Annotated in this window: 33 protein-coding genes, 2 tRNA genes, 3 rRNA genes and 3 pseudogenes (1 of these 41 only partly in view); 30 read left to right on the top strand and 11 right to left on the bottom strand. The window is 60.2% G+C overall.

Annotation, left to right across the window (positions count from 1 at the left end; translation table 11 throughout):
• The 12 genes and pseudogenes from ACZ5M5_RS03705 to yfiB all read left to right on the top strand — a co-directional run.
• Nucleotides 1-1,120, top strand: partial view of a CoA-acylating methylmalonate-semialdehyde dehydrogenase gene (locus tag ACZ5M5_RS03705; RefSeq protein WP_103311250.1) — the 3' portion only. 374 nt of this gene lie to the left of the window's left edge; the window shows 1,120 of its 1,494 coding nt (coding positions 375-1,494); its start codon lies off the left edge, out of view; the stop codon is at nt 1,118-1,120.
• 624 nt (nt 1,121-1,744) lie between these two features.
• Nucleotides 1,745-3,281 (top strand): 16S ribosomal RNA (locus ACZ5M5_RS03710).
• An 81-nt stretch (nt 3,282-3,362) separates the two neighbouring features.
• Nucleotides 3,363-3,439: transfer RNA gene (locus ACZ5M5_RS03715), tRNA-Ile, on the top strand.
• 30 nt (nt 3,440-3,469) lie between these two features.
• Nucleotides 3,470-3,545, top strand: a tRNA-Ala gene (locus ACZ5M5_RS03720).
• Nucleotides 3,546-3,790: 245 nt separating this feature from the next.
• Nucleotides 3,791-6,682 (top strand): 23S ribosomal RNA (locus ACZ5M5_RS03725).
• A gap of 170 nt (nt 6,683-6,852) precedes the next feature.
• Nucleotides 6,853-6,968 (top strand): 5S ribosomal RNA (gene rrf, locus ACZ5M5_RS03730).
• Together the 16S, 23S and 5S rRNA genes with 2 tRNA genes alongside form the textbook arrangement of a ribosomal RNA operon.
• Nucleotides 6,969-7,123: 155 nt before the next feature.
• On the top strand, nt 7,124-10,576 hold the full coding sequence (recC, locus tag ACZ5M5_RS03735; protein ID WP_464738609.1) for an exodeoxyribonuclease V subunit gamma: 3,453 nt from the start codon (nt 7,124-7,126) through the stop codon (nt 10,574-10,576).
• Nucleotides 10,573-14,261 (top strand): annotated as a pseudogene (recB, locus tag ACZ5M5_RS03740) (exodeoxyribonuclease V subunit beta). Before recC ends, recB begins: the two are co-directional and overlap by 4 nt.
• Entirely contained in the window at nt 14,258-16,354 is a 2,097-nt protein-coding gene (gene recD, locus ACZ5M5_RS03745) for an exodeoxyribonuclease V subunit alpha (protein ID WP_464738610.1), read from the top strand. The pseudogene recB and the gene recD overlap by 4 nt, the downstream one beginning before the upstream one ends.
• Nucleotides 16,355-16,492: 138 nt before the next feature.
• Nucleotides 16,493-17,068, top strand: a complete 576-nt coding sequence (gene yfiR, locus ACZ5M5_RS03750) for a regulatory sequestration protein YfiR (protein ID WP_092476378.1) — start codon at nt 16,493-16,495, stop codon at nt 17,066-17,068.
• On the top strand, nt 17,065-18,333 hold the full coding sequence (gene dgcN, locus ACZ5M5_RS03755) for a diguanylate cyclase DgcN/YfiN (protein WP_060739299.1): 1,269 nt from the start codon (nt 17,065-17,067) through the stop codon (nt 18,331-18,333). The genes yfiR and dgcN overlap by 4 nt, the downstream gene beginning before the upstream one ends.
• Nucleotides 18,334-18,336: 3 nt before the next feature.
• Nucleotides 18,337-18,840 carry an outer membrane lipoprotein YfiB gene (gene yfiB / locus ACZ5M5_RS03760; protein ID WP_464738611.1) on the top strand — a complete coding sequence of 168 codons (504 nt, stop codon included), beginning with the start codon at nt 18,337-18,339 and terminating at the stop codon, nt 18,838-18,840.
• On the opposite strand, the gene ACZ5M5_RS03765 is transcribed toward yfiB, so the two are convergent.
• Nucleotides 18,837-19,784 (bottom strand): LysR family transcriptional regulator, encoded by a 948-nt coding sequence (locus ACZ5M5_RS03765; RefSeq protein ID WP_060739294.1) that lies wholly within the window; start codon nt 19,782-19,784, stop codon nt 18,837-18,839. The two genes, yfiB and ACZ5M5_RS03765, sit on opposite strands and share 4 nt — an antisense overlap.
• A 140-nt stretch (nt 19,785-19,924) precedes the next feature.
• Between ACZ5M5_RS03765 and ACZ5M5_RS03770 the strand changes: the two are divergent.
• From ACZ5M5_RS03770 to gntB, 8 genes and pseudogenes are all read left to right on the top strand, one after another.
• Nucleotides 19,925-21,450: pseudogene (locus ACZ5M5_RS03770) on the top strand (CoA-acylating methylmalonate-semialdehyde dehydrogenase).
• A gap of 10 nt (nt 21,451-21,460) precedes the next feature.
• Nucleotides 21,461-22,348 carry a 3-hydroxyisobutyrate dehydrogenase gene (gene mmsB, locus ACZ5M5_RS03775; protein ID WP_060739292.1) on the top strand — a complete coding sequence of 296 codons (888 nt, stop codon included), beginning with the start codon at nt 21,461-21,463 and terminating at the stop codon, nt 22,346-22,348.
• 278 nt (nt 22,349-22,626) lie between these two features.
• On the top strand, nt 22,627-23,589 hold the full coding sequence (locus ACZ5M5_RS03780; protein WP_060739291.1) for a proline dehydrogenase family protein: 963 nt from the start codon (nt 22,627-22,629) through the stop codon (nt 23,587-23,589).
• A gap of 11 nt (nt 23,590-23,600) precedes the next feature.
• A complete protein-coding gene (locus ACZ5M5_RS03785; RefSeq protein WP_060739290.1) occupies nt 23,601-24,662 on the top strand; it encodes a threonine aldolase family protein in 1,062 nt (353 codons plus the stop codon).
• Nucleotides 24,659-25,963, top strand: a complete 1,305-nt coding sequence (locus tag ACZ5M5_RS03790; RefSeq protein ID WP_192262875.1) for a hypothetical protein — start codon at nt 24,659-24,661, stop codon at nt 25,961-25,963. Before ACZ5M5_RS03785 ends, ACZ5M5_RS03790 begins: the two co-directional genes overlap by 4 nt.
• A gap of 23 nt (nt 25,964-25,986) precedes the next feature.
• Nucleotides 25,987-27,168: an MFS transporter gene (locus ACZ5M5_RS03795; protein ID WP_404942925.1), complete on the top strand. Its 1,182-nt coding sequence runs from the start codon at nt 25,987-25,989 to the stop codon at nt 27,166-27,168.
• Between the two features lie 3 nt (nt 27,169-27,171).
• Nucleotides 27,172-28,287, top strand: a complete 1,116-nt coding sequence (locus ACZ5M5_RS03800) for an aminotransferase class V-fold PLP-dependent enzyme (RefSeq protein ID WP_103308758.1) — start codon at nt 27,172-27,174, stop codon at nt 28,285-28,287.
• Between the two features lie 202 nt (nt 28,288-28,489).
• Nucleotides 28,490-29,476 (top strand): guanitoxin biosynthesis L-arginine gamma (S) hydroxylase, encoded by a 987-nt coding sequence (gntB, locus tag ACZ5M5_RS03805; RefSeq protein WP_103308757.1) that lies wholly within the window; start codon nt 28,490-28,492, stop codon nt 29,474-29,476.
• Nucleotides 29,477-29,543: 67 nt separating this feature from the next.
• On the opposite strand, the gene ACZ5M5_RS03810 is transcribed toward gntB, so the two are convergent.
• Nucleotides 29,544-29,888, bottom strand: a complete 345-nt coding sequence (locus ACZ5M5_RS03810) for a cupin domain-containing protein (protein ID WP_060739285.1) — start codon at nt 29,886-29,888, stop codon at nt 29,544-29,546.
• A 97-nt stretch (nt 29,889-29,985) separates the two neighbouring features.
• Nucleotides 29,986-30,867 carry a LysR substrate-binding domain-containing protein gene (locus ACZ5M5_RS03815; RefSeq protein WP_060739284.1) on the bottom strand — a complete coding sequence of 294 codons (882 nt, stop codon included), beginning with the start codon at nt 30,865-30,867 and terminating at the stop codon, nt 29,986-29,988.
• A 216-nt stretch (nt 30,868-31,083) separates the two neighbouring features.
• On the opposite strand from ACZ5M5_RS03815, the gene ACZ5M5_RS03820 reads away from it, so the two are divergent.
• Nucleotides 31,084-31,848: a sulfite exporter TauE/SafE family protein gene (locus ACZ5M5_RS03820; RefSeq protein ID WP_464738612.1), complete on the top strand. Its 765-nt coding sequence runs from the start codon at nt 31,084-31,086 to the stop codon at nt 31,846-31,848.
• Here ACZ5M5_RS03820 and ACZ5M5_RS03825 read toward each other — a convergent pair.
• A complete protein-coding gene (locus ACZ5M5_RS03825; protein ID WP_060739282.1) occupies nt 31,838-32,152 on the bottom strand; it encodes a putative quinol monooxygenase in 315 nt (104 codons plus the stop codon). The genes ACZ5M5_RS03820 and ACZ5M5_RS03825 overlap by 11 nt on opposite strands.
• Before the next feature lie 201 nt (nt 32,153-32,353).
• Between ACZ5M5_RS03825 and mdaB the strand changes: the two genes are divergently transcribed.
• From mdaB to ACZ5M5_RS03840, 3 genes are all read left to right on the top strand, one after another.
• Nucleotides 32,354-32,944: an NADPH:quinone oxidoreductase MdaB gene (gene mdaB / locus ACZ5M5_RS03830; protein WP_060739281.1), complete on the top strand. Its 591-nt coding sequence runs from the start codon at nt 32,354-32,356 to the stop codon at nt 32,942-32,944.
• Between the two features lie 88 nt (nt 32,945-33,032).
• The gene (locus tag ACZ5M5_RS03835; protein ID WP_060739280.1) at nt 33,033-33,944 is read left to right on the top strand and encodes a LysR family transcriptional regulator; all 912 of its coding nucleotides are present in this window, start codon (nt 33,033-33,035) and stop codon (nt 33,942-33,944) included.
• Between the two features lie 102 nt (nt 33,945-34,046).
• The gene (locus ACZ5M5_RS03840) at nt 34,047-34,940 is read left to right on the top strand and encodes an NAD-dependent epimerase/dehydratase family protein (RefSeq protein ID WP_464738613.1); all 894 of its coding nucleotides are present in this window, start codon (nt 34,047-34,049) and stop codon (nt 34,938-34,940) included.
• Nucleotides 34,941-35,084: 144 nt separating this feature from the next.
• Here ACZ5M5_RS03840 and ACZ5M5_RS03845 read toward each other — a convergent pair whose 3' ends face one another.
• Nucleotides 35,085-36,530, bottom strand: coding sequence for a SulP family inorganic anion transporter (locus ACZ5M5_RS03845; RefSeq protein WP_464738614.1), 1,446 nt, complete (start codon nt 36,528-36,530; stop codon nt 35,085-35,087).
• A gap of 309 nt (nt 36,531-36,839) precedes the next feature.
• On the opposite strand from ACZ5M5_RS03845, the gene ACZ5M5_RS03850 reads away from it, so the two are divergent.
• The 4 genes from ACZ5M5_RS03850 to ACZ5M5_RS03865 all read left to right on the top strand — a co-directional run bounded on the left by ACZ5M5_RS03850 (nt 36,840) and on the right by ACZ5M5_RS03865 (nt 41,043).
• Nucleotides 36,840-38,189, top strand: a complete 1,350-nt coding sequence (locus ACZ5M5_RS03850; protein ID WP_072411012.1) for a GntT/GntP/DsdX family permease — start codon at nt 36,840-36,842, stop codon at nt 38,187-38,189.
• 27 nt (nt 38,190-38,216) lie between these two features.
• Nucleotides 38,217-39,077, top strand: a complete 861-nt coding sequence (locus ACZ5M5_RS03855) for a MurR/RpiR family transcriptional regulator (RefSeq protein WP_464738615.1) — start codon at nt 38,217-38,219, stop codon at nt 39,075-39,077.
• A 1-nt stretch (nt 39,078) separates the two neighbouring features.
• Nucleotides 39,079-40,551, top strand: a complete 1,473-nt coding sequence (locus ACZ5M5_RS03860) for an N-acyl-D-amino-acid deacylase family protein (protein WP_464738616.1) — start codon at nt 39,079-39,081, stop codon at nt 40,549-40,551.
• 123 nt (nt 40,552-40,674) lie between these two features.
• Nucleotides 40,675-41,043 (top strand): glyoxalase superfamily protein, encoded by a 369-nt coding sequence (locus tag ACZ5M5_RS03865; RefSeq protein ID WP_060739274.1) that lies wholly within the window; start codon nt 40,675-40,677, stop codon nt 41,041-41,043.
• A gap of 67 nt (nt 41,044-41,110) precedes the next feature.
• On the opposite strand, the gene ACZ5M5_RS03870 is transcribed toward ACZ5M5_RS03865, so the two are convergent.
• The 4 genes from ACZ5M5_RS03870 to ACZ5M5_RS03885 are packed head-to-tail and all read right to left on the bottom strand — an operon-like array spanning nt 41,111 to nt 54,794.
• Nucleotides 41,111-43,909, bottom strand: a complete 2,799-nt coding sequence (locus ACZ5M5_RS03870) for an RHS repeat-associated core domain-containing protein (RefSeq protein WP_464738617.1) — start codon at nt 43,907-43,909, stop codon at nt 41,111-41,113.
• Nucleotides 43,906-48,393 carry a SpvB/TcaC N-terminal domain-containing protein gene (locus ACZ5M5_RS03875; RefSeq protein WP_464738618.1) on the bottom strand — a complete coding sequence of 1,496 codons (4,488 nt, stop codon included), beginning with the start codon at nt 48,391-48,393 and terminating at the stop codon, nt 43,906-43,908. Before ACZ5M5_RS03875 ends, ACZ5M5_RS03870 begins: the two co-directional genes overlap by 4 nt.
• A complete protein-coding gene (locus tag ACZ5M5_RS03880) occupies nt 48,390-52,214 on the bottom strand; it encodes a Tc toxin subunit A-related protein (protein WP_103308592.1) in 3,825 nt (1,274 codons plus the stop codon). Before ACZ5M5_RS03880 ends, ACZ5M5_RS03875 begins: the two co-directional genes overlap by 4 nt.
• A gap of 30 nt (nt 52,215-52,244) precedes the next feature.
• Nucleotides 52,245-54,794, bottom strand: coding sequence for a Tc toxin subunit A (locus tag ACZ5M5_RS03885; protein ID WP_464738619.1), 2,550 nt, complete (start codon nt 54,792-54,794; stop codon nt 52,245-52,247).
• 230 nt (nt 54,795-55,024) lie between these two features.
• Between ACZ5M5_RS03885 and ACZ5M5_RS03890 the strand changes: the two genes are divergently transcribed.
• Nucleotides 55,025-55,270, top strand: coding sequence for a FitA-like ribbon-helix-helix domain-containing protein (locus tag ACZ5M5_RS03890; protein WP_060739269.1), 246 nt, complete (start codon nt 55,025-55,027; stop codon nt 55,268-55,270).
• Entirely contained in the window at nt 55,267-55,686 is a 420-nt protein-coding gene (locus tag ACZ5M5_RS03895; RefSeq protein ID WP_060739268.1) for a type II toxin-antitoxin system VapC family toxin, read from the top strand. Before ACZ5M5_RS03890 ends, ACZ5M5_RS03895 begins: the two co-directional genes overlap by 4 nt.
• Before the next feature lie 54 nt (nt 55,687-55,740).
• Here ACZ5M5_RS03895 and ACZ5M5_RS03900 read toward each other — a convergent pair whose 3' ends face one another.
• Both ACZ5M5_RS03900 and ACZ5M5_RS03905 read right to left on the bottom strand, forming a co-directional pair.
• A complete protein-coding gene (locus ACZ5M5_RS03900; protein WP_371857826.1) occupies nt 55,741-56,604 on the bottom strand; it encodes a methyl-accepting chemotaxis protein in 864 nt (287 codons plus the stop codon).
• A 42-nt stretch (nt 56,605-56,646) separates the two neighbouring features.
• Nucleotides 56,647-57,660: pseudogene (locus tag ACZ5M5_RS03905) on the bottom strand (methyl-accepting chemotaxis protein); the annotation flags it as partial.
• Nucleotides 57,661-57,671: the final 11 nt, after the last annotated feature.

Raw genomic sequence — 57,671 nt, forward strand, 5'->3', positions numbered from 1 at the left:
CGTAGGACCGAACATCGACGCCTGGTCAGACTTTCAACCCTTGGGCGTGGTGGCGGGCATCACACCGTTCAACTTCCCGGCGATGGTTCCGCTGTGGATGTATCCGCTGGCGATCGTCTGCGGTAACTGCTTCATTCTCAAACCGTCCGAGCGCGACCCGAGTTCGACGTTGCTGATCGCTCAGTTGCTGTTGGAAGCCGGTTTGCCCAAGGGCGTCTTGAGCGTGGTCCATGGCGACAAGGCCGCGGTGGACGCGCTGATCGAAGCGCCGGAAGTGAAGGCGCTGAGTTTTGTCGGTTCGACGCCGATTGCCGAATACATCTATGCCGAGGGCACTCGACGTGGCAAACGCGTCCAGGCACTGGGCGGGGCGAAGAACCATGCGGTGCTGATGCCGGATGCCGACTTGGACAATGCCGTCAGCGCGCTGATGGGCGCGGCGTACGGTTCGTGCGGCGAGCGTTGCATGGCGATTTCGGTGGCGGTGTGTGTCGGCGACCAGGTGGCGGATGCACTGGTGTCCAAGCTGGTGCCGCAGATCAAGGCGCTGAAGATCGGCGCCGGCACGTCTTGCGGGCTGGACATGGGGCCGTTGGTGACCGGTCAGCACCGGGACAAGGTCAGTGGCTATATAGAAGAGGGTGTGACGGCGGGTGCCTCGCTGATTGTCGATGGTCGCGGCTTGAGTGTGGCTGGGCATGAGGAGGGCTTCTTCCTCGGTGGCTGCCTGTTCGATCGTGTGACCCCCGAGATGCGCATCTATAAGGAAGAGATCTTTGGGCCGGTGCTGTGCATCGTCCGGGTCAACAGCCTGGAAGAGGCGATGCAACTGATCAATGATCACGAGTATGGCAACGGCACCTGCATCTTCACCCGCGATGGCGAGGCGGCGCGGTTGTTCTGCGACGAGATCGAAGTCGGCATGGTGGGGGTCAACGTTCCATTGCCCGTGCCTGTGGCCTATCACAGCTTTGGCGGTTGGAAGCGTTCGCTGTTCGGCGACCTGCACGCCTATGGCCCGGACGGTGTACGTTTCTATACCCGTCGCAAGGCGATTACCCAGCGCTGGCCGCAGCGTGCTAGCCATGAGGCTTCACAGTTCGCGTTCCCCAGCTTGTAGTCAGTCAGTGAAGAGGCCGGCGCCCTTGGCGCCGGCCTCTGTATTTACGGGGCTTTTTGACTGATGTGACAGAATTGTGAAAATAGGTGTTGACGGCAGATTCTAGAAGTCTATAATTCGCCCCACTTCCGGCGCAGTCGAAACGGAAAACTCCTTGAGATTCAACGAGTTAAGTAGGTTTCGAAGGTGCAGGGCTTCAGTTCATCGAAGCCCGGAAGGAGCAGGTAGAGCGGTGTTGTTTGGCTCTATGTGCGGTTCGATCTTCTCGGTCGAAAGCGGTGAAAAAGAGGTGTTGACAGCAGCGAGTAACGCTGTAGAATTCGCCTCCCGCTAACGAGAGATCGGAAGCGCAAGTGGTTGAAGTTGAAAAGGAAACTTTGAAAGCTTCTGAAAATAACCGCTTGACAGATACACGGGGCGCTGTAGAATGCGCGCCTCGGTTGAGACGAAAGACTCAGCCAGCCGCTCTTTAACAACTGAATCAAGCAATTCGTGTGGGTGCTTGTGGAGTCAGACTGCTAGTCAACAGATTATCAGCATCACAAGTTACTCCGCGAGAAATCAAAGATGTAACCAACGATTGCTGAGCCAAGTTTAGGGTTTTCTCAAAACCCAAAGATGTTTGAACTGAAGAGTTTGATCATGGCTCAGATTGAACGCTGGCGGCAGGCCTAACACATGCAAGTCGAGCGGTAGAGAGGTGCTTGCACCTCTTGAGAGCGGCGGACGGGTGAGTAATGCCTAGGAATCTGCCTGGTAGTGGGGGATAACGCTCGGAAACGGACGCTAATACCGCATACGTCCTACGGGAGAAAGCAGGGGACCTTCGGGCCTTGCGCTATCAGATGAGCCTAGGTCGGATTAGCTAGTTGGTGAGGTAATGGCTCACCAAGGCGACGATCCGTAACTGGTCTGAGAGGATGATCAGTCACACTGGAACTGAGACACGGTCCAGACTCCTACGGGAGGCAGCAGTGGGGAATATTGGACAATGGGCGAAAGCCTGATCCAGCCATGCCGCGTGTGTGAAGAAGGTCTTCGGATTGTAAAGCACTTTAAGTTGGGAGGAAGGGCATTAACCTAATACGTTAGTGTTTTGACGTTACCGACAGAATAAGCACCGGCTAACTCTGTGCCAGCAGCCGCGGTAATACAGAGGGTGCAAGCGTTAATCGGAATTACTGGGCGTAAAGCGCGCGTAGGTGGTTCGTTAAGTTGGATGTGAAAGCCCCGGGCTCAACCTGGGAACTGCATTCAAAACTGTCGAGCTAGAGTATGGTAGAGGGTGGTGGAATTTCCTGTGTAGCGGTGAAATGCGTAGATATAGGAAGGAACACCAGTGGCGAAGGCGACCACCTGGACTGATACTGACACTGAGGTGCGAAAGCGTGGGGAGCAAACAGGATTAGATACCCTGGTAGTCCACGCCGTAAACGATGTCAACTAGCCGTTGGGAGCCTTGAGCTCTTAGTGGCGCAGCTAACGCATTAAGTTGACCGCCTGGGGAGTACGGCCGCAAGGTTAAAACTCAAATGAATTGACGGGGGCCCGCACAAGCGGTGGAGCATGTGGTTTAATTCGAAGCAACGCGAAGAACCTTACCAGGCCTTGACATCCAATGAACTTTCCAGAGATGGATTGGTGCCTTCGGGAGCATTGAGACAGGTGCTGCATGGCTGTCGTCAGCTCGTGTCGTGAGATGTTGGGTTAAGTCCCGTAACGAGCGCAACCCTTGTCCTTAGTTACCAGCACGTAATGGTGGGCACTCTAAGGAGACTGCCGGTGACAAACCGGAGGAAGGTGGGGATGACGTCAAGTCATCATGGCCCTTACGGCCTGGGCTACACACGTGCTACAATGGTCGGTACAGAGGGTTGCCAAGCCGCGAGGTGGAGCTAATCCCACAAAACCGATCGTAGTCCGGATCGCAGTCTGCAACTCGACTGCGTGAAGTCGGAATCGCTAGTAATCGCGAATCAGAATGTCGCGGTGAATACGTTCCCGGGCCTTGTACACACCGCCCGTCACACCATGGGAGTGGGTTGCACCAGAAGTAGCTAGTCTAACCTTCGGGGGGACGGTTACCACGGTGTGATTCATGACTGGGGTGAAGTCGTAACAAGGTAGCCGTAGGGGAACCTGCGGCTGGATCACCTCCTTAATCGACGACCGCAGCTGCTTCATGAGCTCCCACACGAATTGCTTGATTCATTGAAGAAGACGAAAGAAGCAGCCCGAAATTGGGTCTGTAGCTCAGTTGGTTAGAGCGCACCCCTGATAAGGGTGAGGTCGGCAGTTCGAATCTGCCCAGACCCACCAATTTTGTGTGGGAAACGCCTGTAGAAATACGGGGCCATAGCTCAGCTGGGAGAGCGCCTGCCTTGCACGCAGGAGGTCAGCGGTTCGATCCCGCTTGGCTCCACCACTACTGCTTCGATTGTATAAAGCTTAGAAATGAGCATTCCATCGGTTCGATGGTGAATGTTGATTTCTAGTCTTTGACTAGTTCGTTCTTTAAAAATTTGGGTATGTGATAGAAAGATAGACTGAACGTTACTTTCACTGGTAACGGATCAGGCTAAGGTAAAATTTGTGAGTTGCTCTTTGAGCAAGATCGAATTTTCGGCGAATGTCGTCTTCACAGTATAACCAGATTGCTTGGGGTTATATGGTCAAGTGAAGAAGCGCATACGGTGGATGCCTTGGCAGTCAGAGGCGATGAAAGACGTGGTAGCCTGCGAAAAGCTTCGGGGAGTCGGCAAACAGACTGTGATCCGGAGATGTCTGAATGGGGGAACCCAGCCATCATAAGATGGTTATCTTGTACTGAATACATAGGTGCAAGAGGCGAACCAGGGGAACTGAAACATCTAAGTACCCTGAGGAAAAGAAATCAACCGAGATTCCCTTAGTAGTGGCGAGCGAACGGGGACTAGCCCTTAAGCTTCTTTGATTTTAGCGGAACGCTCTGGAAAGTGCGGCCATAGTGGGTGATAGCCCTGTACGCGAAAGGATCTTAGAAGTGAAATCGAGTAGGACGGAGCACGAGAAACTTTGTCTGAATATGGGGGGACCATCCTCCAAGGCTAAATACTACTGACTGACCGATAGTGAACTAGTACCGTGAGGGAAAGGCGAAAAGAACCCCGGAGAGGGGAGTGAAATAGATCCTGAAACCGTATGCGTACAAGCAGTGGGAGCCCACTTTGTTGGGTGACTGCGTACCTTTTGTATAATGGGTCAGCGACTTATTTTCAGTGGCGAGCTTAACCGAATAGGGGAGGCGTAGCGAAAGCGAGTCTTAATAGGGCGTCTAGTCGCTGGGAATAGACCCGAAACCGGGCGATCTATCCATGGGCAGGTTGAAGGTTAGGTAACACTGACTGGAGGACCGAACCGACTACCGTTGAAAAGTTAGCGGATGACCTGTGGATCGGAGTGAAAGGCTAATCAAGCTCGGAGATAGCTGGTTCTCCTCGAAAGCTATTTAGGTAGCGCCTCATGTATCACTGTAGGGGGTAGAGCACTGTTTCGGCTAGGGGGTCATCCCGACTTACCAAACCGATGCAAACTCCGAATACCTACAAGTGCCGAGCATGGGAGACACACGGCGGGTGCTAACGTCCGTCGTGAAAAGGGAAACAACCCAGACCGTCAGCTAAGGTCCCAAAGTTATGGTTAAGTGGGAAACGATGTGGGAAGGCTTAGACAGCTAGGAGGTTGGCTTAGAAGCAGCCACCCTTTAAAGAAAGCGTAATAGCTCACTAGTCGAGTCGGCCTGCGCGGAAGATGTAACGGGGCTCAAACCATACACCGAAGCTACGGGTATCACGTAAGTGATGCGGTAGAGGAGCGTTCTGTAAGCCTGTGAAGGTGAGTTGAGAAGCTTGCTGGAGGTATCAGAAGTGCGAATGCTGACATGAGTAACGACAATGGGTGTGAAAAACACCCACGCCGAAAGACCAAGGTTTCCTGCGCAACGTTAATCGACGCAGGGTTAGTCGGTCCCTAAGGCGAGGCTGAAAAGCGTAGTCGATGGAAAACAGGTTAATATTCCTGTACTTCTGGTTATTGCGATGGAGGGACGGAGAAGGCTAGGCCAGCTTGGCGTTGGTTGTCCAAGTTTAAGGTGGTAGGCTGGAATCTTAGGTAAATCCGGGATTCTAAGGCCGAGAGCTGATGACGAGTTACCCTTTGGGTGACGAAGTGGTTGATGCCATGCTTCCAAGAAAAGCTTCTAAGCTTCAGGTAACCAGGAACCGTACCCCAAACCGACACAGGTGGTTGGGTAGAGAATACCAAGGCGCTTGAGAGAACTCGGGTGAAGGAACTAGGCAAAATGGCACCGTAACTTCGGGAGAAGGTGCGCCGGTGAGGGTGAAGCACTTGCTGCGTAAGCCCACGCCGGTCGAAGATACCAGGCCGCTGCGACTGTTTATTAAAAACACAGCACTCTGCAAACACGAAAGTGGACGTATAGGGTGTGACGCCTGCCCGGTGCCGGAAGGTTAATTGATGGGGTTAGCTAACGCGAAGCTCTTGATCGAAGCCCCGGTAAACGGCGGCCGTAACTATAACGGTCCTAAGGTAGCGAAATTCCTTGTCGGGTAAGTTCCGACCTGCACGAATGGCGTAACGATGGCGGCGCTGTCTCCACCCGAGACTCAGTGAAATTGAAATCGCTGTGAAGATGCAGTGTATCCGCGGCTAGACGGAAAGACCCCGTGAACCTTTACTATAGCTTTGCACTGGACTTTGAATTTGCTTGTGTAGGATAGGTGGGAGGCTTTGAAGCGTGGACGCCAGTTCGCGTGGAGCCATCCTTGAAATACCACCCTGGCAACTTTGAGGTTCTAACTCAGGTCCGTTATCCGGATCGAGGACAGTGTATGGTGGGTAGTTTGACTGGGGCGGTCTCCTCCTAAAGAGTAACGGAGGAGTACGAAGGTGCGCTCAGACCGGTCGGAAATCGGTCGTAGAGTATAAAGGCAAAAGCGCGCTTGACTGCGAGACAGACACGTCGAGCAGGTACGAAAGTAGGTCTTAGTGATCCGGTGGTTCTGTATGGAAGGGCCATCGCTCAACGGATAAAAGGTACTCCGGGGATAACAGGCTGATACCGCCCAAGAGTTCATATCGACGGCGGTGTTTGGCACCTCGATGTCGGCTCATCACATCCTGGGGCTGAAGCCGGTCCCAAGGGTATGGCTGTTCGCCATTTAAAGTGGTACGCGAGCTGGGTTTAGAACGTCGTGAGACAGTTCGGTCCCTATCTGCCGTGGACGTTTGAGATTTGAGAGGGGCTGCTCCTAGTACGAGAGGACCGGAGTGGACGAACCTCTGGTGTTCCGGTTGTCACGCCAGTGGCATTGCCGGGTAGCTATGTTCGGAAAAGATAACCGCTGAAAGCATCTAAGCGGGAAACTTGCCTCAAGATGAGATCTCACTGGGACCTTGAGTCCCCTGAAGGGCCGTCGAAGACTACGACGTTGATAGGCAGGGTGTGTAAGCGCTGTGAGGCGTTGAGCTAACCTGTACTAATTGCCCGTGAGGCTTGACCATATAACACCCAAGCAATTTGTAAACTCCGAGCCCCAGGGCGAACGAGACCAGATTGCGGTGTGTGAAGACGAAACGAACCGAAAGTTCGCGACGCTCGATTGCAACACACAAACTATCGCATACCCATTCGCTGGAACGTGACCGCAAGGCACGCGCTGGCTACCGAATTTCTTGACGACCATAGAGCATTGGAACCACCTGATCCCATCCCGAACTCAGAAGTGAAACGATGCATCGCCGATGGTAGTGTGGGGTTTCCCCATGTGAGAGTAGGTCATCGTCAAGATTAAATTCCGAAACCCCTATCTGCTGACGCAGGTAGGGGTTTTGTTTTGCCCGCAGGAAAGTTCTTACGACACGCTCGGACAGCTCCCGGCTGTCACAGCCCCCCGACAGTGCTAAGGTTCTGCCCTAGCTTTTGCATTTTCAAGGATGCCTTTCATGCCGGACGCAACGTCCCTTAGCCCAGCTTTCATGGTGGTTCACGGGAATCGCCTTGATGAGTTGCGCAGCCTGGTGATCAGCTTGATGCGGCGCTACCCGCTGGCTCCCCTTGAAAATGAAATCGCCCTGGTACAAAGCAACGGCATTGCCCAATGGCTCAAGCTCGCACTGGCTGAAGACCCGGAAGATGATGATTCCGGCGGCTGCGGTATTGCGGCGGCCATTGATGTGCAATTGCCGGGCAGTTTCATGTGGCAGCTGTATCGAACAGTCCTGGGGCGTGACGAGATTCCGGCCAAGTCCCTATTGGACAAGGCTCCGCTGACCTGGCGCCTGATGCGCCTGCTGCCGCAGTTGATCGAGCAGCCTCATTTCGAACCTTTGCGACGATTCCTTACCCACGACACCGACCTGCGCAAGCGCTATCAACTGTCCGAGCGCCTTGCCGATCTGTTCGACCAGTACCAGGTGTACCGGGCCGACTGGCTCGAGGATTGGGCTGAAGGTCGACACCAGACACGAAATGTCCGAGGCGAAATCAAGCCGCTCTCGCCGGCGAATTGCTGGCAAGCGGAGCTGTGGCGAGCCTTGTTGCTGGATGTGGGTGAACAAGGCATGGCGCAAAGCCGTGCCGGCGTCCACCAGCGCTACATCGAGCGTATCAACAACCTGGAAGTCGCTCCGAAAGGCTTGCCGGCGCGGGTCATCGTATTCGGTATTTCTTCGTTGCCTGCCCAGGTCCTCGAGGCGCTTGCCGGTCTTTCCCGGTTCAGCCAGGTTCTGCTCTGCGTGCATAACCCGTGTCGTCATCATTGGGCGGATATCGTCGCCGACAAGGATCTGCTGCGCCACCAATACAAGCGTCAGGCTCGCAAGACCGGCATGCCCGCCGTCCTCGATCCGCAAACCCTGCATCAACATGCCCATCCGTTATTGGCTGCCTGGGGCAAGCAGGGGCGCGACTATATCAACCTGCTCGACAGCTACGACGACCCCAACAGCTACCGCGCGGTATTTCGCGATGGGCGAATTGACCTGTTTACGGATGGGACCCCTACGACCCTGCTCAGTCAGTTGCAGGATGACATCCTGGAGCTACGCCCCCTGAACGAAACCCGGGAGCACTGGCCTGTCGTCGATACGGAGCGAGATGGCTCGATCCGCTTTCATGTGGCCCACGGCGCCCAGCGTGAAGTCGAGATTCTCCATGACCAGTTGCTGGCCCACTTCAGTGCGGATCCGACCCTGCGCCCACGGGATATCATCGTCATGGTCCCGGACATCGACAGTTATGCGCCGCACATTCGCGCGGTGTTCGGTCAGCTCGACCGGAGCGACCCTCGTTTCATTCCATTCACGCTGACTGACCAGGGCCAGCGTGGGCGTGATCCATTGCTGATTGCCGTCGAGCATTTGCTCAAGCTGCCGGACAGTCGTTTCCCGGTCAGCGAAATCCTCGATCTGCTGGATGTCCCGGCGTTGCGCGAACGGTTTGGCATCGATGAGGCCGACCTGCCGACATTGCACCGCTGGATCGAAGGGGCGGGGATCCGCTGGGGGATGAGCGCCGAACACCGTGCCGGGTTGGGGCTGCCTGCGGAGCTTGAGCAGAACAGCTGGCGTTTCGGCTTGCGTCGCATGTTGCTGGGGTACGCTGTCGGCAGTTCGCAGGCCTATGACGGCATCGAGCCCTATGACGAGATCGGCGGCCTGGATGCGGCATTGATCGGTCCGCTGGTTGCGTTGCTGGATGCCCTGGAAGTCGCTCATCAGGAACTCACCCAGCCGGCATCGCCACAGCAATGGGGTTCGCGCCTGCACGACCTGATGCAGCTGTTTTTCCAGGCGAGCAACGAACATGACGACTATTTGCTGGCCCAACTCGAAGACTTGCGTGAAACCTGGCTGGAAACCTGTGAGTCGGTGGGGCTGCAAGATGAATTGCCGCTGACGGTGGTACGTGAAGCATGGCTGGCCGGGCTGGATCAGGGGCGACTGTCCCAACGCTTCCTGGCCGGAGCCGTCAACTTCTGTACCTTGATGCCAATGCGTGCGATCCCCTTCAAGCTGGTGTGCCTGCTGGGAATGAATGACGGTGATTACCCGCGAGCCCAGCCACCCTTGGACTTCGATCTGATGGGCGGCGATTATCGCCCGGGCGATCGTTCCCGCCGTGAGGATGACCGCTACCTGTTGTTGGAAGCGCTGCTTTCGGCCCGGGAAAAGCTGTACGTCAGTTGGGTGGGGCGCAGCATCCGCGACAACAGTGAGCGACCGGCATCGGTATTGATCGGCCAACTGCGTGATCATCTCGCCAGTGGCTGGCGGTTGGCCGATGACAGCAAGAGTCTTCTCGATGCCCTGACCCAGGAGCATCCGCTGCAACCGTTCAGTGCGCGTTATTTCCATCAGGGTGACGAGCTGTTCAGTTACGCCAGCGAATGGCGAATGCTCCACGACACCTCCGGTCACACTGACAAAATCCAGGTGCTGGCACCTTACGTCCAGGAAGAACCCTTGGGCCTCGGTCAGTTGCAGGACTTCCTGCGCAATCCCGTCCGCCATTTTTTCAGCCAGCGGCTGAAAGTATTCTTCGAAGCCATCGAGGCGCCTCTGGCCGATGACGAGCCTTTCGTGCTCGATGCGCTGCAACGCTACACCCTGAGTGGCAGCCTGCTCGAGGCTGCCCTGATACGCCTGGACCAGCCGGATCTGGCCCTGGCCGCCCATGCCCAGAGACTCCAGAACAGCGGCCTGTTACCGATGGCCGGGTTCGGAGAGTGCATGCAGCGTGAATTGATCGAACCCTTGCCGGATCTGCTCCAGCGTTACCAACAGCTTCTGGCGTTATGGCCCACACCGCTGACCAGTGCCGTGCCTGTCAGCCTGCACTTGCAGGGCGTGAGTGTCGAAGGATGGCTCAGTGGCCTGCACCAGCGCGCCGATGGTGCGGTCCTCGCCATCACGGCCATACCCAATAACATCGGCTCCACCAAGACCCGCAAGTGGCATCGCCTGATACGGCCCTGGGTCAACCATCTCGTGGCCTGCGCTAACGGCTTGTCGTTGACGACAGCGCTGGTGGCCAGTGATGACAGCTTGCTGTTGGCACCTTTCGAAGAGCCTGTCGCACGAAGGTTGTTGGGCGACATGCTGCAGGCTTGGCAGACCGGTATGCGCCAGCCGCTGCCGATCGCGGTGAAGACGGCTTTCGCCTGGCTGGGCCAGAGTGATCCACTCAAGGCCGAAGCCGCGGCGCGCAAAGCCTATGAGGGCGATGGACAGACGTTTGAAGGCGAACGGCGGGAGAACCCGGCCTTGGCTCGACAGTTTCCGGATTTCACGGCCTTGATGGCTGATGAAACATTCCCCGACTGGTGCGATGCGCTTTATCGGCCCTTGCTCGAAGCCCCATGGCGTTCATCGGCCGGCGAGGAGGCCCGTTCATGAGTCGGCAGACACCTTTGGCCCTGGCTTTTCCGCTACGAGGCAGCCAACTGATCGAGGCCAGCGCCGGTACCGGCAAGACCTTCACCATTTCGGCGCTGTACCTGCGTCTGGTGCTGGGGCATGGCGGTTCGGTGTCCGGTTTTGGCCGCGAACTGCTTCCGCCGCAAATCCTGGTGGTGACCTTTACGGACGCTGCCACCAAGGAGTTACGTGAACGAATTCGTACCCGTCTGGCCGAAGCCGCACGCTTCTTTCGCGACGAGATTCCAGCCCCGGATTCACTGATCGCTGCATTGCGCGATGAATTCAGTGCCGAGCAATGGCCTGGCTGCGCGAACCGGCTGGACATCGCCGCCCAGTGGATGGACGAAGCGGCCGTCTCGACCATCCATAGCTGGTGCCAGCGCATGTTGCGTGAGCATGCCTTCGACAGCGGCAGCCTGTTTACCCAGACCCTGGAAACTGACCACAGCGAATTGCTGGGCGAGGTCTTGCGCGATTACTGGCGGCTGTTCTGCTATTCGATGCAAGGCGAGGCGCTGAATTGGGTGCGTACCCATTGGGGAGGGCCGGCTGCGCTGTTGCCACGGGTGAGGGGTTGTTTTCCAGCGAGCGTGACGACGGTGACGGGCTTGAGCCTGCCGAACTCATCGCGGCCTCCCTGCAGGAGCGGAGTGCTGCCTTGCTCGATCTCAAGGCGCCATGGCGACAGTGGGCCGTGGAACTGCTGGAAATCTGCCAGCAAGGCGTCGCCAGCAAGTCCGTCGATGGGCGCAAGATGCAGGCGCGTTACTTCGAACCGTGGTTTCAGAAAATCACCGCCTGGGTCGATGACGAAAGTCTTGAGTTGTTGGACATCGGCACCGGGTTCACGCGCCTGACCCCCGAAGGCATGGCCGAAGCCTGGAAAGGTGAAGTGCCCAGCCATCCCGGGCTGGACGCCATGGCCGGTCTCAAGGCCAGCCTGGATGCGTTGCCCACGCCAGATGCCGCCGTGTTGCAGCATGCCGCGCAATGGGTCGGGGCGCGTTTCGAAGCCGAGAAACGTCGCCGCGCCGAAATGGGCTTCGACGACATGCTGCTGCGTCTCGACGCGGCGCTGCAGGCCGACGGGGGCGAACGTCTGGCGAGCCTGATCCGCGAGCAGTTTCCGGTGGCGCTGATCGATGAGTTCCAGGACACCGACCCGGTTCAATACCGGATCTTCGAAAGCATCTACCGCATCGAAGACAACGACACTGAGACCGGACTTTTCCTGATCGGCGATCCTAAGCAGGCGATCTACGCTTTTCGCGGTGCCGACATCTACACCTACCTGCGTGCTCGCCAGGCCACCGCCGGCCGGTTGCATACGCTGGGCACGAATTTCCGTTCCAGCCATGCCATGGTGGGTGCGGTAAACCATGTCTTCCAGAAGGCCGAGTCCCGTCCGAAGGGCCGCGGTGCCTTTCTGTTCCGTGAACCTTCGGGTGAGAACCCGGTGCCGTTCCTGTCCGTTGAGTCCCAGGGGCGCAAGGAGTCCTTGCAGGTGGCAGGGCAGGCCGTTGCGGCGCTGAATATCTGGCACCTGCCGTCGGAGCAGCCGCTTTCCGGTGCGATGTACCGGCAAGCCATGGCGGCCGCCTGCGCCAGTGAGATCACGGCATTGCTCAACGGTGGCCAGTCGGGACGCGACGGTTTCACGGTCGATGGCGAAACGCTGCGCGGGTTGCGCCCGGCGGATATCGCCATCCTGGTGCGCGACGGTAAAGAAGCGCAGGCCGTGCGAGGCGAGTTGTCCGCGCGGGGCGTGCGCAGTGTCTATCTGTCCGACAAGGATTCGGTCTTCGCATCGCAAGAGGCGCGGGATTTGCTGACCTGGCTCAAGGCCTGCGCCGAGCCGGATGTGGAGCGACCGCTACGGGCAGCGCTGGCCAGCATCACGTTGAACTTGCCGCTGACGGAGCTGGAGCGCCTCAATCAGGATGAGCTGGCTTGGGAAGCCCGGGTCATGCAGTTTCGTGGTTATCGTTCGGTCTGGCGCAGCCAGGGCGTGCTGCCGATGTTGCGCCGCCTGCTGCATGATTTCGAACTGCCCCAGGCCTTGATGGCGCGTAGCGATGGCGAGCGGGTGCTGACCAACTTGCTGCACCTTTGCGAACTGTTGCAGCAGGCCGCCGGTGAACTGGATGGCGAACAAGCCTTGATCCGGCATTTGTCCGAGCACCTGGCCTTGTCCGGGCAGGCGGGGGAAGAGCAGATACTGCGCCTGGAAAGCGATGAGCAGTTGGTCAAGGTGGTCACGATCCACAAGTCCAAGGGGCTTGAATATCCGTTGGTTTTCTTGCCCTTCATCTGTTCGACGAAACCGGTGGATGGCAGTCGATTGCCGTTGCATTACCACGATGAGGCCAACAAGGCGCAGATCAGCCTCAAGCCCACCGCCGAACTGATCGCCAAGGCCGATGACGAGCGTCTGGCCGAGGACCTGCGGCTGCTCTACGTGGCACTGACCCGTGCACAACATGCCTGCTGGCTGGGTGTGGCAGACCTCAAGCGGGGCAACAACAACAGCTCGATCCTGCATGTGTCCGCACTGGGTTATCTGTTGGGCGGCGGCGTGCCGTTGGCCGAGTCGGTGGAGTTGAGGCGTTGGCTGGAAGACCTGCAACAAGGCAGTGTCGCGGTGAGTTGCCAGCCAGTGCCCGAAGCCACCGACGAGCGCTACCGGCCGCCGCGCAATGACGCTGTGTTGCTCGAACCCTTGGTGCCCTTGCGAAAAGCCAGCGAAAATTGGTGGATCGCGTCTTACAGCGCCCTGCGCATCGGCGAAAGCCTGAGCGAAGGCAGCGATACCGCGCCAGAGAATCCGCAAGCCCAGAAGTTGTTCGACGATGAGCGACTGGACCCGGACGCTCCCAGGGAGACCATCGCCCTCGGTGGCGATATCCACCGTTTTCCCCGTGGCCCCGGTCCCGGCACTTTCCTTCATGGCCTCTTGGAGTGGGCCGCCGGGGAAGGTTTTTCATCTGCGCCGACGGATATCGAGGATGCCATTGCCCGACGCTGCAATCGCCGAGGCTGGAAAGGTTGGATCATCACATTGAGCGACTGGCTGCAGCACCTGATCAAAATGCCCATGCCCGTCGGCAACGACCAGGCGCCGGTGGTGCTCGAACAACTGACCCGGTTCCAGGTCGAGATGGAGTTCTGGTTCGCCAGCCACAAGGTCGATGTGCAAAAGCTTGATCAACTGGTTTGCCGGTTCACCCATGGCGGTGTGGCCCGTGTCGCGGCGGAACCGGTGCTGCTCAACGGCATGTTCAAGGGCTTCATCGATTTGACGTTCGAGCACGACGGTCGGTATTACGTGGCCGATTACAAATCCAACTGGCTGGGTGTCGATGACATGGCCTACACCGTACAGGCCATGGAACAGTCGATCCTGGACCATCGCTACGACCTGCAATACGTGCTGTACCTGTTGGCCCTGCATCGCCAGCTCAAGGCGCGGCTCCCCGATTACGACTACGACCGGCATGTCGGCGGCGCGCTCTACCTGTTCCTTCGCGGCACCCGCTCGACCAGCCAGGGCGTGTATTTCACCAAGCCGCCACGGGCCTTGATCGAACAACTGGATCGGCTGTTCCAGGGCGCGCCCGAACCCAAGGCCGAGCCGGCGTGGGTACAGGGAGAACTGCTATGAGTCGTTCCTTTGCCGACCTGCTGCCCAAGGCGTCCGACGACGAGAGCCCGGTTGACCTGGCCCCCTTGAGCCGTGCCCAGGACCTGCTGTTGTTGCTGACGAGCTGGGTCGAGCGCGGCTGGTTGCGCGCCCTGGACAAGGCATTCGTGGCGTTCCTCCATGAACTGGCGCCGGACGATGATCCCTTGGTCCTGCTCGCCGCTGCGCTGACCAGTCACCAACTGGGCCACGGGCATGTTTGCCTGGATGTGTTCGAGACCCTCAAGGAGCCGGACTTCGCCCTGTCGCTGCCCCCCGAGGGCGACCTTCAGCCAGGCGTGATGCTGTTGCCCTCGCAAATATTGCAGACACTGGACGGCGTCCATTGGTGCAAGGCCCTGGCGGCCAGTCGTCTGGTGGCCCTGGCTGCGGATGAGAGCGAAGAGGCGCAGCAACGTCCGTTGGTGCTGTCTGGCAAGCGTCTTTATCTGCGCCGCTACTGGGGCTATGAACGACGGATCGACGAGGCGTTGCGCCAACGGCTGATTGACCATGAAGCGGCGCCTGGTGACCTGCGCGAGCGTTTGGACGGGCTGTTCGGACCGGCCGATGCCAACGCCCCGATCGATTGGCAGAAGCTGGCCTGCGCGCTGGCGACTCGCGGAGCCTTCAGTATCGTGACCGGCGGCCCGGGGACCGGCAAGACCACCACCGTTGTGCGCCTGCTGGCGTTGTTGCAGGCTCCGGCTGTCGAGGCCGGGAAGCCGCTGCGGATTCGCCTGGCTGCGCCCACCGGCAAGGCGGCGGCGCGCCTGACCGAGTCCATCAGCCAGCAGGTCCGGACCCTGGAGGTGGATGAGGCTGTGCGCGAACGCATTCCGTGCGACGTCACGACAGTCCATCGTTTGCTGGGCAGCCGTCCCGGCACCCGGCATTTTCGTCACCATGCCGGCAATCGCTTGCCACTGGATGTGCTGGTGGTCGATGAGGCGTCGATGATCGACCTGGAGATGATGGCCAATCTGCTGGATGCACTGCCGGCCCATGCACGGTTGGTGTTGCTGGGGGACAAGGACCAGCTGGCTTCTGTAGAGGCCGGTGCGGTGCTGGGGGATTTGTGTCGAGACGCCGAGGACGGTTGGTACAGCCCCCGGACCCGAGCCTGGCTTGAGTCGGTCAGTGGTGAGAACCTGGCGGCCAGTGACCTGCGGCAAGACCTCGACGGCACTCATCCCCTGGCGCAGCAAGTGGTGATGCTCAGGCATTCCCGACGCTTCGGCGAAGGCAGTGGGATCGGTCAACTGGCTCGCTGGGTCAACCAGCAACAGCCTGAAAAAGCCCGTCAGTTGCTGGAGCAAGGGCAATATGCCGATCTGTCCTCCCTGAAACTGGCGAGTGAGCACGACACCAAGCTGGAAAAGCTGTTGCTCGACGGCAAGCCAGAAGGGCCCCAGGGGTATCGGCATTACCTGAGCCTGTTGCGGCAGCGTCGCCCGGCCATTTCTCGTCCCTTGGAAGACGGTTGTTGGGCCGAGTGGGCTCGGGAGGTACTGGCGGCCTTCGACGAATTCCAATTGCTTTGCGCGGTGCGTAAAGGCCCGTGGGGCGTTGAAGGGTTGAACCAACGGATCACCGCGGCATTGCTCAAGGCTCGCCTTATCGATATCGATCACCAGTGGTACGAAGGACGCCCGGTACTGATGACCCGTAATGACTATGGGCTGGGGTTGATGAATGGCGATATCGGCATTGCCCTCAAGCTGCCCGAGCGTGACGGGCCCGATGCCGGCAAACAGGTCCTGCGGGTCGCGTTCCCGCGTAATGACGGCCAGGGCGGTGTGCGTTTCGTCCTGCCCAGCCGACTCAATGACGTGGAAACCGTATATGCCATGACGGTGCACAAATCCCAGGGTTCGGAATTCACCCATACCGCGTTGATCCTTCCGGATGCGCTCAACCCGGTCTTGACCAAGGAACTGGTGTACACCGCCATTACCCGGGGCAAGCAATGGTTCAGTCTGATCGAACCGCGAGTGGGCATTTTCGAGGAGGCGGTCCGGCGCAAGGTCAAGCGCTTGAGCGGGTTGATGCTGGAGTTGGAGCCGGCTGACTGAATCATCAGCTTTTAATGGTTCATGCCCCACGGCAATTTTGCCTGTTTCGCTCCGAAGTCTACGTAACACGCGGCCTCGCTGGCTTTTGGGCACTGTGCTATCGTTCCGGCACTTATCGTCTGGATCAAGAGATTCTCCATGAAAGTGCCTGTACGGGAGGCAGTGCGCAGCAAGGGGCGGGGGCATTTTCTGCTGGCCGGCCTTTTGTGTCTGCTGCTGCCTGTCGCGATGGCCCAGGAGCAAGTCACCACGACCCAGGCCGAGCAGCGGGCCGAAGCGGTGACCCAGGTGGTATTGGGCATTCTCAGCTACGCCCGTTGGCCCGTGGAGCCTACCCAACTGCAGCTGTGCATCGTCGGGCCTACCCAATACACCGACGATCTGGTCAAGGGCACCACCCAGGCCACGGGGCGGCCGGTGACGGTGCAGCGGCTGCTGGCCGATCATCCTGATATCGCCACCGCCTGCAACGCAGTCTACGTCGGCAGGCTGACCAACGATGAGCACACCCGTTTGTTTGCGTCCTTGATCGGCAAGCCAGTGCTGAGCATCAGCGAAGGCGGCGACCAGTGCACCGTGGGGAGCCTGTTCTGTCTGCGAGTCGGCGATGAACAAGTGTCTTTCGAGGTCAACCTCGACTCTGTGGCGCGCAGTGGTGTGCGCATCCATCCAAGTGTGCTGCAGCTTTCCCGTCGCAGGCCGGCGACGCCATGAAACAGCGCAAACCAAGGGTCCGTCCCACCCTGGGCTCGGTCATCGGTCGTGGCCATCTGATCGTCGCGCTGGTGGCCATCACCATGGCCAGTGCTTCATTGACCTTGCTCGGCCTGCTGGCATTGCGGGTCTATGCCGATCACAACCTGCATTTGATCGCCCGTTCGATCAACTACACCGTGGAAGCGGCCGTGGTCTTCGATGATTCGGCTGCGGCCACCGAAGCACTGGCCTTGATCGCCTCCACCGAGGAAGTCGCCGATGCCCAGGTGTTGAATGAACATGGCCGTCTGTTGGCGCGCTGGCAGCGACCGCAAACCGGCCTGTTGTCGGAACTGGAAGTACACATTGCCAAGGCCTTCCTGGAAAAACCCATCAGCCTGCCGATCGTTCATCAAGGGCAGAACATTGGCCGTATCGTGTTGGCAGGGCATGGCGGTAGCCTGTTGCGCTTTTTGCTCAGCGGCCTGGCGGGGATCATCCTGTGCACGGCGGTCAGTGCCTGGGTGGCGCTTTATCTGGCGCGGCGCCAGTTGCGTGCGATCATCGGGCCGCTGCGCAGCCTGGCCGAGGTGGCCCACGCGGCACGCAGCGAGCGAGCCCTGGACCGACGCGTGCCACCGGCCGCCATTGCTGAACTGGATAACCTGGCCAATGACTTCAACGCATTGCTCGATGAACTGGAGTCTTGGCAGACCCACCTGCAAAGCGAAAACGAAACCCTGGCGCACCAGGCCAGCCACGACAGCCTGACCGGTTTGCCGAACCGGGCGTTTTTCGAAGGCCGACTGATTCGCGCCTTGCGCAATGCCGGCAAGCTCAACGAGCAAGTGGCCGTGCTGTACCTGGACAGCGACCGGTTCAAGGGCATCAATGACAACTTCGGCCACGCCGCCGGTGATGCGGTGCTGACGGCCGTGGCGACCCGGGTCCGGGCCCAGTTGCGCGAGGATGACTTGGTCGCGCGCCTGGGGGGCGATGAATTCGCCGTGCTGCTGGCGCCCCTGCACAAGGCCGAGGATGCCGAGCGGATCGCTGAAAAAATCATCGCCAGCATGGAAATGCCGATTCAATTGCCCGGCAACGCCTCCGTGCTGACCTCCCTCAGTATCGGCATTGCCGTCTACCCGGATCATGGTGACACACCGGGCACCTTGCTCCATGCCGCCGACGCGGCAATGTACCAAGCCAAACGCCTCGCTCGAGGCGGTCAACATACGGCGGGGTCGGATCACTCCGTCGCTGATTTTCAAACCAGGAGCTGACTCGTGCGTTCATACCCTCAATTTTCCCTGCGCTGGTTCGCGGCGCTGTTCTTGCTTGCCATCCTGGCGCTGAGTGGTTGCCAGACGGCACCGCCGAAAGGCCTGACCCCGGCGCAAATTGCCGTACTCAAGCAACAAGGCTTCGAATTGACCGACGATGGCTGGGCTTTCGGTTTGTCGGGCAAGGTGTTGTTCGGCAGCGATATGGAAAATCTCAACCCGGCCAGTACCGAAATCGTCGAGCGCATCGGCAAGGCGTTGCTGGGCGCGGGCATCGAGCGCGTACGCGTCGATGGTCATACCGACGCCTCGGGCTCCCAGGTTTACAACGAACAACTGTCGATGCGCCGGGCTGCCAGCGTGAGCAAGGTGCTGACAAGCGTTGGCATGCGCGAAGAAAACGTCCAGCTGCGCGGCCTGGGCAGCAGCAACCCGGTCGCCTCCAATGACACACCCAGCGGCCGCACCGAAAACCGCCGCGTCGCCATCGTGGTCATCGCCGATTAGTCGGCGAACACCATCTCCCGGCTATCACCCATCAACAATGGTTGATTCTGTTCAGTCACCTCGCGGATGTAATCCCACAACAACGTAATTCGTTTGAGCTTGCGCAGGTCTTCCCGGCAGTACATCCAGAACTGCCGGGTGACAGTGATTTCCTCCGGCAGCACCGGCAATAGCCGTGGGTCCTGGGCGGCGAGGAAGCAGGGCAGGATCGCCAGCGAGCGCCCTTGCTGCGCGGCCACGAATTGCGCGATCACGCTGGTGCTGCGCAGGTGGGCGTTGGCACCGGGCAGGACGTTGGCCAGGTAGAGCAATTCGGAACTGAACGCCAGGTCATCCACGTAGCTGATGAACGAATGCTTGCCCAGGTCGGCCGGGCGCTGGATCGGTGGGTGATTGTCCAGGTAGGGCTGGGTGGCATAGAGCTGCAGCCGGTAGTCGCACAATTTGCAGCACACATAGGGGCCATGTTCGGGGCGTTCGAGGGCGATGACGATGTCGGCTTCGCGCTTGGAAAGGCTGATGAAGTGCGGCAGCGGCAGGATGTCCACCGAAATGGCCGGGTAGGCGTCGACGAAATGGCTCAGTTGCGGGGTGATGAAGAAGCTGCCGAAGCCTTCGGTGCAGCCCATGCGTACATGACCGGACAGCGCCACGCCAGAGCCTGAGACCTGTTCGCAGGCCATGTGCAGGGTGCTTTCGATCGATTCGGCGTACCCCAGCAGGCGCTGGCCTTCAGCTGTCAGGACAAAACCGTTGGTCCGGGATTTCTCGAACAGCAGCGTGCCCAGCGAGGCTTCCAGCGAGCTGATGCGTCGCGACACCGTGGTGTAGTCGACGGCCAGGCGCTTGGCGGCCGTGCTGGCCTTGCGGGTGCGGGCCACTTCGAGGAAAAACTTGAGGTCGTCCCAATTCAGCGACCCCAGGGAGGTGATGTTTTTTTGCATGATGGACCGGCTTTTATGTGCATTCTTATTAGAAGTTTGCACATCTATACTCCAAAAACCGTCTCATCACCATGCGTGCCCCATGCACCTTGGTCTTTGCTGAACCAGCGCTCTCTATAAGAACAATCCCGGAGGCCAGCATGAACGTTTCCCTTACGCCCAGCGACACCGCCCTGCAAACCGTCAGACTGTTGATCGATGGCGAATGGGTTGAATCCCAATCCAGCGAATGGCACGACATCGTCAACCCGGCTACCCAACAGGTGTTGGCGAAGGTTCCATTCGCGACGGCGTCGGAAGTCGATGCCGCCATCGCCGCTGCCCAGCGTGCGTTCCAGACCTGGAAACTGACGCCCATCGGTGCGCGGATGCGCATCATGCTCAAGCTCCAGGCGTTGATCCGCGAACATTCCAAGCGCATCGCCGCGGTGCTCAGCGCCGAACAGGGCAAGACCATCGCTGACGCCGAGGGCGATATTTTCCGCGGCCTGGAAGTGGTCGAGCACGCCTGTTCCATCGGCACCCTGCAGATGGGCGAGTTTGCCGAGAACGTCGCCGGTGGCGTGGACACCTACACGCTGCGCCAACCGATCGGGGTGTGCGCGGGCATTACGCCGTTCAACTTCCCGGCGATGATTCCGCTGTGGATGTTCCCGATGGCCATCGCCTGCGGCAACACCTTTGTGCTCAAGCCGTCGGAACAGGATCCGCTGTCGACCATGCTGCTGGTGGAACTGGCCATCGAGGCCGGCGTGCCGGCGGGTGTGCTCAACGTGGTGCACGGCGGCAAGGACGTGGTGGATGCGCTCTGCACCCACAAGGACATCAAGGCGGTTTCCTTCGTCGGTTCGACGGCGGTCGGCACCCACGTGTATGACCTGGCGGGTCGCCATGGCAAGCGCGTGCAGTCGATGATGGGGCCAAGAACCACGCGGTGGTGTTGCCCGATGCCAATCGTGAGCAGACTCTCAACGCCCTGGTCGGCGCCGGTTTTGGCGCGGCTGGCCAGCGCTGCATGGCCACCTCCGTGGTGGTGCTGGTGGGCGCGGCCAAACAATGGTTGCCGGAGCTCAAGGCCCTGGCGCAGAAGCTCAAGGTCAACGCCGGCAGTGAGCCGGGCACCGACGTTGGTCCGGTGATTTCCAAGCGGGCCAAGGCGCGGATTCTCGAGTTGATCGAGAGCGGCGTGAAGGAAGGCGCGAAGCTGGAGCTCGATGGCCGTGGCATCAGCGTGCCGGGCTTCGAGCAGGGCAATTTTGTCGGTCCGACCCTGTTTTCCGGCGTGACCACCGAGATGCGCATCTACACCGAGGAAATCTTCGGCCCAGTGCTGGTGGTGCTGGAAGTCGACACCCTGGATCAGGCGATTGCCCTGGTCAACGCCAACCCATTCGGCAACGGCACCGGCCTGTTCACCCAGAGCGGTGCGGCGGCGCGCAAATTCCAGAGCGAAATCGACGTTGGCCAGGTGGGCATCAACATCCCGATCCCGGTGCCGGTGCCGTTCTTCAGCTTCACCGGTTCCCGTGGTTCGAAACTCGGCGACCTCGGCCCGTACGGCAAACAAGTGGTGCAGTTCTACACTCAGACCAAGACCGTGACCGCGCGCTGGTTCGATGATGACAGCGTCAATGACGGTGTGAACACCACCATCAATTTGCGTTAAGGAGCCGGACATGAACATCGCATTTATCGGCCTGGGCAACATGGGCGCCCCCATGGCGCGCAACCTGCTCAAGGCCGGCCATTCGCTGAACCTGTTCGACCTGAACCAGACGGTGCTGGCCGAGCTGGCGGCATTGGGCGGCACCGTCAGTGCCTCGCCTCGCGACGCGGCCCAGGGCGCTGCGCTGGTGATCACCATGCTGCCGGCCGCCGCCCATGTGCGTAGCGTCTGGCTGGGTGAGGACGGTGTGCTGGCCGGTATCGCCGCTGGCACGCCGGCGGTGGATTGCAGCACCATCGATCCACAGACCGCTCGCGACGTAGCGGCTGCCGCTGCGAAACAAGGGGTGGCGATGGCCGATGCGCCCGTTTCGGGCGGCACCGGCGGTGCGGCGGCGGGTACGTTGACCTTCATGGTCGGCGCCACGGCTGAATTGTTCGCCACCTTGCAACCGGTGTTGGCGCAAATGGGCCGTAACATCGTGCACTGTGGCGAAGTCGGCACCGGGCAGATCGCCAAGATCTGCAACAACCTGCTGCTGGGCATTTCCATGGTGGGCGTCAGCGAGGCCATGGCGCTGGGCGATGCCTTGGGGATCGACACCCAGGTGCTGGCCGGGATCATCAACAGCTCGACGGGTCGTTGCTGGAGTTCGGACACCTACAACCCGTGGCCGGGCGTGATCGAAACGGCGCCGGCGTCCCGTGGCTACACGGGTGGCTTTGGCGCCGACCTGATGCTCAAGGACCTTGGCCTGGCGACCGAAGCCGCGCGGCAGGCCCATCAGCCGGTGGTGCTGGGGGCGGTGGCGCAGCAGTTGTACCAGGCGATGAGCCAGCGGGGCGAGGGCGGCAAGGATTTTTCGGCGATTGTTAACAGCTATCGCAAGCCGCAATAAGCGTGCAATGGGCGAGGGAGCAAGCTCCCTCGCCACACAATCTCCTGTTCAAGCCGCCCGCCTCGCTGGCCTGGGAAATAAGCTGGCTGGGCGAGATTTGCCGTGAAGCTGTAATAAACGATAGTTAGTATGAAATTGTCTTGAGTGTCTGTGGTTTCATATATATGAAACGTTGTGAGTGATAACGAGTTGTTATAGTTATGGAGCCTTGACAGAAAAAAATCGTTGCACAATACTCGGCGCTCAGGACGAGCAATCATTATCAAGGAGCGATACCCATGCCTTCGCAGGATACGTGCGTACTTATATCTGCTGCCCTTAAAAAGTTGGCGCTCAATCAAGAATGTCGTGACGCCTTCAGCAAAGACTCGTTGTTCTTCAAGTTATTCGAGCAAGCAGCCCACCGCTATATCGTCTCTTCCGATCGAGAAGAGCTCGCTGGAAAACTCCAATTACTCCACGACAAAGGCTATCGACTCGGCGTTGAGTATGTCGGCGAGGAGAACCATGATCCGCGCGTGGTGCAGGCCTTCGTCGATGAATACCTGAAGTCTATCCAGACGTTCGCCAAGGCCGGATTAACACCGCAATTGGGGTTTGATCTAAGTGCCGTGGGCATGCTCATTTCCCAGGAAACGGCCTATCGCAACGCCGCCACTATCCTGTCTGCTGCCGCAGAACATAATATTTCCGTGATGATTAGCATGGAGCATTCTTCGGCGGTCGATAAGATCCTCGAAGTGTATTCCCAGCTGGCGCCCGATCATTCCAATATTGGTCTAACAGTACAGGCACACTTGCATAGAACGCTTGATGATTTACCCGCAATCATTGGGTATGGTCGTAAAATTCGATTGGTTAAAGGTGTATATAACGAAGCGCGTGAAATAGCCCTCCCCCGTGGTACAGAACTGGATGAGCGCTATTTGACATTACTCGCCGAACTTCTCGAGGCCAACATCGCGGTCAGTTGCGCGACGCAGGACCCCAACCTGATCAAGCGCATTTTCGAGCAGGGTTACCACTCGCAGATCCAGGAACTGGAAATGCTCCACGGTGTGCAACCCGAGACGTTGCGTAAAGCCAAGGAGGCCGGGCTGGCCTGTCGTATCGCGGCGGTTTATGGCGACAGCTGGTACCTGCATTTTCTGCATCGACTCGCCGAGTCGCCTGAAAACGTCCTGGAGTCCCTCGCTGACTTCTACGATCCCTCTCGCATCGTCTTTGGCGCAGGTTACTAACGGAGCAATTTATGTTTATCGATCTGAGAAGCGACACGGTAACCAAGCCAACGGAAGGCATGCGCAAGGCGATTTATCAGGCTGAAGTGGGTGATGACTGCTTCGGTGAAGACCCGACGGTGCGGGCACTGGAGGAGTACTGCGCCAATTATTTCCAGAAGGAAGCGGCGCTGTTCACCTCAGGCGGCACCTTGAGCAACCAGTTGGCGATCAAGGCACTGACGAACCCGGGCGACGAGATATTCCTCGACGCTTCGTACCACATCAATTTCTATGAGTCGGCCTCGACGTCGGCTTTTTCAGGGGTCAACTTTTCGCTGTCCAACCACGACAACGGCCTGTTCGACGTCGCTGACCTGGAAAAACTCCACGCCTCCAAATGCCGCTGGAGTCAGAACTATGCCTTGCCGCGGGTGGTGGTGATCGAAAACACCCTCGGCTGCAAAGGCGGGGACATCTTTCCGCTGCAACAAATGAACGATGTCTTTGCTTACGCCAAGGATATCGGTGCCTATCGTTATCTCGATGGCGCACGCATTCTCCATGCGTCGATTGCCTCCGGCATCGATGTGACTTCATACACCGACAACGCTGATCTGCTGTCCATGTGCCTGTCCAAGGGATTGGGGGCGCCGATCGGTTCGATCATGGTGGGGTCGCAAGAACTGATACTGCGTGCCAAAAAATACCGCAAATGGTTCGGTGGTGATTTGCACCAGGCCGGCATGATGGCGGCGGCCGGGCTTTATGCGATGCAAAACCACGTCGAGCGGTTGGCCGACGACCATGAGCACGCGGCGTTGCTGCACCAGTTGCTCAATGACATCGACGAGGCACCTGCGCGCTACAAGGGCACGAACATGGTCACCCTGGACATTTCCGCGCTAGGTGTCGCGCCGGTGCAGTTCGCCGCTCTTCTGCGTCAGAAAGGGGTGGGGGGCTTGCCTTATAACGCCAGGGAAATGCGCTTCATGCCGCATCTCAACATCAGCCGCGACGATATTCATAAAGCCGCCGGGATTATCAAGGCTACCGTGCGCGAACTCAGCCGTGCCCCGGAGACGATCAAGTGATCTATAAGAAAAACATTGTGCTGATCGTGGATGCCTATTCGATCGGCAGCCTCATCGCGCCCGCCTTTATTTCCCGTGGATTCGAATGCGTGCACGTGCGTTCCACCGCCAATGTCAACGCCTTCTACAAGTCCTGGCTCCGGCCGGCCGACTTTATCCAGGACGTTCTCTATCACTCTGACGCCGAGCTGCAGCAGGCATTGTCCGATTACTCGGTGCAGTTCGTGCTGGCCGGCTGCGAGTTTGGCGTTGAGTTGGCTGCGCATCTGGCGGGCCTGTTCGATGTCCCTCGCCGCAATGATCCGGCGCACGCTGTTCGCTGGCGCGACAAGTTCGAAATGCATGAAGCCTTGCAGCGGGCGGGTGTGCGCTCGATCAAGCATTTCAAGTCGGATTCGCTGGCAGCGATTCTGGAGTGGGTAAAAGAACAACGCATCCTGCCGGTGGTGTTGAAGCCGATCAAAAGTGCCGGATCCGACAATATTCATATCTGTACGCAGGAAAGCGAAGTCGAACAGGCCTTCGAGGTCATCAAGTCGAGCCAGAACCTGTTCCTTGAAAGCAACGAGGAAATCCTGGTCCAGCAGTATCTGGACAATTCGGATTTCAACTCGGAGTTGTCGGCGAGTAAATCCACGGACGTGGACATCGAATACTGCGTCAATACCGTGAGTGTCGACGGCCAGCACTATGTCAGCGAAATCATCCGGGTGTACCGCACTCGGATTGGCGATTCGCCCGTGCACGACTACAACCAGCTGATGTGCCCGGTGGACAATGCCGACGTCTACCGTCGCCTGTCGCAATACATTTTTTCCGTGCTCGATGCACTGGGTATCCAGCAGGGTGTCGGTCACAGCGAACTGATGATTGTCGACGACGAACCGGTGTTGCTTGAAACCGCGGCACGCATGCCGGGCGGCATCGACCTGTCGGCCTATACCCGGGCCTTGGGGCATAACCAGTTGAGCCTGTGGATCGATTCGTTGATCAACCCCCAGGCCTTTCTCGATTACCGGCAGCGCCCGAGAAACAAGCTTTATTTCCATTCCAGCTGCGTGTTCCTGATCGCTCGACAGGCCGGGCCCATCAAGCGTGCGCCAGACCTCGCCCGGTGGAAAGCGATCCCGGGCGTACACAGCATCAAGATTCAGGACGAAGGGGCGCTCAAGGAAACCGTTTCCCTGGAGAACTGCCCGGGCCACGTGTTCATTCTCGACCGTGACCGTGCAGCCATTCAGAAGAGCATCGAGTTGCTGCGCGAGGACGAACCCGGCGTGTACAGGGAAATGTTGTCATGAAAGACGTGTCGGGAGAGCTGGCGGTGCAGGGTGGATTCAAGGTGTATACCCGGCCCGTGGTTCTGCTGCTGTCGGCGACGTTCATCCTGACCGTTGCCCGGGCCCTGGCCTTGCCTTATCTGGTGGTTTATTTCTCCCAGGCCTTTGGCCTGGGGGTCACCGATATCGGTCTTGTGGTGGGCGGCGCGCTGATCGTCAGCTCCATCCTGGGTGTCTACGGCGGTTTTCTGGTGGACCGGTTTTCCAACTACCGGATCCTGCTCGGTGCCGCCACGCTGTTTGCCCTGGCGTTTGCCGTGGCTTATCAGGTGGCCAGCCTGGTGCCGTTCATCATCGCTATCGTGGTGGTCAACCTCGCCTATGCGGTGATCGACATCGCGGTGAAATCAGGCATAGGTTTCCTGGTGACGGTGGACAAGCGGGCGAGCGTGTTTTCCATGAAGTACACGCTGACCAACGTCGGTTATGCCATCGGCCCTTTCCTGGGTGTGCTGTGCGCGAAAATCAGTCCCGGCCTGCCGTTTGCGGTCTCGGCCTTGATCGGGGTGGCTTTTGTCGTGTTGTACAGCGGGCTGGGGGCACGGCTTCCTCGTGGAGAAGGCGTAGAGCGGCCAAATCGTGATTTTGCCCGCGTGCTGGTCCATTTGGTGCGTAACTACAAGCTGGTGTGTTTTACGATCGGAGGCGTTCTCAGCGCTGTCGTGTTCGGTCAGTTCACGGCCTATTTGTCGCAATACCTGATCGTGACCAGCACGCCGGAGAACACCTACAAGATCATCAACTATCTGGTCACCACCAATGCGTGCGTGGTGATCGGTTTGCAATACCTGGTCGGCTCCAGGATCAACCAGAACAATCTGTTCCGGATGTTGATGCTGGGCATGTTGTTTTTCGTGGTGGGCCTGATGGGGTTTTGTTACGCACAGACTCCGCTGGCCTGGGTATTGGCCATGATCGTTTTTACCGTGGGTGAGATCATCATTATCCCGGTGGAATACCTGTTCATCGATTACATCGCCCCGGAGGATATGCGCGGCGTGTACTACGGTGCGCAAAACCTGTCCAACCTGGGGGCCGCGCTGGGGCCGGTGCTATGCGGTGTTGCCCTGTCGCTCTTTGCACCTTGGGCGGTGTTCTACCTGTTATCCATGTGCGTGGTCGTGGCCAGTCTGTTTTATTTCCTGGGTTCAAGGCGTGAGAGGTGATTGATGATTCACTTCAATACGGCGGGTTCGGGGCTGATGTCTGCCGAGACGCTGAAGCTGATGCAACGTTATCTGCAGGACGAGTTCGAGTCGGGGGCTTATGAAACCGAATTGAATTACGCCCCTGTGCTGGACGTTGAGGTCTATGAAAACATTGCCCGGCTGCTGGGCGCCGATGTGCGTAACGTGGCGCTTTTCGATGGAGCGACCAAGGCTTGGGTGACCGCGCTGGAGGCATTGACCTGGTCTGAAGGCGCACGTGTTCTGGTCACGCCCTACGAATACGCGGGCAACCTGATCGCACTTGCAACATTGCAGCGCCTGCATGGGGTAGTGGTTGAAGTGATGCCGCTGCTGGCCGATGGCAACCTCGACCTGCAATGGCTGGCCCGGCACATGAGCGCCGAGGTCAAGTTGGTCTCGATCGTCCATGTCCCTTCTTGCTGTGGCATCGTGAATGACATCGAGGCGGTGGGGAATATCCTGCGCGACTACTCGGCCTGGTACTTTGTCGATGCCTGTCAATCGGCGGGCATGCTGGCGCTGGACGTGGGCGCCGCCGGCTGCGATGTGTTGACGGCTGCCGGCAGAAAGTTCCTGTGTGGGCCAAGGGGAACAGGGTTTGCCTACCTGTCCGAGCGTTTCCTGGCCACCGCGCAGCCTCGTTTCACTGACCTGGGCCGGGCCACGGTCGATGTCAGCGGCGTCGTCACGCGAGGGGTGGGAGATGCCCGCTGTTTTGAATATGCCGAGCGTAACAACGCGGCCGTAGTGGGTTTGAACCAGGCGATCAAAGAGCGCCTGTCGAGCGCCTACGGGGCGGAGTCCGAGCTCTATCGAGTGCTGTTCCGGCGTCTGGCAGAGACCCCCGGTGTCAACTTGATTGCTCCGGGCACTCACCATCAGGGCATCATCGCGTTCACCCATGAGCGTCGTTCGGCGACAGAACTCGTCAGTTATCTGCGGGCCCGAGGTATCAACGCTTGGCCGGGATATGCATCGCATACGCCGTACTTCATGTTGGCGCAGGGGCATGAGCGTTTTGTGCGCGTTTCCATCAATGGGAGGAACAACGCTCAAGACGTGGATGAGTTCATCGCGGTACTGACCGAGTTGTAAATGACCAATGAGGCAATCAATAGCCTGTAAATAAAAAGTCTATATCGTGCGGTTTGTCGCAATGGAATGTGCGTCGTGTGCCTGGCAGGTGACCGTCTGCGGCAGTGGTACTGCATTAATTGTTTTGTCCGGGGAAGTAATCAAGGTTGCGCAGGCGTTTCGCGCCTGTATTCATCACTTCGAGTTACGAAAGGGAATTCCGATGAACGATGTGAACAGGTTTAATCCTTCTGCTGCACTCAGGCTGCGTCTGCGGCCTTTGTACAAAAAAGACAATTGGCACTGGCTGGTTGCCCTGGGTGCGGATCTTCTGATCATTGTCTCGGCGATATTTCTAGCCAATCGCTATAACGCGCTTTATCCGCTGGCATTGTTATTCATTGGCTCTCGGCAGCGGGCACTTGCCTCGCTTTTGCACGAAGCGGCGCATATGACGTTGGCTCAAAGCAAGGCGCTTAACAAATGGGTCGGTGAGTATTTGTTGGCCTACCCCATCTTCCAGGACTATGAAGCCTATCGTCGATCCCATGTGCAGATGCACCACCACCATCTGGGCGACAAGCTGAAGGATCCCGATCATCGTTTCTACATCGAGTCGGGTTTGTACGAGGCTCAGGACCGTCTGGACTTCCTGTTCCGTCATTTGTTCAGGAGCGTGACGCTGGTCAACACCTACAAGTACTTCCTTTATCTGGTCAAGAACCGGGCGGGGGACATCCTGGCCAATCCGTTACAGGGCTTGAAGCTTCTGGCGGTTCATGGCGCCATGTTGTTGCTCTTCAATTACTTTGTCGGCCCGTGGGCTTATGTCCTGTTCTGGTTGGTTCCTTACTTCACGGTGTTCCAGGTGATTGGCTGGCTCTCCGAGATTTCCGAGCACTTCGGCATGTTCGGGGTGTACCAGGATGAGGTGCAGTTGACGCGCAATCGTTTCCCCACGCCGGTCGAGCGATTGTTTATCGGTATGCATGGCGATAACTATCATCTGACGCACCACCTGTTTGCCGGCGTGCCGTTCTGGAACCTGAAGCAGGCGCACCAGATATTGATGGAGGATGAAAGTTATGCGGCGGCCAATCGGGGGTGTGGCGGCATTTTCACTGCGAAAGGGGAGGCCCGATCGAGCCTGCATCAGATATTCGAGGCGTATCGCAGCGGTAAAATCAGCACCGTCGACGTGACGGCATAGCGGGCGGTCATGCTGCGCTGTGCTCCAGGCGCGCCTTTGAGCACAGCGTATCGGTCAAGCGCGTTCGTCAGGCGAAGACGAAGTATTTGCGCACGGTCTCGACCACTTCCCACGTGCCTTTCATGCCTGGCTCGATGACGAAGATGTCACCGGCGCGCAGATGGATCGGCTCCAGGCCCTCTGGGGTGATGATGCAGTAGCCTTCCTGGAAATGGCAGTACTCCCACTTCACGTATTCCACATACCATTTGCCGGGTGTGCAGATCCAGGTGCCCATGATCTTGCTGCCGTCTTCGCTGGTGTAGGCGTTGAGGTTGACGGTGTGCGGGTCGCCTTCGAGTTTTTCCCATTTGCAGGCATCGAGTACGGGCAGCGGATGGGTGTCGCGCAGGACGGTGATGGGGGCGGTCATGTGAACTCCGAAAGGGGCGGAAGAGAACAGGCACCCTAACGCGTGGCCTGGGCGGATAGATGCCTGTGGTCGACATCGAGCTATCCAGAAGCGCGCATCAATCGGCCAGATGTCGAGCCAGGGCCGTGGCGTAGGCCGGCAAACCGTCGAAGTGGCGGGCGCACAGCAGCAGCGCCCGGTGGGTCCAGGCCTCTTGCAGCGGGACGCAGTGATACGAAGGCTCGGGCGGGCGCCGGTCGATGGCCGCCTTCGGCACGATGGCAATGCCTGCACCATGGGCCACCATGCGAATCATGCCGTCGAAACCATCGGCGCGAATGCGGATTTGCATGCGCGAGCCGATGTGCAGGGCCTGTTCTTCCAGGTGAATCGCCAGGGCACTGGAGGCGTTCAGGCCGACATAGTCGTGGCTGAGGGTCTCGCTGAAACGCACGGCTCGACCGTCAGCCAGTGGGTGCCCGGTCGGTAGGATCAAGACCAGTGGATCGTCGCGAAACGGCCAGGCCTGAAGGCCGTGGGTGTCCACCGCGTCGGAAACGATCCCCAGGTCCGCCGCGCCCTGGCGCAGCGCATGGGTGATCCGTGAGCTGGGTAATTCCTGCAGGTCGATGTCGAGGTTGGGATGGGTCTTGAGAAAACCGGCCAGCAGTTCGGGCAGGTACTCGGTCATGGCGCTGGTGTTGCACAACAATCGCACCCGGCCTTTGACGCCCTTGGCGTATTCGGCCAGGTCCTGTTGCAGGCGTTCGGCCTGTTGCAACAGGACTCGGGCGTGCTCGGCCAGGGCCCTGCCAGCCGGCGTTGGGGTCACGCCACGCCGTCCGCGCTCAAGCAGGTCGATGCCCAGGGAGGCTTCCATGGCCCGGACCCGCGCACTGGCCGCGGCCAGGGACAAATGGCTGCGGGCCGCACCGGCGGTGATGTTGCCGGTGTCGAGGATGTTCAGGTAGAGGCGCAGGTCGGTGAGGTCGAAGTGCATGGGCGGGTGATCCTGTGCCGGGTTTGTCTGGTGTTTGGTACGTCGCCATCGCGAGCAAGCTCGCTCCCACAGTTTGAAATGCAATCCCCCTGTGGGAGCGAGCTTGCTCGCGATAGCGTCGGCAGCATCAGCGAATGAACAGCCTCTTGCCACAAGAGAGGCACCCTCAGTATATGGCAGATTTTCAAGCCAAGTCCCGGGGTGCACGATACGCCCATGAACACACTCATCGCTTTCTATCAAAATCTCGGCCTGGCCCTGTCCCTGATGGTCATCGCCACCTTCCTGCTGGCCGGCACCATCAAGGGTGTGATCGGCCTGGGGCTGCCGACCATCTCCATGGGTTTGCTCGGGCTGGCTATGGCTCCGGCGCAGGCTGCGGCGTTGCTGATTATCCCGGCGACCCTGACCAATCTCTGGCAACTGGCGTTTGGCGGTCATCTGCAAGCCCTGATCCGGCGCCTGTGGCCGCTGTTGCTGGCGATTTTCATGGGCACCGGGCTCGGTACGCTGTGGATCGGTATGACGGGCGGGGCTTGGGTGGTGCGGGCCTTGGGCGGGGCGTTGTTGCTGTATGCGTTGAGCGGGCTGTTGCTGCCGACGCTGCGGGTCGGTCCCGGTGCCGAATCGTGGATCGCTCCGCTTTGTGGGCTGCTGACCGGCCTCATCACCTCCGCCACCGGTGTGTTCGTCATTCCGGCGGTGCCCTATCTGCAAGCGCTGGGCTTGAGCAAGGATGAATTGGTGCAAGCCCTGGGCCTGTCATTCACCGTTTCTACTCTGGCCCTGGCCGCCGGCCTGTTGTGGCGCGGCGAACTGGGCGGCGGCGAATTGAGCGCTTCGTTACTGGCGCTGGCACCGGCGCTGCTGGGGATGTGGCTGGGGCAATGGTTGCGCCAGCGGATCAGCGCCGTGTTGTTCAAACGGGCATTTTTCATCGGCCTCGGCGTGCTCGGCGGCCATTTGCTGATCAGCGGCTAGCCGAGGACGGGCTGAGCATGTCGACGCGGCGGATGTCAAAGTCGCGCTCCAGATAGTCCATGCGTTGCTCGAAGAATTGCCGCATGTGCGGCAGGTTCGAGTGCACCTCCAGATGCGCCTGGGAGGCCCAGATCTCATAGAAGATAAACAGCGTTGGATCCTGCTGGTCCCGCAGCATGTGGTATTCGATGCAACCGGGCTCGGCACGGCTTGGCTCGACGTAGGCGCGAAACAGCGCTTCGAAGGCTTCGGCTTTTTCCGGGCGGGTCTTGGCATGCAGGATGAAACCGTGCAGTTCGCTCATCGAGATGGCTCCTGAAGTAAAAGAGGTGTCGGAGCTTACGGCAACAATCGGCCTTACATTCTTGCGTATAGGTCAAATCAGTTTTGCCGTTGTGGTGCTTATTCCGCGTGAAGCTCGTCGGTACTCTGCCGCCATCATTTTCAACCTTTCCATGCAGCGGCCCTCCAACGGCCCACGCCGTGGAACCCGATGAGGCTCCCCATGAAAAAAGTCCTGTTGCTCAACGGCGGCAAACAATTCGCCCATTCCGACGGTCGCTACAACGCCACCCTCCATGACACGGCGCTCAGCGTGTTGGACCATGGCGGTTTCGATGTGAAAACCACCTTTATCGACGGCGGCTACGACGTCCAGGAGGAAGTCGCCAAGTTCCTCTGGGCCGACGTGATCATTTACCAGATGCCAGGCTGGTGGATGGGCGCACCGTGGACCGTGAAGAAATACATCGACGAAGTCTTCACCGAAGGCCACGGCAGCCTCTATGCCAGCGACGGTCGGACCCGTTCCGATGCCTCGCAGAAATATGGCAGCGGCGGCCTGATCCAAGGCAAGCAGTACATGTTGTCCCTGACCTGGAACGCCCCGCAGCAAGCCTTCGACGACCCGACCGACTTCTTCGAAGCCAAGGGCGTGGACGCGGTGTACTTCCCGTTCCACAAAGCCAATCAGTTCCTCGGCATGACCGGCCTGCCGACCTTCCTGTGCGTGGACGTGATGAAGCGTCCGAACATCGAAGAAGACGTGGCGCGGTATGAGCGGCATCTGATCGAGGTGTTCGGCCTTTCGCGGTAATCCGGCTACTATCGGGACCTACCTGAAGGCAATCATGCATCTGTGGCAAGCCCTGTCACATTGAGTTGCATGTCATGAGAGGACACCCGTGAAAGCCAGATCCGACGAGTTGCAGATTTTCGTCTGCGTGATCGAGTGCGGATCGATCTCCGCCGCCGCCGAACAGGTCGGGCAGACGCCATCGGCGGTCAGCCGTACGCTGTCGCGGCTGGAGGCCAAGCTCGACACCACGCTGATCAACCGCACCACGCGGCGCATGGACCTGACCGAGGAAGGCAAGTATTTCTTCGAACAAGCCAAAGGCATCCTCGACCAGATGGATGAACTGGAAGAGCGCCTGTCGTCCCGCCAGAAAAATCCCGCGGGACGCTTGCGGATCAATGCGGCCTCGCCGTTCATGCTGCACGCCATCGTCCCGCACATTGAAGAGTTCCGCAGGCTTTACCCGGATATCCAGCTCGAACTCAACAGCAACGACCTGATCATCGACCTGCTGGAGCAAAGCACCGACATCGCCATCCGCATCGGCACCCTCACCGATTCGACGCTCCACGCCCGCGCCCTGGGCTGCAGCCCGTTGCACATCCTCGCCAGCCCGGCCTATTTGAAGCGGCACGGCACACCCACCAGCGTCGCCGAACTGGCGGAGCATGCGTTGCTGGGTTTTGCCCAGAACGAGGGGCTCAATCAATGGCCGCTGCGCCACCCGCACGGTGATCGCTGGCCGATCCAGCCCGCCATCAGCGCGTCCAGCGGCGAGACCGTGCGGCACCTGGCGTTGCAAGGGCAGGGCATCGCCTGCCTGTCAGACTTCATGACCCGCGAAGACATCCAGGCCGGTCGGCTGAAGGTGCTGCTGGCCGATGCCAACAGCGGATACCGCCAGCCGATCAATGCGGTGTACTACCGCAACTCGCAACTGGCCCTGCGGATCCAGTGCTTCCTGGACTTCATCCAGGGCAAACTCGCCGACTACGCCGCGCGGGATTTCAAGGGCTGATTCGTGACTTCAAGGCAAGAGTGATTTGGGCAATGTGGACTGTTTCGGCAAGGACCAGTCCTCGATACTCGTCCCATCACTCAGGTTGCCAAGGAGTTATCCATGAACGTATTCATCACCGGCGCTGCCGGTTTTATCGGCGGTTCCATCGCCACCGGCCTGGTACGCGCCGGGCATCAGGTTCGCGGTCTGGTGCGCAGTGCCGAACAGGCGAGCGAACTCACTGCGCTGGGCATCGAGCCGGTCATTGGCACCCTCGAGGACAGCGCGCTGCTCACCGAGCAGGCCCGTGCCGCCGACGCCGTGATCAACGCCGCCAGCAGCGATCATCGGGGTGCGGTCGAAGCCCTGATCAAGGGGCTCGAAGGCTCGAACAAAGTGCTGCTGCACACCAGCGGTTCGAGCATTGTCGGCGATGCGTCCGGTGGTCGTCACAGCGATGACATCTACCGGGAAGGCCATCTGCCGCCACCCACTGTCGACAAAGCGGCCCGTGTCGCCATCGACAATCTTGTCCTGGACGCCGCCCAGCAAGGCGTGAACTCGGCGGTGATCTGCAACACCTTGATCTACGGCCACAGCCTGGGGGTCAAGCGTGACAGTGTGCAGTTGCCACGGCTGCTCAGGCAGGCGCGTAAAAGTGGGGTGGTGCGGCATGTGGGACCGGGGCAGAACATCTGGTCCAACGTGCACATCGAAGACGTGGTCGAGCTGTACAAACTGGCCCTGACCCGTAACGTACCCGGCACGTTCTATTTCGTTGAAAGCGGCGAGGCCTCGTTCATCGACATGACCACAGCCATGGCCCGGGCGCTGAAGCTGGGCGAGCCGCAAGATTGGCCGCTGGCCGAAGCCGAGGCCGAATGGGGCTACGAAATGGCCAACTATGGCCTGGGCTCCAACAGCCGTGTGAGAGGCACGAACGCCCGTGAACTGCTGGGCTGGACGCCGAAGCGGACGTCGGTGGTGGAGTGGATTCTCGATGAGATGGTGTGAGTGACATCGGTAGTGCCAGCAGAGTAAGCCCCCTTGTGGGAGCGAGCTTGCTCGCGATGGCGCCGGGTCAGTCAGTACTGAAGTTGGCTGACCCACCGCTATCGCGAGCAAGCTCGCTCCCACAGGTTTTTGTTGGGTGTTGCTTCAGTCGTGCTGCACGCCCGCGCGCTTGAGCATTTGTTTGCAACGCTCGGACAGGTGAAACACCCGCAGGTGCTTGCCCGCTTTGCTGTAGCGCTCGCGCAGGGTCTTGAGTGCGGCGACGGCCGAGTAGTCGACGAAGCGCAAGTGACGGCAATCGAGGGTCACCAGGGCCGGGTCGTTGGCCGGGTCGAACTGGTTGAGGAACGGCGTCGACGAGGCGAAGAACAACGTGCCGTGCAAGCGATAAAGCTTGCTGCCGTCGGCTTCCTCGTGGGTGTCGGCGTACAGCTCCCGGGCTTGTTGCCAGGCGAAGTTGAGCGCCGCGATGACAATCCCGCAGAGCACGGCGACAGCCAGGTCGGTGAACACCGTGATCACCGTCACCGCGATGATGACCAGCACATCGTTCACTGGCACCTTGTTGACCACCCGCAACGAGGCCCAGGCGAATGTCTGCTGGGACACCACGAACATCACCCCCACCAGTGCCGCCAGCGGGATGCGTTCGATCAGCGGCGACAGGAACAACACGAACAGCAACACCATCACCCCGGCCACCACGCCCGACAACCGTCCGCGTCCGCCCGAGCTGAGGTTGATCATCGTCTGGCCGATCATGGCGCAACCGCCCATGCCGCCGAGCAAGCCGGAGGCCATGTTGGCCGCGCCCAACGCCACGCACTCACGGTCCGGATAGCCGCGGCTCTCGGTGATTTCATCGGTCAGGTTCAAGGTCAGCAAGGTTTCCAGCAAACCGACCATCGCCATGATGACCGCATAGGGTGCGACGATCTGCAGGGTCTCCAGGTTCCAGGGAATGTCCGGCAGGGCAAGGGTCGGCAAGCCGCCGGCGATGTGGGCCATGTCGCCCAGCGTTCGGGTCGGCAGGCCGAGCAGGTCCACCGCCAGGCCAACACCGAGGATGGCCACCAGCGCCGGCGGCACGCTGCGGGTCAGGCGCGGCAGCAGGTAGACGATGGCCATGGTCAGCGCCACCAGGCCGGCCATCAGGTACAGCGGCGGGCCGCTCAGCCAGGCCTCGCCATTCTTGAAGTGTTCCAGCTGGGCCAGGGCAATGACGATCGCCAGGCCGTTGACGAAGCCGAGCATCACCGGGTGCGGCACCATGCGCACCAGCTTGCCCAGGCGCAACAACCCGAACGCCATCATGATCAGCCCGCCCAGCAGCACGGTCGCCAACAGGTACTGCACGCCGTGTTGCACCACCAGCGCGACGATCACCACGGCCATCGACCCCGCCGCGCCCGAAACCATCCCGGGCCGTCCGCCGAACAGGGCAGTGAGGGTGCAGAGGATGAAGGCACCGTACAACCCCATCAGCGGGTTGAGGTGGGCCACCAGGGCGAAGGCGATGCACTCGGGGAGCAAGGCGAAAGAGGTGGTGAGGCCGGCGAGGGTGTCGGCGCGAAGACGGGCTGATTTCATGATTTACCTGACTGGGCGCCGGTGGAGCGTCGGCTGCCGGGGAGTGGTGCAAAAACAGGTGCGGATGGTACGGAATTGAGCGCGGGGCGGCCAGCCGTCTGTGCTGAGGGGATAAATCCCCTCAGCACAAGAGAATGGTTCTGTATGAAAGTCCGGCGCCGGATTTTCATAGCGGCTGCATCGTGATGTCCGTCAGCGACATTTCTTGCCTGTGGGCGAAAATTACTTTCAGTGGGTTTGAAGATTCATCGTCGAAATGATTTATGAGTTTCACAACACATCGACGTGACCCCATTCGAGGAGTAACGCATGGCCCCTGCTTTCGGTTATTGGCTACTGGTCTACGCGGCCATCGCCATCATTGCGCTGATCGTTCTGATCGCCCGTTATCGGCTCAATCCGTTCATCGTGATTACCCTGGTCTCCATTGGCCTGGCGTTGCTGGCCGGGATGCCGCCGTCGGGTGTGGTGGGGGCGTACGAAGCGGGTGTCGGCAAGACGCTGGGGCACATTGCGCTGGTGGTGGCCTTGGGCACGATGCTCGGCAAGATGATGGCCGAGTCCGGTGGGGCGGAGCGGATGGCGCAGACGCTGATCGAACGCTTCGGCGAGCGTAACGCCCACTGGGCAATGGTGTGCATTGCCTTCCTGGTGGGCTTGCCGTTGTTCTTCGAAGTCGGCTTTGTGCTGCTGGTGCCCATCGCCTTCACCATCGCCCGGCGTGTGGGTGTGTCGATCCTGATGGTGGGGCTGCCGATGGTCGCCGGGCTTTCGGTGGTCCATGCCCTGGTGCCGCCCCATCCGGCGGCGATGCTGGCGGTGCAGGCGTTCCAGGCCTCGGTGGGCCAGACCTTGCTGTACGCGATCCTGATCGGCATTCCCACCGCGATCATCGCCGGCCCGTTGTACGCCAAATTCATCGTGCCGCGCATCCAACTACCGGCCGAGAACCCGCTGGAGCGACAATTCCTCGACCGCGAGCCGCGTGCCAGGCTGCCGGGTTTCGGCGTGACCCTGGGGACCATTCTGCTGCCGGTGATCCTGATGTTGATCGGCGGCTGGGCCAACCTGATCTCCACCCCGGGCAGCGGTTTCAACCAGTTCCTGCTGTTCATCGGCAACTCGGTGATCGCCTTGTTGCTGGCGACCATTCTCAGCTTCTGGACCCTCGGCCTGGCCCAGGGCTTCAACCGTGAATCGATCCTCAAGTTCACCAACGAGTGCCTGGCACCGACCGCCAGCATCACCTTGCTGGTGGGCGCCGGCGGTGGTTTGAACCGGATCCTGGTGGACGCCGGGGTCACGCAGCAGATCGTCGGCCTGGCCCAGGAGTTCCAGTTGTCGCCGCTGGTCATGGGTTGGTTGTTCGCCGCACTGATGCGCGTTGCCACCGGATCGGCCACGGTGGCGATGACCACGGCCTCGGGCATCGTCGCACCCGTGGCGATTGGCCTGGGTTATCCCCACCCCGAACTGCTGGTGCTGGCGACTGGCGCCGGGTCGGTTATCTTTTCCCACGTCAACGACGGCGGCTTCTGGCTGATCAAGGAATACTTCAATATGACCGTCACGCAAACCTTCAAGACCTGGACGGTGCTCGAAACGCTGATTTCCGTGGTCGCGTTCGCCTTGACCCTCGGGCTTTCGCGCTTGCTTTGAGCGCAACGCACCCCAACAGGAGCCGCCATGGACATCCTCTACCAGATCCGTTCCCGCCAGGACTCCTTCAGCGCCGGCGAAGGAAGAATCGCCCGACTGATGCTCGAAGACGTCGGCTTTGCCGCCTCCGCCAGCCTCGATGAACTGGCCCAACGGGCGGAAGTCAGCAGCGCTACCCTGTCGCGCTTCGCCCGTACCGTCGGTTGCCGCGACCTGCGGGATTTGCGCCTGCAACTGGCCCAGGCCAGCGGTGTCGGCAGCCGTTTCCTCGACCCCACCGGGGCGCCGGAGCAATCGGCATTTTATGGACAGATCGTCGGCGATATCGAAGCGACTCTGCGCCAGCATCTGTCAGCATTCGAAGAGTCACGGTTCGGCGATGCCGTGCGGATGATCGGCAAGGCACGGATGATTCATGCGTTCGGTCTCGGTGGCTGGTCGGCACTGTGCGGCGAGGAATTGCAGGTGCGGCTGGTGCGTTTCGGCTACCCGATTGCCGCCTGTCGCGACCCGGTGATGATGCGCATCACCGCCACTTCGCTGAGCGACCAGCATCTGGTCATCGCCTGTTCACTGACCGGTATCACGCCGGAGCTGTTGAGTGCCGTTGAGTTGGCCCGCAGCTACGGCGCGGCGATCCTGGCCGTCACCCGCGCCGACTCGCCACTGGCCCAACTGGCCGACTGTGTGCTGCCCCTGCAAGGTGCCGAAACCTCGTTCATCTACAAACCCACGGCGGCGCGCTACGGCATGCTGCTGGCCATCGACGTGCTCGCCACCGAGCTGGCGCTGGCCCATCCTGAAGACAATCAAGAGCGCCTGCGGCGGGTCAAACTCGCCCTGGACGATTACCGCGGCGGCGACGATCACTTGCCGCTGGGAGACTGACATGCTGTACGACACGCTTATCCGCAATGCGCTGGTCATCGACGGCAGCGACAGCCCCGGTTACCACGCCGACGTCGGCATTCGCGCCGGGCGCATCGAACGCATCGGCGAGCTGGGAGAAGCCCGGGCCCTGGAAGACATCGACGCCGCCGGCCGTGTGCTGGCGCCGGGGTTCATCGATGTGCACACCCACGACGACACGGTGGTGATTCGCCAACCGCAGATGCTGCCCAAGCTCAGCCAGGGCGTGACCACGGTGATCGTCGGCAACTGCGGCATCAGCGCTTCGCCGGTGAGCCTGCGGGGCGATCCGCCGGACCCGATGAACCTGCTCGGCACGGCCCAGGCCTTCGCCTACCCACGCTTCGGGGATTATCGGGGGGCGGTAGAGGAGGCCAAACCGGCGGTCAACGTGGCCGCATTGGTCGGGCACACGGCGTTGCGCAGCAATCATATGGATGATTTGTTGCGCACTGCCTCGGTGGGAGAAATCGCTGCCATGCGTCGGCAATTGCGCGAAAGCCTGGAGGCCGGTGCACTGGGTTTGTCCACCGGCCTGGCCTACGCCAACGCATTTTCGGCGTCCACCGACGAAGTCATGCAACTGACCGAGGAGTTGAGTGCATTCGGCGCGGTCTACACCACCCACCTGCGCAGCGAATTCGAGCCGGTGCTCGAGGCCATGGACGAGGCGTTCCAGATCGGTCGTCATGCGCAGAGCCCGGTGATCATTTCCCACCTCAAGTGTGCCGGGGCCGGTAACTGGGGACGCAGCCCGCAGGTGCTCGCGGCGTTGGAGCACGCGGCGAAAACCCATCCGGTCGGTTGCGACTGCTATCCCTACGCGGCCAGCTCCTCGACCCTGGATCTCAAGCAAGTGACCGATGCCCATCGCATCACCATCACCTGGTCGACACCGCACCCGTCAATGGGCGGACGCGACCTGACCGACATCGCCCGCGAATGGGCGGTGTCGCTGTTGGAAGCGGCGCGGCGCCTGCAACCGGCCGGTGCGGTGTACTACGGCATGGACGAAGGCGACGTCCGCCGAATCCTCGCCCATCCGCTGTCCATGGTCGGCTCCGACGGATTGCCCGAAGACCCGTTTCCCCATCCGCGCTTGTGGGGCGCATTCCCACGAGTGCTGGGCCATTTCAGTCGTGACGTCGGGCTGTTTGCGTTGCACACCGCCGTGCACAAGATGACCGGTCTGTCGGCGGCGCGCTTCGGCTTGAAGGGCCGAGGTGAAATCGCTGAAGGCCATTGGGCGGACCTGGTGCTGTTCAACCCACACACCATTCGCGACGTGGCCGATTTCAACCAGCCGCAACGGGCTGCCGAAGGGATTGATGGCGTGTGGGTCAATGGTGTCTTGAGCTACCGCGATGGGCAGGCAAACGGGCGCCGGGAAGGGCGATTCCTGGCGCGGGAGGGCGACTTGCGTCAGGGGTTTGGTCCGGCGAATGGCGTGTAAGCGGCTGATATTGTGTAAATTGGCGTCACAATAATGGCACTGCGACACTAAAGAAGCCGGACCCAAGGCCGAAGCATTGGGGTCAACCCACTAAACTGGGTCTTTTCAGCCAGGGAGCAACCCATGAGCTTCGGTAAAACCACCCCGATTCTGCGGATCTTCGATGAAACCAAGGCGTTGGCGTTTTATGTCGACTTCCTGGGCTTTACCGTCGACTGGCAACATCGCTTCGGTGACAACTTCCCGTTGTACTTGCAGGTCTCCCGTGGCGACTGCGTGTTGCACCTGAGCGAGCACCATGGCGATTGCACGCCGGGCTCGGCCCTGCGGATCGAGACCGATGAGCTGGAAGCGTTCCAACAGCAATTGCAGGACAAGGCGTATCGCTACGCCCACCCCCAGATCCAGGCCATGCCCTGGGGGAGCCAGGACATGACGGTGGTCGATCCGTTTGGGAATCGGTTGGTGTTTACCAATGCGATCACTGTCTGAGAGGCGCCCCCGCTCGGATCCCCCAGGCCTGGCAGGATCCGAGCGGGTTTGAGTTGGCCAGGTGCAGTCAGGAACTGAGACCAGGGCGCGGAGCACGATTGATAGCCAAGACATGCTCGTTGTATTTCCCATAGTCCATAGCGTGGCGCCCCGTCTGGATACTGACGCTTTCCGGGATAATGCCGCTGCAATTGAAGCAGGCAATGAAAGGTTTCGGTTCGTCCACGCCGGTTATTTTGTGGGTGAACAGTTGCGTGTTCGACAGCTTCATTTCAGCTTGACCCGGGTAGAGCGCAACGACCGAGTTGATCAGGCGGACTTCTCCATGAGCCCCTGGTCCCCCGGTGCGTATGGGGATGATGCTATTGGATTGTTCAATGTGCCTGGCAATGAGGTTCTGGGTGTATTGCTGCAGTTCATGGACGTCCTCGACGGTCCTGCTCAGCGTCGGCTCGCTCTTTAACTCGTCAAGATCCAGTTCGATTTTATGAATCGGATCGATTTTCGTCGCGCTGTATCGTTCGGCCAAGTCGGCCAGGTAATCGTGGGTATTGCCGATCCTGTAGCTTCCGAAGTTCAGGTAGAAATTCTCGCTTTCGGCGGTGCCGTCATACGCCTTGTCTACGCCGCGGTATCCCTCCGGGCCGGATTTGGGCCCGGTGAGGTTGTAGAACTCGTTGAGGCCCACGCCCAAGCCATCGACCAAGCCATGGGAGTGAACGACCAGCTCCTTGCGTTTGGTTTTGCTGAAACTGGGGCTGGCGTCGGGGTCTGGAGGGCCTTCCTGATGAGTGCCGGCACGTTTTTTAGCTTGTTTCGTCGGTGGCGGCTGCATCATTTTCAGGGAACGGGCGTGGCCATCCTCTTTCATCCATTGGATGAAATCCTCCTTCATCCACCCTTGACGGTCGACAAACCTGAGGGGGTTGTTTCCCACCATGGCATACAGGTTCAAGCCATCGACCGCCCCTGCCGGGTCGGGGCTGATCCAGCGTTGCAACCACGGCGCGTAGTACCGCTGCCCGTAATAATACAGGCCACTGGCATCGCGTTCCTTGCCGCAGTAGCGAAGGGTCCGGTAGTCGGCTTCCACGGCCGAGCGGGAGGCCTGCCAAGCGGTTGCGCCGTAGGGCAGGTAGCTTTCCTGGCTGATCAGGCCGCCCTGGTCGTCGAGTTCCAGTGAGCTGGAGCCCAGGTGGTCACCAAGGCCATAGCGTATCGGGTTGGCGGCGATACCGGACGGTCGGCCTTCGGTCCAGTGCAGGTAGCGCACGTTGTAGCGACCGGCTTGCAGGATGATGACTTCCAGGCGTTCATTATCGCGCGTGCGAATCTCGAGGCCCGGCAGATAACGGACTTCCCGAGTGTGAACCCTTGTCGCGCCCTGGGTTGTCTGGAGCTTGCGTACTCGTTGACCGCCGCTGTCGTAGCGATAGCGCTCGATGTCATCGGCAGCGTTTTCACGCCGCACCAACACCACGCCGTCGAGCTGGTTGCGCAGGTTCCATGTCAGCGCCTGGCCTGGGGAAAGCGCCTGCTGGTTGCCGTTGGCATCGAAGTCCACTGCCACGTCGGGCGTCGATTGGCCTTTATTCCAGGCGCGCAGGCGATTGCTCGCGGCGGCCACGTTCAGGGTCCGGGTGTAGTGGTTGCCTTCGCGACGATGGCGCAACTCAATCAGATTGCCGCCGGCGTCGTACTCGTAATGTTCGGTGAAGTTGAACAGCTGACTGGGGGCGATGGGTGTTTTGCCGAGGGCTGGAAGGTCCGGGGGCCTGGTCAATCCGGCGGCCTCGCGGCCCGTCGCGCTGATCAATTGGTAAAGGCTGTCGTAGGTGAATGTGCTGGCGGCTTCGACCCGCTGGTTACTGCCAAACTGCACCGGTTGAGCCTTGTCCTCGAGATGCGTCACGTTGCCCACCGGGTCGTAGGTGTAGCGCAGATCCTGCAAGGTGCTGGCCGCCCGTGACGTGCGCAGGGCGGTCAGTCTACCGTTGGCCGGATCGTACACGGCGCGACTGACGACCCCGTTGCCGGCCGTCTGGGACTCGATCTGGCCGGACGCGTTATAGACCAGATCGCTCATGATGACTTTTTCGGTCGCCGTGTGGCTTATCTGCAGGCCCACGGACTTGAGCTGACCGGCGACATCGAACGAGTAGCGCTGCTGGTGCTGGGCGGCATCGGTCTGCAGGATAAGCTCGGCGAGGGCGTCGTAGCGCCAGTTCGTGGTGTAGCCGTTCCCCTGTTCCAGCAAGCGATCGCGGTCTATCTCCTGCGCTGGCCAGTCCAGGCGTTCGGCGGTGGCCAGCAGGTGCCTGGTCTGGCTGAGAGGTTTGGCGCAAAGCCCATAGTCATGGATCAGCAGGGTGCCGGCGCTGTCATCGTGACGGATCAGCGCACCGCAGCGGTTATGCACTGCGGACTCCGGCGAACTGTCGCCGTATTGCCGGCATTCGACCCTGCGCGGCACGTCGCCTGCCGCTTGCTCATGGACGGCCGTCATGCGCAGTTGCGTGTCGTAGGTGGTTCGCCAATAGGAGCCCCGCTGATCCCAGCAGTGCGATAGCTGCCCGGCATCGCCAGGCAGGTACAGGCGCCAGCCGGCATCGATACTGTCGAGCAACAGCGTCTTGCCGGACAAACTGAAGACCGTCCGCAGGTTCGCCCCGCCGGTCGCCATGGCAAACAGTCGAGGATCACGCTGCGCCACCGCTCGTCCCGCCGCGTCGTAGTCTCGCTGGGCAATGCGCGCCTGGGAGGGGGCCTGGGCGTCGCGCCGGTAGTAAGCGATTTGCCGCACGGGCAGGCCACGACCGTCGAAGGCATTGATCGTGGGTGTCTTGTGATGAAGGCGTGCGTTCATGCGCCACCTCCGGCCGTGGCGGCGTGTTCGGACAGGACTTCCTGCAGCGTGTCATTCTCGTCCTCGTCCACGGTGTACCAGGGGTGACGTGTATGCCGGCGCAGATAGGCGAGGCCATTTTGCCTGGCGAGCAACACGTGGCTGGGGCGTCCGAGTGGGTCGTAGAAGTGTTGGTCGAAATGCCCGGACTGGCGCAAGGACGCATCGTTGATGTGGCTGTGCCGGTCGGCGAAATATGGGCGGTAGATACGCACCGCCAGGCCCTTGCTGTTGTATTCCACCCGTTCGCTGACACGCCAGCGCCTGGCTGCGATCTGCTCCTTGGGCTTTCCATCCGTCAGTGTCAGGTCGCCCTTGGCGTCGACGACGTAAGCCTGGCCCGGTTCGACGAGTTGCTTGCTTTGCAGGGTTCGTCCGAAGCCATCGAAGCCACTGACGGCGATGCGGATTTGTCTTCGGGGGTCATCCGGGAAACGGTCGGCGACCAGCGTGGCGATGTGTATCGGTTCACGGGGCGCGGCTGCGATTTCGTGTTTCAGCTTGAGGTCGTCGGCGGAGGGTGTCTGAAGCTCCGCCAGGCGGGCTCGGGCCGATGCGCGGATATGGCCGCTGGGCAGCAGGTCGCCGTTACCCACGCAACGTGCCAGCCAGTCGGTGTCCGCCCGGGCAACCTTCGATACACGCCCCATCCAACTGAAGGGCGCGTAATAGAGGGTCATGGCGGCGTCTTGCAGAGCGTCCCCGCTTTGTCTGATGGCGGTCGCGGGGCTGCTGAACGGTGGCCGTTTGAACTGTGCGAGCGGCTTGAAACCCACGGGGGTGTGGTGCTCGTCACCATGGAAAGAGGTCGCCAATACTTGGCCGAACGCATCGAACAGGCCCTCCTGTACGTTACCGTTGGGGTCGATGATGCGCAGGGGCTGGAGTGAACGGTAATCGTAAAACGCCTGGGTGGTGCAGCCGTCGGGCAGTTTGAAGGTGGTGACAAGACAAGCGTATGGGTCATGGCCTGTTTCGTACGCGCCTTGGCTTTCGCTCGGTTGTACGGTCCTGGTTTTGTAGAAGCCCGCCAATGGCGCGTAGGTGGTGAAAGCGCTTTTGACGGACCAGAGTTTTTTCTCCGGCGCGGTGTCGAGAAGAAAATCGCTCATTCGGTGATAACCCATTCGCTCCAGTAGTTTTCCTTTGGGGCGGCTGTCCTGTGGCAGTAATTGGAAGGCGCCCAAGGCCGTTTCATCCAGCTCGGCGCTTTCCAGATGATCGACCAGGGCCTGAAAATCGGCGACGCCGTCCGGCAGGGTCGCTGCGCTCGACGCGTGTCTGTAGCGCTGCACGGACAGGCCGGTCAGCACGCCTTGGGTTTTCCAGGCGGTTTGTTTCGTGAGTTCGCTGAGCGTTTCGAAAGACAGGTCCCGTGGGCTCAACCCCTCGTCTTCAGGGCGCTTGGGGCGTTGCAACGCCTGGGTGCGCTGGCGATAAGGCAGGCCGAGTCGCCATTGCTGGGGCGCCTGCAAGTGGATGAATTCGGCACGGGTTTCGTTCAGGTAGTAGAGCTGCTGCGCCGGGTCATGCGCATCGCGCCACCACTGTTGCGTGTCGGTGTCGCTGAACGGTGGTGTGTCGCTGGCGGTTTTTCGTCGGGCGTAGTGGATGTCCACGTTATGGGTCAGTGCGCCGTACCGGTCGTGTTGCAGGTTCAGGGTGTGCCGGCATTGCGGGTCATCGACAATGCCTTCGTACTGGTAGCGGATGGACTCCAGCAGCAGGGGCAACATTCGGGCCTGCCGGCGAATGCTGTCGGGCGCTTGCAGCAGGCGCAGCCCATAACGGTTTTCCTCCACCGAATACAGACGGGTGGTTTTCAGCTGTCTGTCGATGCCGAAGACCTCGCTGCGCAGTACCCGGCCACACAGGGCGCGGGACATTTCCAGTTCGGTCGCCGCATCTGGCGAGGCAATGATGCGATCCTGCAACGCCTCTGGCGGCCAGTGACACAGCAAGGTCTTGCCCAGCGGCACGGCTTGCTTGTCTGCCCGGCTGTAGCCATTGCGTGGCAGGTTCACCCTTCGCCCGGTATGAAGCCAGGTCTTTTTCAGGCAGGTGGCGGTGAAGGCCTGGACGTCTGTGTCGCCGGGGCTCGCTTCAGTGTCGGTTTGCAGTAACAGGCCAAAGCCCCGAAACTCACGTTCGATGCCGTCGTAGTAACCCTGGCGATAGGAGAATGCCTGGGTCAGTCGATTGCCGGTTATTTCATCCACTTGGGTCTGGGCGCAAACCAGGTGCAGGGCCAAGGGCAAGCGACAGGTGAGGGGCTTGCCGTCCGTCATCCGCTGCAGTTTTTCATCCAGCCACTCCTGGGCCGAGCTGCGGTAGTGGATGCGCTGGTCGGCGCCCATGTTGTTGTGGATGCCGGTGAGCAGGTACGGTTTGGCGCTGACGAAGTCGTAGCGCCAATGCCGCGGCGTCATGTGCGGCGCGCTCAGGATCAGGCTGGAACAACCGAGCCCTTGCAGGTCGGCGATGCTGACCTGGCACAGAGGATCGTAGCGCAGGCCTTCCGGCCAGGGCAGGGCAACCGCGGGGCTGAAACCATGGCCGCAGCGGTTCATGAAAATCAACGCCTGGTCCGCTTGCAGATAGATCAGGTCCGCAGCGCCGGAGCCATCCAGGTCCGCCAGGCGGATACGCGCGGCGTCGAAGCTGTCGTAGGCCAGCCCGGGGAAGTCCAGCACCCTGGCGTTGCCGAAACGCCCTCGGCCGAGGTTGGACCAGCACTTCACTTCGTTGTGACGAATGCGCACCAGATGCTGCTGGCCGCTGCCCAGTACATCGCTGAAAGCCACCAGTTCGCCGGCTGAGGCACTGAATAGGGGCAGGGCGTCTTCGTTTTCCTCGCGAGGGACTTCCACGGGAGGCGAAAAGCCGTGTTCCCGCCGGTTGGCGTACAGGCGAACACTGCGCGGGCCGATCACCGCCAGATCGCCGAGCCCGGCGCCCATCAGGTCGGCCAACTGCCCTTGGGGGCTGAAAAACTCTGGCGCAAGTGCATTGAACGTGGCAAAGCCCGACCAGCTTCGTTCGGCATCGAGGGCGAAAAAGCCGCTCACTTGCGGATGGGCGACGAGCCAATCCAAACGACCATCTCCCGTGAGGTCGCTCAGCGCCTGGTGTACTGGTGTGGCCGTGTCGGTCGCCGGGATGTGGGGCAGCGTTCGCCACGGCCCGTAGGTCACGTCGTTGCCTTTGGTATTGGCCCGCACGGGCTCGCGGTAATGCCAGCCGTTGTCGGTTCGATGCAGCACCCCCGGCAGTCCCTCGCCGTACAGGTCCACCAGTTGATAGGCACGATCATCGTTGAGCCCCGGCATGTCCTGGAAACGCCGCCAGGCACGGGGTTCAGGCGCAAGCTGGAAGGCGCTGTAGCTGAATTCGACGGGCGGTCGGCTTTCGGCCGCTTCACCTTCGCCGAACGCCTGGTCATGGGCGGCGCTAAGGAGCGGGTAACCCAGAGGTGTCTGGCGATAATCCAGCAGCAGGCGCCGCACCAGGACGGGGGCGGCGCCCAATTCCTCAGGGAAACGGTGAAACATCAGGACCTGGCGACACAGCCGTTCGGTGCGCAACTCAAAACCGTAGGCGAAGCTGGAAAATGCATCGCCACGGGCTTGCCACTGCTGGCCCTCGTAAGACGGTTTTCCTGCGTAGGCGGTGGTCCGTTCGCCGTAGTCGAACACCAATTCGAAGTGCCATTGCACGTTCGCGAGCCGATCCGCTGTCCACCCGTAAAGGTGTGCATCGGCCTCGAAATTGCCATAGCTGACCTGGCTCAAATAGCGTTGGGCCGTGGTGTCTGTCTTGTACTGGTAGAGGATGTGCTCGCCGTGAGCGTTCAGGCTCTCCTCCAGCAGCCATTCGCCGATACGGCTCGTGTCCTGGGGATCGGCGCGCCGTGCTGACGGGTGCTTGCCAAACAGGTGGAGGCTGCCGTCGGCACCGTGCACCAGCCAGAAACCGGCCTCATCGCCTTGCGAGGACCAATGCTCGATTCGGTCGAAGTGGCTTTCGATCCTGGGAAAGTATTGGGTGACGGTATAGCGCGTGCCCAGGTCCAGACCGTTGTAGTGGTCGATGTAGGTGGCGGCGATGACACCTTGTGAATCGCGCTCGGCTAGCCACGCCACCTCGCTGGGGCCGACGAACTCGTCATCCTCGGTGTACGCCGGTACACCCTTGCTGGTGCGTCGCGTCACGCTGGGCAATGACAGCCCCCAGCCGATGCCGAACACACCGTTGCCGAGCGAGCTGAGATAGCTCAGGGTCAAGGTCGGCGCAAAGCCACGCCCTGGGGATATGGGCAGGGCAATCCCATAGGAGGCCGTACCGTGGGCGCCGACGGGGCTCCATCCTTTGCCGATGCTTTGAATGGCACCGCCCCCCTTGGGCAGGGACGGTGCGGTGACAGGCAGCGGGGCGTGTTCATTCATTGCACACCTCCACCGACCCTGGCGGTATAGCTCACATGGACTATGACGTCGGTCAGCGACTCCAGCAGGTCTTTTTGGGCCTCTGGATTCGGGAAGGTCAACTGCCACTTGGAAATCGCGCCGGTGTATTCGAACGGCAGGTAGCGATCATCGTTGAAGCTCAGGGTGAACAGACCGTTGTCGTCGACACCCGTCGACAGGGCGATCCGTTGGTTGGCGCGCCAGCTTTCCATGGCCTGGCCTTGATCGCCCGGCGACAGGAACACCGTGCTGGCGGTCTGGGTCAGCGTGGCTCGAATGTTTTCATAAGGCCCGACGACGGTGGGCAAGGTCACGCTGATGGTTTTGATGCGTCGCAGATAATGTCGCTGGTCCTTGTAGTCGTCTTCGAACAATTGATGGGTCAGCTCGAACTCGCATCCGCCCTGTTTCAGGTCGGCGTGCAACTGCGCCCAGTCCTTGTTGAGAGAGCTGGCAGCGGTTTTGCCCTTCAGTTGTTGCAAGGATATTGTCTTGCGGATCTCCAGCTCCCGCTCGTGACGTTGCAGGTACCCGGCGTGCATTTTCAGCAGGTTGAGCTTCAGCAGTTCGCCCGCCCCAAGCCCGCGATAGGTCGCATGCCAGGCGCCAGGCTGAATGAAGCGCGTGTCGAAGTCGGCGATTTCATACTGCCAACAGGCTTCGGCGGCCAGGCACAGGCTCAATGTCGCGTCGTAGGCCTGGCGATACAGTGCGGCCAACTGGCTGTTCAGCCATTGATACAGCTGCGCCTTGGTAAAGCGTTTGCTGAGGAAGTCGTAGTGGGCCTTGGCTTGGCCCAGGGTCGATTCGGCCAGGCGCAATTGCAGGCGAGTGGCAGTTTGCTGCTCGGTGAATTGCGCCAGTTGTGCGTCGATCTGGGCCAGTTCCAGTTGTGACTGATCGTACGCCTGGATCCATTCCTGTCTACGTCGATTGAACGATGCCAGGCGGTCGTACTGGTCCGCCGCGGTGCGGCTGATGATAGCGGCGCTATGGGCCGCGGCGGAGGCAGCGAGCATTGGTCCTTCCCACCGACTGCCACCGTTGCTGAAGCCAAAGATGTTGGGCAGCGTCATCAGTCCGCCTGCCGCGATTTGACAGGTCATTGCCGCGAGCTCTGAAGCTCCGCTGGCTACGTAGAGGGAACCTGCATTTTTCTCGGAGTCACTCAGGTTGTCCTCCAGCAGTTTTTTGTAATGACTGGCACGGCCCTGGACAATAGCCTTGCTGGCCAGCAGCGCCTGGCGGCTTTGGCGCTCGATATTCAAGGCCTGGCGCTGCAGGTCGACGGAAATTTTCGCCAGGTTCCAGGCTTGCTGTTGTTGCAACTCCTGCAACTGGGCTTGTTCCTTGCGCTCGATCAGCGACAGCAGCAGGGTGCCGAATTGGCTGAGGCTCTCCACGGCGTTCTGGGCATGGCGGTGCATGACGCTGAAGCGATAGTGGGGAATGGTGACGCTCGGCAGGCCTGTCGACGGGCTGTCAGAGAGACTCAGGGCGTTGGCGCTGGAGAGGGCGCGCGGGTCCAGCGGCGCCGCGATGATCGGCAAGTGCAGCGGCTTGCCGGTCATGTCGAGGTTATGTCGCAGGTTGTATAGGCGACTTTCCGCCAGGTCCCAGCACCTGAGCAGTTGCGGATTGAACGGCAAATGCAAGTACGGGCTGTCGATCGTTGGCAGGGATGACCGCGAGCTGCTTTCGCTAAGCACCAGTGTGTGCTGGTCAGTCAAGCCGGTCAGCGCGTATTCGAAAGTGCGCAAACTGTCATCAGAGGTGTCGCTCAGTACTTTCAAGCTGATAGCTGTCCAGGGATCGGCCGGTCGGACGACCGGGCGTGGCCCCAGCAGGTCCAGCACGCGCACGTACCACAGCTTTGCCTCGCTGAGCCCGTCAGGGGTCATCTCGCGGTACGTGGCATCGCCTCGGTTGATCAGGATGTCGAGGTACAGGAAGTACAGCGCCTTGCAAAAATGCACGGGATGACTGAGGGCAATCTGGTGTGGATCATGGGGCGCCTGATTCGAATACGACGGCATGCTGTTGTCGATCAGCGGCACGCTCCGCCAGCAGGCCTCCCTGTCGCGACCCGGGTCGAAGGTATAGCGCAACCAGCGCTCGGCCTCCTCGTAGCGCTGCTCGGCATTCAAACGATGGGCGACCAGCCAGGGTAGATAGAGGAACAACTCGGTGAAGTAACGGCCATAAGGCCCATGGAAATCCATCCGGTTGGTTGGGTCTCCGGGCACGGCGGGTTCCGGCAGATGTTGTGTGGCCCAGTCGAACAGCTCATCGAGGCTGTTTTCGGTGCGCCGGATCAGTTCGGCGGCGAATACGGTGTTCAATCGGATGGGTTGGCGCGATTGTTTTTTGTTGTCGCTGTAATGCATAGCGGAATCGCTAAAGCTGATGATTTGAACAAGGCGCGGGCCGTTTACCGTCTCTTCGATAATAGTCGGAGCCATGCGGCGAATGTCTACCAGAAACGGCAAGGGAAGGAAGGCTCCCAGTTTCGGGTTGGTATGACTACCCGGTAGATCAAACCCATGAGCGGTTTGAATACGTCGTTCATTAGCGTCGAAGAGCCGTTTGCGGTAATCGTCGTCGAGATCCTTGATGTCGATTTCCGGATTTATCGGTGGAGTGGCTGATAAATAAGGCACGACAGCGAGGTGTTCATCGATGCAAGCCGTTTTAAGAAATTTGCAGTTGTCGGCGGAAGCAGGCTTTGAATCGGTCTTGGCGCCCAGCGCCAGGAAGAGCAGCGCGTGGCGCTCAGAGACGTGATATTCGGCAACCGTACACAACAATGGTTTGATTGCATTCACGTCCTTGCTGCCCAGCACCTCATCCTCGCAATAGCCTTGCAAGCCGACCCGCGGCGTACTCCAACTGCCATCGTGTTTCTTGAAGCAATAGCTCAAGCGTAATAACGGGCGGTTAGCCCCTGGCGCAGTTGTACTGGCGACCTGAGAGACGCGGCTCGAGGCTGCGGGATCCTGATGTATGCACTCCGCCCACACAACGAACAGACGATTGTTGAACCAGACCGGTCGGATCGTCTGTTCGGCGGCGCTCTCGGGAATCGGCACGTCGGCTTTTTCCCAGTCCGACCAAGCGTACGGATCCGGCTGGTCCCGCTTGGGTGCGATGGCCGGTGCTGGCGCAGGGGGGCCGTCGAACGGACGCTGGGCCATGTTCAACGAGCGCCAGAAGTAGCTGTTTTCGGAGCGGGATTTGGCAATGAAGTAATAGGTGCTGTTGGCAAAGTCCGAGCCGTCGATGTAACCGTTGAGAATGTTCAGGTTGGCGACTTCTTCGAAGCGGGTCAGGTAGGCCATGACCGCCGTTTGAACGGCATCGGGTTGAATCTGGTTCTGGCTGAGCTCGTTTTCCAGTTGCCGGAAATTCTCGCTTTTATCAGCCCTCAGGGCGGGGTCGAGATAAGTCGCGGGGAAGTACAGCAATTTTTGATGGGCGGCCCAGGTGGGGTACTGGTGCATCTCATCGCGCCATGTTTTCAAACGCTCGGCGCCGATACTGGCCGGGTCGTAACCGGGCTCCAGGTTCATCAGGATGCGGTTGATGTACTGCTGCAGGCTGGCAATGGCGCAGGCCACTGGCGTGGTGGGCACGTCCTGGCTGACCAGCACGTCGAGCAGCCAGTATTCGTAGAGGTCACGGGCTGTCTTGAGCTGGCGGGTTTTCGTCGTGGCCTGCTCGGGTGCAACCTTGTTCAGGTAAAGCGCTAGCAGGGCATCGCGCAGGCTTTCATCGAGCTGCTTTTTCAGGGCAACGGTCATATTCGATCCTTGAATATTGAAGTGGGGTGGTCAATGGCTGGCCGCGATCAGCGCTTCGCCGACGGTTTTCCAATCCGAAGCAGGACTTTGGGGGTTCAGTGCGGTTGCCTTGAGCAGCAGCTCTGCCGACAGCCCTGTGCTGACGCAGCACGCCTGGCAGCGGATGACCCAGTCCAGCGCTTCCATTGACGTTGCGCGTCGCGGTTCCAATTGCGCCGTGAGGCGTTGCACTTCTTCGCTGTTCCAGTTCAGGAGGCTGGCCAGCAGGCTGTTGGCTTCTTTTTCCGTCTGTTGGCCGTCCTGGTTGGCGACATGCAGGTAGTGCAGCAGGTTTTCTTCCGACTGCGCCTGGTGACGGGCGCAATGGCTGAAACGCTCGAGCAGATACAGCGTTTGCGGGGTGAGGGCTCTGGAAGTGTTCGGGGCCAGCCATGTCGGGTTTGCCATCAAGACGTTCAGCGTGCTGCTGCTCAGGTGCAGGTGTTGGCAAGCCTCGGCGGTGCGCAGTACCTTTGCCAGCGCCTGCGGCATGATGCCCGGGGCAGCCTTGATGGCCGCGACAAGCGCCTCGGCATCGGTACCGGCCATTTGCATCACGTGGGGAACGAGCTCGCTGGAAAGGTCGGCCATGTCATGCAGGAGGGTTTCAACCAGGTGCTGAGGGACGTGCTCGGTGTCCTCTCGAAGTCTCGCCAGGCGTTGTTCCTGGTTCTGGTTCAGTGGCAAGCCCGCTTCTGGTTCAGCGAACAGACGACACCACTGCAGCACATCGAGCCCGTTTTGCCTGAGCCAGTCGACGGCCCAATCCAGGGCCATCAGCACGTCGAGAATGTCGGGTGCCGAGGATGCCGGGGGAGACAGTCGCCCGGTCACCAGCGCCTTGCCGTAATCGTCCCCGCCCAATAGTCGGGCCAGCTCGGTGCACGCCAGCGGCGATAGGCCCAGCATCCGGGCGATGCGGGCCTGGCGGTAGAGGGATGAAACCGTAGGCAGGTCGTGTTCCAGTCCCGGCAGGTATTGTTCGCTCTGTTGCGCAAGCAATAGCAACGCGTCCTGGGTCATGGGCAATCCGAGGCCGGCACTCAAGTAGCTGAAGGTTTGCTGGTCGGTGACGGCCAGTGGCTTCTTGGGGTATTGCCACACGGGGTTTTCAAGCAAGCGGGTGCGATTGAACACCTGATCGAACAACGGGACTCGTTCCCCGCAGGCTTCAACCGGCATGTCGTGCAGCAAAGAAGCAAACTCTTCAGGCGCGATGCCATGACGTTGGTTCAGGTACCGGTAGACGCCAAGGGTGCGCAACGTGTTGGCGCTGAGCGTGTCGCTTCCCTCGGATCGCAGGGCATTGATGATCAGTGTGTCCAGTTCGGCCACGGGGATATCGGTCCAGCGATGCAGGCGGATCATGCGCTGGAGACGGTCGAAACGTTCATCGGAATAGTGCAGGAAGACGCGCGACGCCCCTTGGGTTTCGATGCGCAGGGGGGGAGTACTTTCCGACCCGTTGATGTAGCTGGCGCCATAAACGCTCTGCGTGGCGTCCGGGCTGTTGATCGAGCTGCGAGGGCTGTAGCGGCCTTGCGCCAGGAATTGTTCCACCTGGTCCGTCGTCAGCCCGGTGCGTTCCTGGAAAAAATCGAGCTGATCCAGGCGTGTGATGTCCTGGGTGCCATAGCTTTTCTTCAGCGCTTCAGGCCTGGCGCTTGAAGCGCTTGGCGCGAGCAGCAGGTTCTGTTGTTCCGGGCTGAGTCCGGACAACAGCTTTTGGGCATCGAGATGAGAGGTCGTGACGCGCCCGTACGTCGAGGGGCCTCGTGAAAATGGCAGTTGCAGGCTGACCCGATAGTTCAGTTCGCCTAGCACGGGTTTGCCTGCGCCCAGCCCGAGCAGACACTGGTGATGGTGCAGGTCGTAGGGCAGCGAGAAGGGATAGTGCTCGCTGGCCAACACCTGCTGGACGGTCTTGGCCCTGTCGGTACTGGCCAGGTGCGCCGCGATGTTGCTGCACAGGGTGTCGTTGACGATGTCGAGCATCGGACGCTTGGCGAAGGCGCTCTGTCGATCGAGCATCAGCTTGCCGAGGTCCGGGCGCCGTTCCTCCAGGGTGATCCTGGCCGCTTGTACAGGGGCCGGTAGCTGCTCCAATTGCCGGGCGAACAGATACAGGGCTCGCAGATACGCCACGGGTGAGTCGATGGCGGCGATGTCGCCTTCGTCGCAGAACTGATCCCAATTTTCTTCGAAGAGTGCCTGATAGCCGGCGGACGCTGGCGTTGTATCCGAATCCAGGCTGTACCGGAAACTTGGCTGGGTGTCCTTCCTGGGTGATACGCGGTGTTCCTGGTACAGGCGGCTGATTTGTCCGGCATAGCTCACAGCGCTGTCGTAGACCCGCCCGGCATCCGCGTCGCTGTGCTTGGCGAGCTCGAGGGCGAACTGCGCTTTGTCCATGCGCACGATGTCGAACACCGACGTCACACCCATGTGCTGCAGGGCTGTTCTGAATTTGGTTTCTGAAGTTTTCTTGCCGGCAGGGAAGGCGACGAGCCGGTGCAACAGCGAGTCGTTGCTAACGTCCATGTGGGGTCTATCTCCTGTTCGAACGGAATGTGCGTTTCGGGAGAAAACCGTACAGGAGCACGCAGAAAAAAACGGTAGGACGTCAGGGGAAGATGTGTACGAAAGGGCGATGCGTGGGGCGGTTTTTGATTCCCGGTGGTCCCTGGGGGCTGACGGGTGAGTGGCCGCTAGACAAGTTGAGCGCTTTAAACTAGCTTGCAATCAATGATTTCATTGATTGCAGGTGTTTTATGGCCAGCCTCACTATTCGAAACCTGGACGATCAGATAAAGGAACAACTGCGTATCGCGGCAGCCCATAACGGCCACTCCATGGAGGAAGAGGCCCGGCTGATTTTAGGGCGTGCCTTGGCAAGAGTGAGTCCTGAAGGTGGATTGGGGAGTCGCATTCGAAACAGATTCAGTGCCCTGGGCGGTGTGGAACTGGATCTGCCTGCGCGTGACGAAAAGGCCAATGCGGCGGATTTATCTGAATGATAGTGCTCGATACCAACGTGATTTCAGAGTTCATGCGTGCAGAGCCGAACGCCAGTGTCCTGGCCTGGGTTGATTTGCAGCCTGCAATGGAATTGGTCATTTGCGCTGTTACCGTGGCGGAAATTCTTCATGGTGTCGCCCGGCTGCCTTCCGGCAAGCGCAAGCAAAGGCTTGAAGCCCATGCAATGGCAATGTTCGAAGAGGATTTTGCTGGCCGGATCCTGCCTTTCGATGCCCATGCGGCGGTTGAGTACGCGACCCTCGTTGCGTCATGCGAGGCGAAGGGGAGGACGGCAGGCATGGCTGATGCACAGATTGCCGCTATTTGCCGTACTCACGGGGCGCTGATTGCAACCCGCAATACCAGGGACTTCGAGTTTCCAGGGGTTGACGTCATCAACCCCTGGAACGCTTGAAGGGGGCTTCATACATGACGCCCGTATTCCATCGGAACCGGGCGTTGTCCATGATCAAACCCTGAAGTGGCTGACCATCATCTGCAATTGATTGCCCAGCCGCGCCAGTTCCACGCTGGAAGCGGCGGTTTCTTCGCTGGCGGCGGCGGTCTGTTCTGACACGTCGCGCACGTTGATGATGCTGCGGCTGATCTCCTCGGCCACGGCGCTTTGCTGTTCGGCAGCAGCGGCGATCTGCTGGTTCATCGACTGGATGTTCGACACCGTGCGGGTGATGTTTCCGAGGGATTCCCCAGCCTTGCGCGTCAGGGCCACGCTGCTGTCGGTGAGGCTGCGGCTGTTGTTCATCACGGCGGCCACTTGCTGGGTACCGTTCTGCAGGCCGGCCACCAGGCCTTCGATTTCCTCGGTGGATTTCTGTGTGCGCTGGGCCAGGCCACGGACTTCGTCGGCCACCACGGCGAAACCACGCCCGGCTTCACCAGCGCGGGCCGCTTCGATGGCGGCGTTGAGCGCCAACAGGTTGGTCTGCTCGGCCACGGCCTTGATCACGTCCATGACGCTGCCGATCTTGTCGCTTTCCTGTTGCAGCACGGTCATGGCGTCGGTGGAACGCACCACTTCGCTGGCCAGGCGTTCGATCTGGGCGATGGCTTCGCTGACCACCTTGTCGCCGGCGCGGGCTTCGCCATCCGCGGCGGCGGCTGCCTGGGAGGCCTCTTCGGCGTTGCGCGCGACTTCCTGGACCGTGGCGGTCATCTCGTGCATGGCGGTCGCGACCTGGTCGGTCTCGACTTTCTGGCTGTTGACCCCGGCGCTGGTCTGCTCGGTCACGGCGGACAACTCTTCGGCGGCGCTGGCGATCTGAGTCACGCCATCGCGGATGCCGCTGATCAGGTCACGCAGGGTCACGCCCATGCGTGCGATGCCTTGTTGCAGTACGCCCAGTTCGTCACGGCGGGTGACGATGACGTTCTGCGACAGGTCGCCGCTGGCAATGCGTTCGACCACGGCCAGGGTTTCGCGCAGCGGGCCGGTGATCTGGCGCGTGATGATCACGGCGGCAATGACGCCCATCAGCAACGCCAGCAAGGTGCTGATCAGTTGCAGGGTGCGGGCCTGGGCGCTTTCAGCGTCGCGGCGGTCGAGTTGGATCTGGTACAGCTGCTCGCTCAAGGTCACGATGGTCGTGCCCTGGTCGGTCATTTCCTTGCGGGCCTGGACCACATCGGCGGTGGCCAGCTTGAAGGCCTGCACGGCGCTGCGGTACTGGGTCAGGGCGTTTTCCAGCTGGCGCAGTTCATCCTGGCGGCTGCTGGAGAAATGTTCATTCAAGGGCTTGAGCGACGCGATGGCGGCGTCCAGTTGGGCGATGGCCTTGCGTTCGGTGTCGGCGTTGCTATTGGCGGTATAGCCGCGCACTTCATAGCGGGCCAGCATGAAGGCCTGCTTGGCCTCGGTGATGGCCTGGAACTGGGCGAAACGTTCATCGCTGAGGGCCATGTGCCGCACGTCGGCGTCGATGGCTTCGATCAGCTTGTAGGCGACCTCGGCGTTCGCGCCCATGGCGTCGCGGGCGCTGTTGCCGGTGCGGTAGGCGCTGCGCATTTTGTTCAGGGAGACCTGATAGGCACTGATGACCGCGCTCTGCTCCTTGAGCAGCTTGACGTTTTCCGGGCTCTTGAAGCTGCTGAGCAGGGTGTTCTGTTGCGCCACGAAACCATCGAGGGTGGTCTGCACATTTTGTGCGGCGGTTTCGTCGCCATTGGTCAGCATGTATTGCAGGCGGGTGACGCGAAGTTTGGTCAGGCCGGCGTTGAGCTGAGTGATGTCGCTCATCCAGTTGCTGCGCTGGATCAGACCGCCCAGGCTGGTCCAACTGGTCAGGGCCAGCAGGCAGGTCAGGACCAGCACCAGGCCGAAGCCCAGGCCCAATTTCATGTTGACGCTAATGTTGCCAAACCAGCTATTCATCAAATTCCTCC

It is taken from the genome of Pseudomonas sp. Van50 (assembly GCF_055390755.1).

Bases quoted from the DNA above. Each gene is read 5' to 3' on its own strand.
- ACZ5M5_RS03855 (WP_464738615.1), top strand. From the start codon at position 38,217: ATGGACATCCTCTACCAGATCCGTTCCCGCCAGGACTCCTTCAGCGCC.
- ACZ5M5_RS03850 (WP_072411012.1), top strand. From the start codon at position 36,840: ATGGCCCCTGCTTTCGGTTATTGGCTACTGGTCTACGCGGCCATCGCC.
- ACZ5M5_RS03785 (WP_060739290.1), top strand. From the start codon at position 23,601: ATGTTTATCGATCTGAGAAGCGACACGGTAACCAAGCCAACGGAAGGC.
- ACZ5M5_RS03900 (WP_371857826.1), bottom strand. From the start codon at position 56,604: ATGGGCGTGACCCTGCGTGACCTGATCAGCGGCATCCGCGATGGCGTG.
- ACZ5M5_RS03780 (WP_060739291.1), top strand. From the start codon at position 22,627: ATGCCTTCGCAGGATACGTGCGTACTTATATCTGCTGCCCTTAAAAAG.
- dgcN (WP_060739299.1), top strand. From the start codon at position 17,065: ATGAAACAGCGCAAACCAAGGGTCCGTCCCACCCTGGGCTCGGTCATC.
- ACZ5M5_RS03765 (WP_060739294.1), bottom strand. From the start codon at position 19,784: ATGCAAAAAAACATCACCTCCCTGGGGTCGCTGAATTGGGACGACCTC.
- ACZ5M5_RS03810 (WP_060739285.1), bottom strand. From the start codon at position 29,888: ATGACCGCCCCCATCACCGTCCTGCGCGACACCCATCCGCTGCCCGTA.
- mmsB (WP_060739292.1), top strand. From the start codon at position 21,461: ATGAACATCGCATTTATCGGCCTGGGCAACATGGGCGCCCCCATGGCG.
- ACZ5M5_RS03865 (WP_060739274.1), top strand. From the start codon at position 40,675: ATGAGCTTCGGTAAAACCACCCCGATTCTGCGGATCTTCGATGAAACC.
- ACZ5M5_RS03845 (WP_464738614.1), bottom strand. From the start codon at position 36,530: ATGAAATCAGCCCGTCTTCGCGCCGACACCCTCGCCGGCCTCACCACC.
- ACZ5M5_RS03885 (WP_464738619.1), bottom strand. From the start codon at position 54,794: ATGGACGTTAGCAACGACTCGCTGTTGCACCGGCTCGTCGCCTTCCCT.
- ACZ5M5_RS03825 (WP_060739282.1), bottom strand. From the start codon at position 32,152: ATGAGCGAACTGCACGGTTTCATCCTGCATGCCAAGACCCGCCCGGAA.
- ACZ5M5_RS03840 (WP_464738613.1), top strand. From the start codon at position 34,047: ATGAACGTATTCATCACCGGCGCTGCCGGTTTTATCGGCGGTTCCATC.
- ACZ5M5_RS03875 (WP_464738618.1), bottom strand. From the start codon at position 48,393: ATGAATGAACACGCCCCGCTGCCTGTCACCGCACCGTCCCTGCCCAAG.
- ACZ5M5_RS03800 (WP_103308758.1), top strand. From the start codon at position 27,172: ATGATTCACTTCAATACGGCGGGTTCGGGGCTGATGTCTGCCGAGACG.
- ACZ5M5_RS03890 (WP_060739269.1), top strand. From the start codon at position 55,025: ATGGCCAGCCTCACTATTCGAAACCTGGACGATCAGATAAAGGAACAA.
- ACZ5M5_RS03860 (WP_464738616.1), top strand. From the start codon at position 39,079: ATGCTGTACGACACGCTTATCCGCAATGCGCTGGTCATCGACGGCAGC.
- mdaB (WP_060739281.1), top strand. From the start codon at position 32,354: ATGAAAAAAGTCCTGTTGCTCAACGGCGGCAAACAATTCGCCCATTCC.
- ACZ5M5_RS03870 (WP_464738617.1), bottom strand. From the start codon at position 43,909: ATGAACGCACGCCTTCATCACAAGACACCCACGATCAATGCCTTCGAC.
- ACZ5M5_RS03815 (WP_060739284.1), bottom strand. From the start codon at position 30,867: ATGCACTTCGACCTCACCGACCTGCGCCTCTACCTGAACATCCTCGAC.
- gntB (WP_103308757.1), top strand. From the start codon at position 28,490: ATGAACGATGTGAACAGGTTTAATCCTTCTGCTGCACTCAGGCTGCGT.
- ACZ5M5_RS03880 (WP_103308592.1), bottom strand. From the start codon at position 52,214: ATGACCGTTGCCCTGAAAAAGCAGCTCGATGAAAGCCTGCGCGATGCC.
- yfiR (WP_092476378.1), top strand. From the start codon at position 16,493: ATGAAAGTGCCTGTACGGGAGGCAGTGCGCAGCAAGGGGCGGGGGCAT.
- recD (WP_464738610.1), top strand. From the start codon at position 14,258: ATGAGTCGTTCCTTTGCCGACCTGCTGCCCAAGGCGTCCGACGACGAG.
- ACZ5M5_RS03820 (WP_464738612.1), top strand. From the start codon at position 31,084: ATGAACACACTCATCGCTTTCTATCAAAATCTCGGCCTGGCCCTGTCC.
- ACZ5M5_RS03895 (WP_060739268.1), top strand. From the start codon at position 55,267: ATGATAGTGCTCGATACCAACGTGATTTCAGAGTTCATGCGTGCAGAG.
- recC (WP_464738609.1), top strand. From the start codon at position 7,124: ATGCCGGACGCAACGTCCCTTAGCCCAGCTTTCATGGTGGTTCACGGG.